General features: G+C 41.4%; 53 protein-coding genes and 2 pseudogenes (2 of these 55 cut by a window edge). 23 read left to right on the top strand and 32 right to left on the bottom strand.

What is annotated here, in order from left to right; translation table 11 throughout:
- Positions 1-721: the 5' portion of an ATP-binding protein gene (locus BWI96_RS10435; protein WP_106636581.1), read on the bottom strand. The gene continues 458 nt to the left of window position 1, outside the view; 721 of the gene's 1,179 nt are visible here — the first part of the coding sequence; its start codon is at positions 719-721; its stop codon lies off the left edge, out of view.
- Positions 722-1,602: 881 nt separating this feature from the next.
- Here BWI96_RS10435 and BWI96_RS10430 point away from each other — a divergent pair.
- From BWI96_RS10430 to BWI96_RS10410, 5 genes are all read left to right on the top strand, one after another.
- Positions 1,603-2,376: a hypothetical protein gene (locus BWI96_RS10430; protein ID WP_106636580.1), complete on the top strand. Its 774-nt coding sequence runs from the start codon at positions 1,603-1,605 to the stop codon at positions 2,374-2,376.
- Positions 2,377-2,490: 114 nt separating this feature from the next.
- Positions 2,491-2,979 (top strand): hypothetical protein, encoded by a 489-nt coding sequence (locus tag BWI96_RS10425; RefSeq protein WP_157830303.1) that lies wholly within the window; start codon positions 2,491-2,493, stop codon positions 2,977-2,979.
- Positions 2,976-3,626 carry a hypothetical protein gene (locus BWI96_RS10420; RefSeq protein ID WP_106636578.1) on the top strand — a complete coding sequence of 217 codons (651 nt, stop codon included), beginning with the start codon at positions 2,976-2,978 and terminating at the stop codon, positions 3,624-3,626. Before BWI96_RS10425 ends, BWI96_RS10420 begins: the two co-directional genes overlap by 4 nt.
- Before the next feature lie 568 nt (positions 3,627-4,194).
- Entirely contained in the window at positions 4,195-5,304 is a 1,110-nt protein-coding gene (locus BWI96_RS10415) for a hypothetical protein (RefSeq protein WP_106636577.1), read from the top strand.
- A 47-nt stretch (positions 5,305-5,351) separates the two neighbouring features.
- Positions 5,352-5,972, top strand: a complete 621-nt coding sequence (locus tag BWI96_RS10410; protein ID WP_106636576.1) for a hypothetical protein — start codon at positions 5,352-5,354, stop codon at positions 5,970-5,972.
- A gap of 700 nt (positions 5,973-6,672) precedes the next feature.
- Here BWI96_RS10410 and BWI96_RS10405 read toward each other — a convergent pair.
- From BWI96_RS10405 to BWI96_RS10335, 19 genes and pseudogenes are all read right to left on the bottom strand, one after another.
- The gene (locus BWI96_RS10405) at positions 6,673-7,458 is read right to left on the bottom strand and encodes a hypothetical protein (RefSeq protein ID WP_157830302.1); all 786 of its coding nucleotides are present in this window, start codon (positions 7,456-7,458) and stop codon (positions 6,673-6,675) included.
- Between the two features lie 736 nt (positions 7,459-8,194).
- On the bottom strand, positions 8,195-9,634 hold the full coding sequence (locus BWI96_RS10395; RefSeq protein ID WP_157830301.1) for a Dyp-type peroxidase: 1,440 nt from the start codon (positions 9,632-9,634) through the stop codon (positions 8,195-8,197).
- 37 nt (positions 9,635-9,671) lie between these two features.
- The gene (locus BWI96_RS10390) at positions 9,672-11,027 is read right to left on the bottom strand and encodes a hypothetical protein (protein WP_106636572.1); all 1,356 of its coding nucleotides are present in this window, start codon (positions 11,025-11,027) and stop codon (positions 9,672-9,674) included.
- A gap of 684 nt (positions 11,028-11,711) precedes the next feature.
- Positions 11,712-11,984 (bottom strand): hypothetical protein, encoded by a 273-nt coding sequence (locus tag BWI96_RS22890; protein ID WP_255400687.1) that lies wholly within the window; start codon positions 11,982-11,984, stop codon positions 11,712-11,714.
- A 145-nt stretch (positions 11,985-12,129) separates the two neighbouring features.
- Positions 12,130-12,384 (bottom strand): nucleotidyl transferase AbiEii/AbiGii toxin family protein, encoded by a 255-nt coding sequence (locus BWI96_RS22885; RefSeq protein WP_255400690.1) that lies wholly within the window; start codon positions 12,382-12,384, stop codon positions 12,130-12,132.
- A 12-nt stretch (positions 12,385-12,396) separates the two neighbouring features.
- Complete coding sequence (locus BWI96_RS22360; RefSeq protein WP_232793677.1) at positions 12,397-12,576, bottom strand: hypothetical protein; 180 nt, start codon at positions 12,574-12,576, stop codon at positions 12,397-12,399.
- A pseudogene (locus tag BWI96_RS10380) lies at positions 12,573-13,187 on the bottom strand (DUF6088 family protein); the annotation flags it as partial. The gene BWI96_RS22360 and the pseudogene BWI96_RS10380, both read right to left, overlap by 4 nt.
- Positions 13,188-13,275: 88 nt before the next feature.
- A complete protein-coding gene (locus BWI96_RS10375) occupies positions 13,276-13,764 on the bottom strand; it encodes a hypothetical protein (protein ID WP_106636571.1) in 489 nt (162 codons plus the stop codon).
- A 52-nt stretch (positions 13,765-13,816) separates the two neighbouring features.
- A complete protein-coding gene (locus BWI96_RS10370; RefSeq protein ID WP_232793676.1) occupies positions 13,817-15,151 on the bottom strand; it encodes a radical SAM protein in 1,335 nt (444 codons plus the stop codon).
- A 170-nt stretch (positions 15,152-15,321) separates the two neighbouring features.
- Positions 15,322-15,963 carry a recombinase family protein gene (locus BWI96_RS10365; protein ID WP_106636570.1) on the bottom strand — a complete coding sequence of 214 codons (642 nt, stop codon included), beginning with the start codon at positions 15,961-15,963 and terminating at the stop codon, positions 15,322-15,324.
- A gap of 238 nt (positions 15,964-16,201) precedes the next feature.
- A complete protein-coding gene (locus BWI96_RS10360; protein WP_106636569.1) occupies positions 16,202-17,014 on the bottom strand; it encodes a hypothetical protein in 813 nt (270 codons plus the stop codon).
- A 1-nt stretch (position 17,015) separates the two neighbouring features.
- Positions 17,016-18,131, bottom strand: a complete 1,116-nt coding sequence (locus BWI96_RS10355; RefSeq protein ID WP_198555227.1) for an AAA family ATPase — start codon at positions 18,129-18,131, stop codon at positions 17,016-17,018.
- Between the two features lie 277 nt (positions 18,132-18,408).
- On the bottom strand, positions 18,409-18,699 hold the full coding sequence (locus BWI96_RS21910) for an AAA family ATPase (protein WP_198555226.1): 291 nt from the start codon (positions 18,697-18,699) through the stop codon (positions 18,409-18,411).
- Positions 18,689-20,242 (bottom strand): restriction endonuclease subunit S, encoded by a 1,554-nt coding sequence (locus BWI96_RS10350; RefSeq protein WP_106636568.1) that lies wholly within the window; start codon positions 20,240-20,242, stop codon positions 18,689-18,691. Before BWI96_RS10350 ends, BWI96_RS21910 begins: the two co-directional genes overlap by 11 nt.
- Entirely contained in the window at positions 20,239-21,006 is a 768-nt protein-coding gene (locus BWI96_RS22880; RefSeq protein ID WP_369804135.1) for a class I SAM-dependent DNA methyltransferase, read from the bottom strand. Before BWI96_RS22880 ends, BWI96_RS10350 begins: the two co-directional genes overlap by 4 nt.
- 109 nt (positions 21,007-21,115) lie before the next feature.
- On the bottom strand, positions 21,116-21,649 hold the full coding sequence (locus BWI96_RS22875) for a type I restriction-modification system subunit M N-terminal domain-containing protein (RefSeq protein WP_198555225.1): 534 nt from the start codon (positions 21,647-21,649) through the stop codon (positions 21,116-21,118).
- Between the two features lie 493 nt (positions 21,650-22,142).
- On the bottom strand, positions 22,143-22,268 hold the full coding sequence (locus tag BWI96_RS22870) for a hypothetical protein (protein ID WP_255400686.1): 126 nt from the start codon (positions 22,266-22,268) through the stop codon (positions 22,143-22,145).
- Complete coding sequence (locus BWI96_RS10340; RefSeq protein ID WP_232793675.1) at positions 22,246-22,524, bottom strand: DNA-binding protein; 279 nt, start codon at positions 22,522-22,524, stop codon at positions 22,246-22,248. The genes BWI96_RS22870 and BWI96_RS10340 overlap by 23 nt, the downstream gene beginning before the upstream one ends.
- A 246-nt stretch (positions 22,525-22,770) precedes the next feature.
- Positions 22,771-23,985 carry a site-specific integrase gene (locus tag BWI96_RS10335; RefSeq protein ID WP_106636658.1) on the bottom strand — a complete coding sequence of 405 codons (1,215 nt, stop codon included), beginning with the start codon at positions 23,983-23,985 and terminating at the stop codon, positions 22,771-22,773.
- A 799-nt stretch (positions 23,986-24,784) separates the two neighbouring features.
- Here BWI96_RS10335 and BWI96_RS10330 point away from each other — a divergent pair.
- A complete protein-coding gene (locus tag BWI96_RS10330) occupies positions 24,785-26,068 on the top strand; it encodes a carcinine hydrolase/isopenicillin-N N-acyltransferase family protein (protein WP_106636567.1) in 1,284 nt (427 codons plus the stop codon).
- 168 nt (positions 26,069-26,236) lie between these two features.
- Here BWI96_RS10330 and BWI96_RS10325 read toward each other — a convergent pair.
- Positions 26,237-26,904, bottom strand: a pseudogene (locus BWI96_RS10325) (aspartate/glutamate racemase family protein).
- Between the two features lie 1,120 nt (positions 26,905-28,024).
- On the opposite strand from BWI96_RS10325, the gene BWI96_RS10320 reads away from it, so the two are divergent.
- The 3 genes from BWI96_RS10320 to BWI96_RS10310 all read left to right on the top strand — a co-directional run bounded on the left by BWI96_RS10320 (position 28,025) and on the right by BWI96_RS10310 (position 32,712).
- The gene (locus tag BWI96_RS10320) at positions 28,025-29,290 is read left to right on the top strand and encodes a sialate O-acetylesterase (protein WP_106636566.1); all 1,266 of its coding nucleotides are present in this window, start codon (positions 28,025-28,027) and stop codon (positions 29,288-29,290) included.
- A 269-nt stretch (positions 29,291-29,559) separates the two neighbouring features.
- On the top strand, positions 29,560-30,246 hold the full coding sequence (locus tag BWI96_RS10315) for a T9SS type A sorting domain-containing protein (RefSeq protein ID WP_106636565.1): 687 nt from the start codon (positions 29,560-29,562) through the stop codon (positions 30,244-30,246).
- 1,251 nt (positions 30,247-31,497) lie between these two features.
- Positions 31,498-32,712 (top strand): DUF2254 domain-containing protein, encoded by a 1,215-nt coding sequence (locus BWI96_RS10310; RefSeq protein WP_106636564.1) that lies wholly within the window; start codon positions 31,498-31,500, stop codon positions 32,710-32,712.
- Between the two features lie 96 nt (positions 32,713-32,808).
- On the opposite strand, the gene BWI96_RS10305 is transcribed toward BWI96_RS10310, so the two are convergent.
- The gene (locus tag BWI96_RS10305) at positions 32,809-33,438 is read right to left on the bottom strand and encodes an MCP four helix bundle domain-containing protein (protein WP_106636563.1); all 630 of its coding nucleotides are present in this window, start codon (positions 33,436-33,438) and stop codon (positions 32,809-32,811) included.
- Between the two features lie 907 nt (positions 33,439-34,345).
- Here BWI96_RS10305 and BWI96_RS10300 point away from each other — a divergent pair.
- From BWI96_RS10300 to BWI96_RS10290, 3 genes are all read left to right on the top strand, one after another.
- The gene (locus tag BWI96_RS10300; protein ID WP_157830300.1) at positions 34,346-35,608 is read left to right on the top strand and encodes a hypothetical protein; all 1,263 of its coding nucleotides are present in this window, start codon (positions 34,346-34,348) and stop codon (positions 35,606-35,608) included.
- Positions 35,557-37,401 carry a T9SS type A sorting domain-containing protein gene (locus BWI96_RS10295; RefSeq protein ID WP_106636561.1) on the top strand — a complete coding sequence of 615 codons (1,845 nt, stop codon included), beginning with the start codon at positions 35,557-35,559 and terminating at the stop codon, positions 37,399-37,401. Before BWI96_RS10300 ends, BWI96_RS10295 begins: the two co-directional genes overlap by 52 nt.
- A gap of 355 nt (positions 37,402-37,756) precedes the next feature.
- On the top strand, positions 37,757-38,191 hold the full coding sequence (locus BWI96_RS10290; protein WP_106636560.1) for a DUF4262 domain-containing protein: 435 nt from the start codon (positions 37,757-37,759) through the stop codon (positions 38,189-38,191).
- Positions 38,192-38,328: 137 nt separating this feature from the next.
- On the opposite strand, the gene BWI96_RS10285 is transcribed toward BWI96_RS10290, so the two are convergent.
- On the bottom strand, positions 38,329-39,324 hold the full coding sequence (locus BWI96_RS10285) for an AraC family transcriptional regulator (RefSeq protein ID WP_106636559.1): 996 nt from the start codon (positions 39,322-39,324) through the stop codon (positions 38,329-38,331).
- 108 nt (positions 39,325-39,432) lie between these two features.
- Here BWI96_RS10285 and BWI96_RS10280 point away from each other — a divergent pair, with 108 nt between their 5' ends.
- The 8 genes from BWI96_RS10280 (at position 39,433) to BWI96_RS10240 (ending at position 48,820) form a co-directional block, all read left to right on the top strand.
- On the top strand, positions 39,433-41,769 hold the full coding sequence (locus tag BWI96_RS10280) for a TonB-dependent receptor (protein ID WP_198555223.1): 2,337 nt from the start codon (positions 39,433-39,435) through the stop codon (positions 41,767-41,769).
- 42 nt (positions 41,770-41,811) lie between these two features.
- Positions 41,812-42,696, top strand: a complete 885-nt coding sequence (locus BWI96_RS10275) for an ABC transporter ATP-binding protein (RefSeq protein WP_106636557.1) — start codon at positions 41,812-41,814, stop codon at positions 42,694-42,696.
- A gap of 3 nt (positions 42,697-42,699) precedes the next feature.
- A complete protein-coding gene (locus BWI96_RS10270; protein WP_106636556.1) occupies positions 42,700-43,680 on the top strand; it encodes an ABC transporter permease in 981 nt (326 codons plus the stop codon).
- A complete protein-coding gene (locus BWI96_RS10265) occupies positions 43,680-43,934 on the top strand; it encodes a hypothetical protein (RefSeq protein ID WP_106636555.1) in 255 nt (84 codons plus the stop codon). The genes BWI96_RS10270 and BWI96_RS10265 overlap by 1 nt, the downstream gene beginning before the upstream one ends.
- Complete coding sequence (locus BWI96_RS10260; protein ID WP_157830299.1) at positions 43,883-45,646, top strand: hypothetical protein; 1,764 nt, start codon at positions 43,883-43,885, stop codon at positions 45,644-45,646. The genes BWI96_RS10265 and BWI96_RS10260 overlap by 52 nt, the downstream gene beginning before the upstream one ends.
- 299 nt (positions 45,647-45,945) lie before the next feature.
- The gene (locus BWI96_RS10250) at positions 45,946-47,322 is read left to right on the top strand and encodes an MATE family efflux transporter (protein ID WP_198555222.1); all 1,377 of its coding nucleotides are present in this window, start codon (positions 45,946-45,948) and stop codon (positions 47,320-47,322) included.
- 274 nt (positions 47,323-47,596) lie between these two features.
- Positions 47,597-48,085 (top strand): GyrI-like domain-containing protein, encoded by a 489-nt coding sequence (locus BWI96_RS10245; RefSeq protein WP_106636552.1) that lies wholly within the window; start codon positions 47,597-47,599, stop codon positions 48,083-48,085.
- 66 nt (positions 48,086-48,151) lie between these two features.
- Entirely contained in the window at positions 48,152-48,820 is a 669-nt protein-coding gene (locus BWI96_RS10240) for a class I SAM-dependent methyltransferase (protein WP_106636551.1), read from the top strand.
- 424 nt (positions 48,821-49,244) lie between these two features.
- On the opposite strand, the gene BWI96_RS10235 is transcribed toward BWI96_RS10240, so the two are convergent.
- On the bottom strand, positions 49,245-50,192 hold the full coding sequence (locus BWI96_RS10235; RefSeq protein ID WP_106636550.1) for an NADP-dependent oxidoreductase: 948 nt from the start codon (positions 50,190-50,192) through the stop codon (positions 49,245-49,247).
- A gap of 127 nt (positions 50,193-50,319) precedes the next feature.
- Between BWI96_RS10235 and BWI96_RS10230 the strand changes: the two genes are divergently transcribed.
- The gene (locus tag BWI96_RS10230; RefSeq protein ID WP_106636549.1) at positions 50,320-50,655 is read left to right on the top strand and encodes a helix-turn-helix domain-containing protein; all 336 of its coding nucleotides are present in this window, start codon (positions 50,320-50,322) and stop codon (positions 50,653-50,655) included.
- 160 nt (positions 50,656-50,815) lie between these two features.
- On the opposite strand, the gene BWI96_RS10225 is transcribed toward BWI96_RS10230, so the two are convergent.
- The 5 genes from BWI96_RS10225 to BWI96_RS10205 form a co-directional block, all read right to left on the bottom strand.
- Positions 50,816-51,973, bottom strand: coding sequence for an NAD(P)/FAD-dependent oxidoreductase (locus BWI96_RS10225; protein ID WP_106636548.1), 1,158 nt, complete (start codon positions 51,971-51,973; stop codon positions 50,816-50,818).
- An 83-nt stretch (positions 51,974-52,056) separates the two neighbouring features.
- A complete protein-coding gene (locus BWI96_RS10220; RefSeq protein WP_198555221.1) occupies positions 52,057-52,863 on the bottom strand; it encodes a helix-turn-helix transcriptional regulator in 807 nt (268 codons plus the stop codon).
- A 109-nt stretch (positions 52,864-52,972) separates the two neighbouring features.
- The gene (locus BWI96_RS10215; RefSeq protein WP_106636546.1) at positions 52,973-53,710 is read right to left on the bottom strand and encodes an SDR family oxidoreductase; all 738 of its coding nucleotides are present in this window, start codon (positions 53,708-53,710) and stop codon (positions 52,973-52,975) included.
- 67 nt (positions 53,711-53,777) lie between these two features.
- Positions 53,778-54,647, bottom strand: coding sequence for an AraC family transcriptional regulator (locus tag BWI96_RS10210; protein ID WP_106636545.1), 870 nt, complete (start codon positions 54,645-54,647; stop codon positions 53,778-53,780).
- Positions 54,648-54,687: 40 nt separating this feature from the next.
- On the bottom strand, positions 54,688-55,056 hold the full coding sequence (locus tag BWI96_RS10205; protein ID WP_106636544.1) for a helix-turn-helix domain-containing protein: 369 nt from the start codon (positions 55,054-55,056) through the stop codon (positions 54,688-54,690).
- A gap of 88 nt (positions 55,057-55,144) precedes the next feature.
- On the opposite strand from BWI96_RS10205, the gene BWI96_RS10200 reads away from it, so the two are divergent.
- Complete coding sequence (locus tag BWI96_RS10200) at positions 55,145-55,969, top strand: SDR family oxidoreductase (protein WP_106636543.1); 825 nt, start codon at positions 55,145-55,147, stop codon at positions 55,967-55,969.
- A gap of 12 nt (positions 55,970-55,981) precedes the next feature.
- Entirely contained in the window at positions 55,982-56,515 is a 534-nt protein-coding gene (locus BWI96_RS10195; RefSeq protein WP_106636542.1) for an NAD(P)H-dependent oxidoreductase, read from the top strand.
- Positions 56,516-56,582: 67 nt separating this feature from the next.
- Here BWI96_RS10195 and BWI96_RS21890 read toward each other — a convergent pair whose 3' ends face one another.
- The 3 genes from BWI96_RS21890 to BWI96_RS10185 form a co-directional block, all read right to left on the bottom strand.
- A complete protein-coding gene (locus BWI96_RS21890) occupies positions 56,583-56,951 on the bottom strand; it encodes a type 1 glutamine amidotransferase domain-containing protein (protein WP_198555220.1) in 369 nt (122 codons plus the stop codon).
- The gene (locus BWI96_RS21885; RefSeq protein ID WP_198555219.1) at positions 56,846-57,259 is read right to left on the bottom strand and encodes a hypothetical protein; all 414 of its coding nucleotides are present in this window, start codon (positions 57,257-57,259) and stop codon (positions 56,846-56,848) included. The genes BWI96_RS21890 and BWI96_RS21885 overlap by 106 nt, the downstream gene beginning before the upstream one ends.
- 228 nt (positions 57,260-57,487) lie before the next feature.
- Positions 57,488-57,671: the end of an NmrA/HSCARG family protein gene (locus BWI96_RS10185; RefSeq protein ID WP_106636656.1), read on the bottom strand. 794 nt of this gene lie beyond the right edge of the window; 184 of the gene's 978 nt are visible here — the last part of the coding sequence; the start codon falls outside the window, past its right edge; it ends in the stop codon at positions 57,488-57,490.

The following is a 57,671-nucleotide window of genomic DNA, read 5'->3' as shown; positions in this document are numbered from 1 at the left end:
ATAACAAGTCTTCCAGTAATTCTAGGTAACGTTTGGTCGTGGGTATGGCAATGCCAAGATTTGCCCCTAGTTGGGCCATATTCAATTGAGCCCCTTGATTATGAGCTAGCATTGTCCACAAAAGCCGCAAAGTCATCGCCGGAATCCGAGGCCCTAATTGTGGTACGTCCCGTTCCAAGTAGGTACTGATAAAGTTGAGCCTCCAACGAAGACTAGCCGCATCGGTTTTGGATAAAAAACTGTCAGGAAATCCCCCACGCAACCAAAGTCGGTTTTGATCCCCCACATGAGAAGACCTGATTTCCGTCGCTGTCAAACCTGATAATTCTTTATAGGCGATACGACCCGCAAGAGATTCGGAAGATTGTTTTAATAGATCAAGTGAGGCCGACCCTAACATGAGAAATTGACCGGTTTTATATCCTTCTCGGCGGCGGCGATCAATAACACCCCGCAAAGTCGCAAACAGCTCCGGTACACGCTGGATTTCATCCAAAATAATGAGTTGGCCTTTATGCAATTCGAAATAGGCCTCGGGTTCCTGCAATTTGGCCAAATCCGTAGGGCTTTCCAGATCCAGATAGATGGGATTGGGGCTAATGGCCGTGGCAATGGTTTCAGCTAACGTCGTTTTACCCACTTGACGAGGGCCAAGAACGGCAACGGCCGGAAACTCTTCCAAGAGTTGAGCAATTTCAGTTTGAGCTTCACGAGTGATCATCCTTGCAATTATAACATATATTATTATAATTACAAGGATAATATATAATAAGTGAATTCAAATGCGGATGTCGCATCTTCATTTTGCTCCTAAGTGGTTGAATTTATTAATCGTGTAACGGTTTTTTCTGCAGAGTGCCCCCAACGATGCCCCCAATTACAGTTCCTGCCCGTATCAATGATCCTATCACTTAGCTCTGTGTTAAACAACTAGAAATACTCTGGTAGCTGTAACTGAATACCACCCATCTTTTTGGTCGATTCTTCACTACAAGTTGGAATCTCTTATAAATTCTATATATATTATCTAGAAACGTATAAGCAATACTTGTAGTTAGGTATCGCTTATAGTTTGTTCTAAAAATATTTTTCAAATGTACTTCTTGGTTATTTGATTGATAAAGACAAACCATGGTTACAGCCACACGTCTAATGATTTTTTAAAATATCTCCCCTTAACGCTGCTATTGCAAACGTAATTTAAATTATAGTGTAAGTCTTAAAAATAGAGGTCATATTTTTTATATTTATAAAAGTATTCACTATAATTGAGCCCAAATCCATAGACTTATTAGTATTAGATACCTTAAATATAAATATATCCTCATATCTGAACCGACCGACAATAATTATTTTATAAGCTGACAAAAGCAAAAAAATACAGAAAGCAAATCTTAGCTATTTTTATATTATCAGAGCTGATCATAAACGGGTAAAGAACATAACTCATTCGCCAAACAGAAATGCTTGGTTTATTAGTTGCCCTTGTAAAAATTACTTCGAAACCGTATTGCAACGTATTTTAATTCTTGTGTGCTTAGCTCTTAAAATTATTATTAAAGTTTACTTATAATAATATCTAATTTTAAACATTATACCAAGATGAATTGGGTAAAATTTTGGATTTTTATTGTAATTTATTTACATCACTCATCTGTTACTTTAGCCCAAAAGACACCCATAACTCACGACTTAGGACAGATGTGCGAGGGAAGAGTCTTTGAAATAGGTACATTAGATGAATTTTCATGCTTTCATATAACCATTGGTTCACGGAATTGTCCTAATACAGTAGCATATAAAGCAGAAGATAAGTCAGAAAATATAGAAGTGTCTGGTGCTACTCCTATAAGCCGTAGAATTTGGAAGACTTATACAAGTGATGGAATAAATTATATTAAAGTATGGCTGTATACTTTCAAAGCTGAGAAAACTACAGATATTAAAATCATTTGCAACAGTCCAGTTGACGTTGTCATTCCAGAAGGATGCATAACCGCAGAAAAAAGTCATGTAGACAAAAGAACTTATGCATATAAACTTGAAGTTGTTCCTAAGCCGCCTACTCCGTCGCTAAGTGTTGAAAAATATATTAGTCCCGGTGCAGTAAATTTCATCGCGTCTGGCTGTCCAACTGATAAAGAAGGATATGATTATCAATGGAACAATGTTTATTGCAAAGAACATGCTGGAAACAATTTCTTTATCGGTAATAAAGATGGTACCCTACCGGGGGCAGGTGGAACAAACTATCGTGTTTTGTGCAGTGCCCTTAATGGGACATGCGTCAGTGAGCCCTCTAAGTTTGAATCAGGGCTTTCATATGGGCCACCTGATTTATCACTAGTTGAATCTGAATACGTAGAACAGAATTAAAAAATTGAAAATATAAAGAAAAATTCTGATATAGATTATCACTATTATTCAGTAGAAAATGTTATTTGTGACGCTGAGAATGACCCTAACTGCACAATTCAAAATGTGTTTAATTTGATGTTAAGTGGAAATCAATTTATTGCAGCAGTTACTAGCGATATGAGAGAACTACCTGGCTTTAACAATATTAGGTATAGCTACGATAATACCTCAGCGGTCAAGTCATATCAAGTAGTTAATCTATCCGGTCCATCTATAAGATTTTTATTGGACGTTGGTGCTGAAACATGGGCAAAAAATATTCCTAATCCAATTATGACATACATAGACTATCCAACCTATTCAGTAATCAATTATACTCTTCCCGGTCACGTTTTATCACCAGGCAGAGTAATCCGCCAAGTAATACAAAGATGTAATAAAGTGTATATAGTTACGATTGGGGAAGGCAAAACCAAATATGGATATGCGAAGATAGATTTTTGCCCAAGCTGTCCAATACAAGGATTATTGACAGCAACAATAAATACGGTAGAAGGTAAAAGGCTATTCAATAATGTCGATGCTCGTGTTAAAAATGAATATATAAGAAAGTATCCATGAAAAATATATTTTCAATTCTTGCTTTAATAGCAATAATCATAGTACCGCTAAAAGTACAAGCCCAAATAGATATTAATAAATTGTACGGTAAACATTGGCGTACCAAAACATATGATATAGTTAAATCCCACAGTACAATTCCCATTTATTATCGCTATGAAGATAAAGGGGCTTTGGATTATGGAAGCACCACAACATTTTTTCACAACGATGGAAAAATAACAGGTTTTAACGCTGGGGGATGGCCTGCACCTGGGAGCTATAAGTTATTACCCAATAATCAGATATTTATTGAAGGAGATGAAAAGGCTTCCCAAATAACTAAACTAACTGATACTGAATTTAGTATTGAAATAACACAACCGTACACTACTACTCTTACAAATGAAACTTACAATATAACTACTAAAATCACTTATGAATCTTTTGATCCATGTACCTTATATGAAAGTTTGAGATCAGGCAATTGGGACGACCCAACTCTTTGGACATGCCAACAAGTTCCTAGTGTAAATACCAATGTACAAATTAACAAGAACCATAAAATTAAAGTTCCAAGTGGTTATACTGCTTATGCTAAAAATATAATATTGAAAGGTGAATTAGACTTACAGCAGAATGCTAACTTGATTAGTTCAAACAAGTGAATTAATTACACGAGCGCCAAGTATCACAAAAAGACGAAGTCTACATGTAAAATAAAAGTAATATAAATTTGTAATACTCTAATCCTCTCAGATTTGTTGCTCACGCTATCAATTGTTAGTCACGTGCATCTGGGACATATCCTTGGGTTTTCGCACCACTGGACACCTTGCATTCAGACTTGGCCGTTAAAGTTGATTCACAATCCAATAATGTATGTGATTTAATTAAATAGGGTTAGTGTTAACTACCTATAATATTTTACTTCTAATAATCTATTGAAAACTACGTATTCATGTTATTTAATGTGTATAAATGTAATCTTCCTTGATAGCATAATATAAAAGAAAAAGATAATCCGAATAGATACATGAAACTTTATAACTATATAATTAACAAATTTCATAGCTACACCACACAATAATTTAGTTATCTTTTTTGCGTTTCTGCAACTTTTAATAAAATTTTAATCCCTTTATTTGCTAACAAGAAAGCCTTCTACCATCGATTGGACCCGAAGCAGAAGGCTTTTGAGTTTAAATCTTATTCATTTAAACCTTTCACAAAAGTATGAAAACTTTTGCCAAATTTGGTATGCTCTGTCTTACAGGATCTATTATCCTGTCTAGTTGCCAAAAAGAAGATCAACCCATCATTACCTCGGAAAAAGATGTTGTCATTCATCTATCTCAAGAGATCAGTAAAGGCGGCAGAATTAGAAATGTCGAACAGCAAACGGCCGATTTGAAAGAAAAACTTCTAATTGAGATTTTGGAATTAAGTAAAGATGAAGTATTTAGACAAATCGTTCTTGAGCAATCTCTCAAGCAATCTCACGGTGACTATAATGTATATGTTAAGGATGCATTAGGTCTATATAAAGGAGATGCGACAAAGATCAAAACCATTTTAGGGCTTAATGAAAGTATCAAGTCTCTAAATGGCGGTTTAGAACAGATTATTTTTTATCCTCGTGCGGAGACAATTGAAGAACAAACCTCTCAATTTAAAGCAACTCCTATATCCCTTAGTGCTCCTGTTCTTGTATCGAAAGAAATTATCAATAAAGATTACACTTCTCCTGGACTTCGCTTATCATCAGCTCGTGAGCTAACATCAAATCAACAGGTAACTGAAGAATTTGCTTGGAGTAATGATGTATGGGTGGTAGGAGATGAAGAAAACGTATCTCCTCAAAATCAAATTCCCGCTGAGCAATTAGCAAAAGGTGGAAGATATCAAGGACAACCTGAGTATGCTGGTCTGATACAGGTTACTGACATGGGGGCGATCGAGCCTTGGGTAGATGGTAAATTTGAATTCAAAATATTTATTCGTAATTCTAGTGCTGGAGCTGTTTCAGAAAGGGCCTTTGGTTCATGGGCAAGGAAAAACTTCCAAGATCAAAAGTGGAAGGATTTTGGACATTTCATGGGCAATTGGAATACGTCGACCTTCGGCAACTGGACGTATGAAAAATGGATTGAAGAAGATGGAGGTGCCTCTGGTTCTGTGACAATCGCTCTTCCCCCACCTAGTGGACAAACAGGCCCTACTTATTCTGTAACTCTACCTTCTCATGAAAGAGATGATGATTTAGGACTGGCAACTATTCAGTTTACGGACTCAATTGACCAAGTGTACAACCTAAGTTATTGCAATATCAAACGTAAAAACTAAACGCTTGCAGGGGATAATGATTCATTATCCCCTGCTACTTTCACAGTATGAAAAAGTTATTACTTTTCTTTCTTCTGATCACTGCATCCAGAGGTGTTACTGGTCAAAGTTCTCTATGTAATCGAAGTCTCTCCATTGATCTTAATTACAGTAAACATGGTAGCGGTGATTTGCCAGGTGTTTTTATTAACACGGAATACAGTGAATTTTTTAAAAAGAAGTGGTCTTATAGCTTAGGTATAGGTTATAGCTTGCACGATGGTAATTATCCTCTCTTTTATTCGGATGATAGAGGCAATAATTATGACGGATCTTATAGATACACTACTGGAGGCATCCAGGTTGCAGGAAAGATAGGCTACAGCTTTGTAAGAACAGAGCGTAGCAACTTTATGGCAAAGCTTGGTGTATTGGGTCGATATGAGTCTTCATCATTCTATGATCAAATAGTAGTATTTTTTCCAGCAGCCACTCAGTTACCTTTTCCAGTTATGGTTCTTTATAATATGCATCCTCAAAGAACTATAAGCTTAGGAGGAATTTTGAGTGTTAATTATAATTACTCTATAACCTCTAAAGTTGCAGTAGGGATTAATGGTGCTATACAAACCGATACCAATGGGGACACTATCAGACAATATGGTTTGTCAATATTACGAACATTCTAATGTGTATACCACACTGTAGTAACGAGTTCAAATGTCTATTCCTGTTAAAACGAGCCAGTTTCTTGAGTTCCTATTTTCGTAGAGATGGGTATATACCTTCGCTGACGGATTGTTTAGCTAAATCACGTTCCTCAAGGGCTTTTGATAAAGTAATACCAATGGCTCATGATTAGCAGTTTGTCTTTTCCTAGAAAATAGTACCGCAGACGCCAAGCCCGTTTGCCCGTAGGCATCACATTCAGATACAAACCATTTGAATCAAGTCGATGAGGAATTCAAGTCGATTAAATAAGTGCCTGTTTAAAGATAAATTATTTATTTGATAACCTATACCCTAAAATGTAACATACCACATTAGACAAACAATAGTTGATATATACTTAAAATGAAGGCCATTTCTATTGGCAATAATCCAGAACGATAAAAGATGTAGTTGTTCTATAGTTCCGCTACATCTTACACTTTTCAAAGTTTTGGACAAATCTACGTTTTGCTTTTCTTTACCAGCTTTGCTATCCGTAGATCCAGTTAGTATGTTTGTTCTCTGATGCGTTCTTTTTTGTCGCATTGTATGTACCCCAAGAAACCTCTCGACCTGTTAGCGGATATATGGATACATACTCATACCAAAGCTGGCCATGGTAATTTCTTTCAATGTCGGCGTGCGTAAACTTTTGTAAATTGATTTCTGAACCATATTTCATTCGATACCCAAACTTGCACTTGCGAACCCATCAACGTCGATACGTCCATTATCAGACGAAGCCGAGAAGACAATCATCAACCGGTAGGCACCTAAAACCGGTATATTGAAGTCGTTTCGTAGCGTTTTCATGAAGGATGGATAGGTATTAGCAGATTTTTGCATAACAATTTCTGCACCTGGGAGCCTTGCAAAGGAAATCCCATCAATTGAATAATATACCCTAACGTAGATATTTAGATTGCCGGAAGGAATTGCTCCAGTAAAGCTGAAGAAGGTTGCAATATTTTTCAATACACCGTTAATTGGCATAATCACCGCATGATTGATATTGGTACCTTGTCTACTTACAATATCAATCGTTGGATTTCTAACGTCGATCTCGCCAACAGAATTGCTAAAGCCTATTATACTACCAAAGTGCTCCACGCCAGACCGCTCAGGAATCATTCTAATCGGGACTCCTGACGTAAATGCCACAATAGACATCGATTTAGCCGGAATTTCACCAATGCTAGACAATCTAACCCAAGTGTTATTTTGTCGCAAATAAAGGCCCGTTGGATTATCGGTTTGATAAACCAATAGACCATCGTTGGGATTTTGAATAGCTATTCTCTGGTTAGATGTCATCCTGGGAGGGAGAAACCCCTTGTTTGAAGACGTGACATCAAGCTGTGCACTAGGATGAGGCGTTGTCGTTCCAATACCAACTTGTGCCTTGGCAAAAACAACAACGAAAAGGAGCATTAATGATAGGGTGAATGAAACCGAATTTTTCATCTGAGGTGTTTAAGTACACTTGTTCAACAGTCTAGGTACCGATCATTACCAGACTAGTCGTTTTTATAAATGATAAAATCTTAGTCTTCTGAGATCAGTCTTGCCAGACTATTTTATCCTTTCGAACGTGAGAGGCAAAACCTGGAAGAAATAGCCGTTATCTATATTCCATACCCCAGTCCGTGCCATGAGCTCCATGGTATTCAACGGTTTGATTAGTTAGCAATTACATTAATAGTCGAAAGTCATTCAATACCTGCTTATGGGTAGAAAATGAGTGTAGTATATCGAATGAAGTAAGACATGAAGCTTTCATAAATTGAACTAACTACAAGAAAGGGTAGTTCTCTTAACCCATTTCAAAGACCGGCTAATTATATATTGATTGTCATAAATGTCTTTGAAGTATGCTTCTACTGTAATGGATGCTAACTGTTTACGCACTTCAGCAATTTGTCAGTCTTCTACCCGTGTTTCAAAAACGACAAGGTGAACATTAGGGAAGATGATTTTTTGAATGAATTTACCTACAGTGGTGCTGGTATAAAAACGAGCGTCCAGTTCTAGTGAACCAAGCTGTATTTTTCCTCTCAATCCGAAAATTCGTAGATATTCCGCTAATGATATCTTGTTATACGATTTATCATCTATCATAGAAATGCACATTGTCTTATAGTAAATCTATATTAATTATTTTAACAATTTTACTTGTATTTATACAATATCTACAAGCTAACTAATACTTGGAATGAATACTGGCAATTATTTCTAATGCTTTGATTCCTGGAACGAAAAAGTATGCTCCACCTCTGATAAATACAAATTGAGGTATGTCTTTTAGCGACTTCCGAAAAGGTTGACTTTGAATAGTAAACTGGCAAGGAACATATTTCCCTTTAGTAAAAGAAACGCCTGTAATAGGATCAACGTCATTATACAAGTCATCAAACTTACCATTGTTTGACCATGTCTGTTGTATAAATTCGAATTGCCGCCCAATATTTGAATTAAAACAAATAAAATACAATCCTCTGTCTATTTCCTTATTGTTTTTACCTAAATTCAGGCTTTCAGATAAAGGTGTTCCGAAAGTACGGCCTCTTCTTAGAATACGATGTCGTTTTGAAACCTGAATTGATTTATCAGGATCTGAGTCTATTCCATCCCTAGGATTAGTTTTTCTTACATGTGAACCGATTGGACAGCCAAAGCCAAATTGATCTTGGGACTTATACAGAAAATTATTAATCTTATCATTGGGCAATACTTCTCCCTCTTCTTCAGGATTATCAGTCAAAGAATTCCCATTCGGCCAACGACCCATTAGTTTCGAAGCTATATAAATAGCATCCTTATCCTTGAAAGAAGGATTTGATTGTTTTTGATTATATATATATTCCCAAAATGTCTTAACATCTTGGTTCATTTGTCGAAAAACCATATAACTTCCATTCAATCCTATATTTAATTTATCGCCAATTACGTTCGTAATTGTAGGGTAAGAAGGTACCTGACCATACTCATTTTCGTACCCCAATATGAATTCTCCAGGATTAATATAATTATCCATTACAACCTTTTTATCCTGTAGCAACGTAGATGCTTTTTGAAGTGAAAGTTCTTCTTCTTTTTCTAATCCTCTAATGAGTGGTTGAGATACTCCGTCTCTAAAACCAAAATGCTCCTTCCCACTAGGCAATATCTGACTATTCAATCTAATCACTTCTTGAATATTATAGATTTCAAAATCATCCACAATATTTCTATAATTACGTTCAAGTATCTCCACGTTTTCAGCAAAAAACATCAATACTCCTCCTATAGATTCATTATTTTGTCCCCAATTCCATTTGACAGGGTCATTAGTATCCAAATCACCTAAAATTCTGCTCCTTTCAGGGGTCACCATTCCTTCTAGAAATTCTCTAGAGAATGGTTCTACATATTGATCATCCGAAATGAAATGAGATACACCTTTAGAGGTAAATGCAATCTGGAGAGCGAATTGAGGTTTAATTGAGGCTGGTGTAATTCTATTAATTATAGATTTCAACCATTTACAACTTTTCTTAACATCAGCAAAATCTATCATTACATAGCATGCTTCAGCAAGGTCTTTATAAGACCGAATTACTATTCCCTGTATATCAGCATGATCAATTGTAGGGGTGCTCATAATCATAAAGTTGCTTTATTAATAATATAATTTCGGGCTACAGTAAGTTGAACCACTCTACTAATTCTTGGTCACTCATTGATTTGTAGATCCCTAATGCAATGGACCGATTGCGTAGAATATTTTTAACTGTTAAATCACGATAACCGCTAAACCATACTTGCGTGGGAATTTGATATTTACGGGTCCATGTCTTAAACCTTTCCTCATCCTCTGCTCCTTTCATTACTAGCCATTTAGTCTTGGGAAATTCATTAGTATTACTCCAAGCTAGTGTCAAACCCAAAGCAGCTCTATCTACAAAGTCCCCCAAATAATTTTCCCAGCTACCGTCAAAATTGCTAAAGAACAAAAGTCTTTCATCTGAATCTATCATTATCCATCTAGCAAAATGAATAGTAGCAATATCTCCTAGGCGTCCTTTATTAAAAGTATAAGTAGCTAATTTGTTTAATGTCCATAATGCTATTTTCTGTAGGAACTTTCTAAATATTCCAGGCCTTAAATCAACGAGATGAGTAAGTTGATTTTGAACAATTCTATCTTCACTAGCAGTAAGATCTTTTATTTTATCATAAAACGATGAATCAATTTTATCAGAGATTGAATCTGCATTAAATTCTATAAATCTCAAATAAAGTGCTATTAATAATAAATTGACTAATGTAATTAATAAAATCCAAAATGAAAAAAAATACGAAAGAAACGATACTATTATAATGAATAATAATAAAGGTAATGCAATATATCTAAAAATAACTCCTCCAAAAGATATGTACTTTAATCGAATATCAATAGGCGGTTTCCAAGTGGGAAACATTTCTAAAATATGTTTATCCAGATTAGACTTAATCTGATTTAATGGAGTTTTATCAAAAATGTTTTTATCTAAATATTTTTGAATTTCAGATCTAATTGCATCCTCATCTTTAATTTGTTTTACGGCAAAACCTCTATGACCTCTATAAAATGTATTGATATCAACTTTAAACCTAATCATGAACTCTTTTATAGTCTCTATAGATTCACCATCTCTTCTAGAACTATCAAATTCTCTACAACATGAAAAAATTTGATAAAATCCTAATAACGCGTTCGATAAACTAATTTGTTTAAGATGATCATCTAAGCCAATATCACAGTTACAGGAATAAACTAACTGATCGGGTATAACTTTGCCATTTTTATTTGTGTATGATGTTAATATAACAAACCTAGCAAAATGTAATCCTTCAATATTTACAAATGGCAATATTGAATCATTTTGGTCTATATTTGCCTGGATTTTTGATAGTAGCACTCTTAAGTCGGCAAGTTTATTCTCATCTATAGGTGCTATCACCGAAAGTGCATATTGATCAATGAACAAATTTTTATCTACTAGTGAGTTCATATATAAGTAATATAATTTTACAGCAATATATTATAGTGAACAAAAAATAAAATTTATTTTTTTATATACCTATAAATGGGTATATAAAATATATTTCAGCTTTTATATACTTGCTACCGCTAGTCTAAATAGATATTTACAATGAATTATTCTATAATTTAGAATAGCACTTTTCTATTTCACGACTATAATTAAGGAATTTAATAATTTAAAAGAGTCATATTTTAGAAAACTAGACTTTAGTAATCTGTATAAGTTTTTTACATCAGTAGGTGTACTGCTACGCCGTCTATGGTAAAGGAACTGTGTTTCGACAACCTTTAGGTTAAAATAACAATTTTCTTATGGTTGATAAACGTGCTTTTATCAACCATAAGAAACTGTTATCATATATACGGACAAAAACTGCCCATTACAGTTTCCAAATAGGTCTTGCCATAACAGCATGAGTTACTTTTTCTTAGGCATGGCTTACAAATAGAGCTAATAAAACATAGCTAACAACACCACGCCTAAAATCAAAACCGTTGCGACTTCTGATATTGACTCTTACAGTTTTTTCAATTCATGTTTACACATCAATCCTCCATTCCACGCTTACAAGCCGCTCCTTTAGCTTAATTAGTGTCTTTTTGATCACTTGCTCATCAGGGAATAGACCAAATACCAGGCTCTTAAATGACCCTAAATAGGACGCCCGGAGTTCGGGCAGTACTTACTCCAAGTCGGAAAAATCAAAGCCTTGACGGAGGTATGGGCTAACCAATTCTTATTGTTTCTAAAACTAACGGTGTCATCTTGAGCGGCTCTATGAAGCATTTCATCAAATTCATTTGACTCGAAAAAATCATTTAAGTCCTGCTGCTGTAAAAGTTGATTAAGATCATACACGTGACGTGTTTTGTTACGAAGATATGGAATGGGGCTTTCGCTGTAGGAAAAGCGAACCAGACTCATAATTTTCCCGCACAGCGTCCGAGTAGGACGCTAGCAGAGATACCTCGAAAGGTAGTAAGTCATACTCTCTAGCCAGAGTTTCTTGTCTCTTAGCCTGCATCATTTGATAAACGAATGAACTCACTTGTCCTTTGATGAGTGGCTCTCAGGAGCTCAACCAACTGGATTCAATGATAATCATATGCCGCACTTGCCCAAATTTATCGCTAAAGGCCTTCGAATAGGAATGAGCCGTTTTACGGATCATCCCTTTTTTGTTGGTAATGCCTTCAATTTCTATTTCGGGTAAGAGCTCTGCTACCGCACTACTGATACGTTTCAAACGTTCTTTAAGTTGATTGGCAGAAAGTAAGCCCTCTTTTAATAAAACCAGATCAATATCCTCTGAAAAGCGGTTGATGAACGAAAAGCATTAGGAAAGAGCCATTCCGCCTTTAAAAACCGTAAACTCAGCAAGCGAGCTTTTAAAAATACGGCTCAGCGCCAATGTGACCCAGTAATCTTTTTCTACATAGATTTTAGGTAAGTTAAATTGCTGAGCCATGATGGCAATGGCATCCCTAAAAACAGCCGGGTTTTCGTGCAGTTTCATTGGATATTCCACTGAGAGGCGGTAGATAAAATGTTATCGTCAAGACCCAATTTGTACGTAGTCAAGGGATTGAGACTATTTTTTAATACTTGCGTTCCTTCGATTAAGGCTAATTCCCAAAGCAAGGCTCCTAGTAGGGCTCTTACTCTGGCCGGGTACGCCAATGCATAGTCTACCAATGTTTTGCGTTGAGGGGCCAATGCCTTGATCCGATTCTTCAATAGCGTCAAGGCTGCTGGTAAATTGATATCTGGAATCTGTCTGATATCTTTTAGCGCATCTAAAAATCCTAAGAGCTGGTAATTTTCCTCGGTAACGTCCACGTAGCTTTTGACAGCCGTTGCCCGAATGGCTCCTGTGTGGATAAAGATTCTACGATCCCTAGTGGCAATTTTGATAATGGCGGGCAGCTGGATGGTGAGCCCAAGTTGATTATAGAGATAATCCCCCGTAATATAAGCGGTTCGCTTTCCATTTTGATAGAGGTAAGGTTTTAACAGTTGTTCTTCATCCGGCTTTTTCTCGCCAAAAAGGGTTTGCTTAGGTTTATAGAACCGACCTTTGGATAGCTTTTTAATCACCCCTTTTCGTTGCAGGCGTTCCAGGGCTTTGGCGGCCGTTTGATATTGCTCTTTAGCTAAGTCAAGCTGTTCGTAGCCGAAGCTAACGTCTTCGGCGAGAGTAGGATCGAAAGAGGCGTTACGAAGGCTGTATTTCGTTGAATATGTGCCTTAAAAACCATTTAAGGTCGCGATTGATTGAAGACCTATTATCATAGATATCCCGAAACCGTGCTTCCACGGTGATTAGTGCTAACTGCTCTCGAACTTCATTGATTTTATCTTCATACACTCGGGTTTCAAAAACAATGAGCTGAGCATTCGGTAAGATGATTTTCTGAACGGAGTCACCGACACTGATACTGGTATAAGAACGAGCGTCCAATTCCAGACAATCTTTGATCGCCTCATAGGTCTTCCCATTCTTGTAAAAACGAAGTTCATCCAGGATCATTGGGCCCAAGCCATTATTGCTGATCCAAACAGCCATGTGACCTTTGCGATCTTCTAAATCAATCTGACCAAAAGGTCTTACGGATTTTTCGTTGTGACTTCGTTGAAGGTAAAGCTGGTAAAATGTAGCAAACAAGGCCAGCAATGAAATAACGATGGTTAGATCTAAAGACATGTTCTCTTACATCCTTGATTATAGGTGTAAGAGAACAGTAGCGTAGAAAGGGTTAAAGCATCTTGAAGTCCTGAAGATTTTTAAACCGTTCCTGAGCCTGAAGGTCGTAAATTAGGGGAATAATCCGGTGGTAGAGACTGCACTGCGGATCTTTGTCTTTTACCCGATATACCGGGCACCCACTCGTGCACACCGAGCGATAGCGGCAGGTTCTGCAATCCGCTGAGCGTTTTTCTTCTTCATGGCTGCCCTGCTCAATCATCTCGACTAAATCCAGCTCTGTATCAAAGATAGAGTGGGCGGTCTTAGAAGCGTCGCCAAGCTGTACATGGCAGTAATGTAATGTCCCATCCACGTTAATGGCTCCACCCGAAAAGCCAGAAGCACAGGTTTGAAAACCCAGCTCCGTGGGCTTTAGATCACAAAACTGGTGACGGCCACTAAACGACCATCTCTGCCCGATGGCCTGCTTCATCACGGCATAGGAAGCCAGTAGTTTCTCTTCCAGCTTGTCAGCGTCAATGGCTTCTCCCTTTACAATCGAGTAGCGAAAAGGAATGTCCAGATCAATTAGATACTGGGTTAGGTCTGGTAGTCCGTCTAGATTCTGATTATTGACTACCGTGTTGATCGATACCGGAATCTGCTCGGCAAGTAACCGTTTTAGATTTCGATTGACGAGATCAAAGGTGCCCGTCCCTTGCTTAAACGGACGGCTAATGTCCTGATAAGCCTTTACACCATCGAGCGAAACGCCAAAGCTAATACGGTGAGCTTTGGCGAAGCCGATGATATCCTCGGTTAGAATTGTGAGGTTTGTAAGAAAGGAAACCTCAAACTGACAGCCATAGGGAGCAAGCCGTTTTCGCAGGTCGGGAATAAAGGCTTTCCAGGATTTGAACTGGGTCAAGGGTTCTCCGCCCGCGAGGCGAAACCTTACCTGTCTGAGTTTTCGAGCTTTGACCGTTTCTACGACTTTTTCAAGCAATTGATTTCGGGTCGCTTCATCCATCCCATCTGGATTGTGCAAGGTTGGAATGTAGCAGTAGCTACAGCCGAGATTGCAACGGTTGGTGGTATGAATCCAGAAATTCAGGGACTTAGGTGATGGAGGTTTAACAGGCTGCGAAAAAACCTGATCCGTTCGAACGATTTCCGTTTGGGCCAACAGAAAGAGTAGTTCTTCCAGGATCTTTAAAGAAAGCCCCGTTTTTTCGGCGATGGCAGCCACGGAGGTCTTACCATCAATAGCAGATAAGACCTCGGTTTGAACGGCAGAGAGAATACGCAGTGAACGCGGAAAGGAGCAGTTCACTGCGTAGAAGTAGCCCTTGTCAAGCGGTCTAAGCAGCAAGTGCGGGGAGCGAGCAGGAATCAGATTCTTCATGATCCTCAGAGGGATGAGATGGATAATAGCCCGAGCAGTCACAATCGGCATGGACTAAAGAGGTAGGCACGGCATTTGGACCCATCGCCTTTTCCAGGCAGGCTACATCATCAAAAAGGGCGGAGATCTCAGCTTTTGCGTTCATAAACAATTTATATAGAAAGGTGAGATTATTTATTTAATCGATGTAATAAGGCGAAAACGGTACTGGCGTGCCATTGAGCGTTGCCACGGAAGGTAGGAACGCCTTGTAGATTGAGTTCATCGGCGATCCCCCGCAAAGTGCTAATGCCTCGACTCCTGAGTTTTTGAATCAGTGGGAAAATCTGCCGGGCAAAAGCATTAGCTGCCTGCTTGTTCTGTTTAGCTAGTCGCTTGCCATTTTTTCCCAGCACGACACCTCGTTTGCGAGCGGCGGCCAATGCACCTTTGGTAGTTTCACTAATTCGCTGGCGTTGTTCTTCAGCGACTGCCGCCAGAATATGAATGGTAAACCGGGTCGCATGCGGGTTATCGGTTACAATGATTTCTACCTCTGACTTGATGAGCCGAGCTATCTTCTCTACGTCACGACCCAACCGGTCAAGCCGGGCTACCATCAGTGAAGCATTCATTGATTTACATTGTTCTAAAGCCTCGAGTAACCGGCTTTGCTGTTTACGAGTGGATTTGATCTCAATCACTTCGTCGAGCAAATCATAATCATGAAATTGGCAGTAACTGGCAACCGCTGATTGCTGAGCTTCCAAGCCCAGTCCACTACGACCCTGCCGCTGGGTGGATACGCGGTAGTAAGCAATGGCCTCTTTCACGGCTAGTTACTTACCCTTCTGTTCAGTAGTAAACGATGGTTTATATTTGAACAGGATTTGTTTAAAGAGAAGTTATTTTGGCAGAGGATGTACCTTGATTCACAATTACTTATTGAAAAAGAGGACCACTAAAAATAATTACTCTTTGTTTGTAAGTAAACCATGGTTTACTTACAAACAAAGAGTAGAAAAGTTTTATAGCAATCTTTTTATTTTTCAGGAATCAACAATCTGATTATCAAGCTTCTAGTAATTGATTTATCCAGGGATGTTCAGCAGAACGCTGACCTCTTAATAAATATTTCATTTCTCCACTATAAGGAGCATCTGAAACTATTCTTCTTTTGATGCGTTTAGCAACGCTCATAAAATCGGGCTTCTTCGTACCATCTATTTGAGCTACATCGAAACGAATTTTTGCTTCTAATATATCTGATATCAAACCTGCGGCGGCTGTATGCCTTAAAATATTGGTAGCGTCTCTATCTAAGTGATAGACTTCAATAGAGACTTGCGCTCTTTTTTCTTGTAAAGGATCAGTACTTGCAGCACACGGCTCACCATTTTCTTGTTTACATCCAATGAGTTCACAGTCTTCAATCTCACAAGGATCAAGTAATAGTGGATGTTCTAGTAAAATAGATCCTTGAACATAAACACGCGTATTTTCGTCAATTAAAGGGAATCTATCTGCTTTGCCTCCAGAAGTACCGTAGACTACATCTACTCTTCTACTATTACAAAATGTGCATGATAGTCGAAAATTACTTTTATCAAAGGCTAACCATCGATAACCATTATGAGCCTTTGCTGCATCACTGACTGAGTTTTTAGGTCTAAAATGATCTACTGCATTATCGGATCTATCTATATTAGATTCACAGTACCAACATTTAAAACTTGATAAATCGTACATACCATCTTTTAGCTCTCGCCATACACTTGAATAATCATTAGGATCTGCACCAGCCGCTACAGCTAATTTAGCTGTTTGAGCTCTATCAAACCATCCACTTGGAACACGGAGTTTATCTAAATCGATATATCTCATTTTAAATATCGTCATTTTCAGACATTAGCTGATCTATTAGTTCTTGAGCAAATTCTTCTCTTTCTGCCCTACTTAACGAAACAACATTTTCAGCAAGAACAGTTGAATCTTGAGATTTAAAACGATTCGAAAGAACACTATTCCTCAATCTTAGATAACGAGAATATTCATCATCTGGATGAAAAAATCTAAAACCAAGTTTATTTAAATCTGAATTCAAAGAATCCAGTTTGAGCTGTTCATCTTCTGAAAGATCCTTTTTAGATCCTAAAATTCTTTGCTTCTCAAGCTTTATCTGAGTTGGTTGATCTAAAGATGAAGCAATTCCAAACATATCACTAGTAACTATCGCAGCATACCCCATTCCTCTAGGATCCGTCTCTGGATAAATAGCAACTATCTTACGAGCTTTATCAGAATCCTTAAGTTGAAGAACCTGAACTTGTTCTTTTACTAGTTCTGCAATAGCTAAAGGGTTATGAGTAGTAAGCAATATATGGCTTGTTACACCAGTGTCTTTAGAAGATGATATAGTATTTTTCAAATAACTTAAATAATCGACGCTCCATCTAGGATTTAAATGAGTATCTGGTTCGTCTAAAAGGAATAGACTTTCATCTTCAGCTGTGAATTTAAGGAGTCCCAGAACTGTTAATAATTGTTGTTCTCCCTCACTTAATTCTTTGAAGGTAACAGCTCCATCGCTTTTCTTTAGCTTAACTCTGATTCTAACTTCTTCAATCAATTGAGATACATATGTACTTTCAAGATCACGGAAAAAATCAGCCGGTGCTTGATCTGCAACTAAACGTCTTAAGGAATCTATATCTTTAATATATAGATATTTAAATTGTAATGTCTCTTTATTCCATAAAGAAACTGGTACTCTACGTTCAGTTTCAATTGGAGCAATTGCAATATCATATAACCTAGATAAGAACTCACTTACAATACCCTTTGCTCCCCAAAAACGCGGATCGCCGTCAGGTTGAGCTTTCCAAGGTGGTTGGCGTAATACAAATAAAACTGACTCAAGGCCATTTTCTGGATTAAGGCCTAAGTTGTCTTTGATAAAATCCTTAATTTCGTTATGCTGACCTATTAAAAATGCTAGCAAAACAAATTGACTATGAACAGGTAGTGCATAGAATAGACGTTTAGGGCCAGGATCCTCTCCTCGTCTCAGTTTTTCATCATACCATTGGAGGATGGTGCAAAAATATCATGCATTCGAGAACTTTCACCTGAATAATAGCTAAATACATATCTCGGTAAATTTCTAGTATCATCTAAAAAAGTCTTGAGCCTTACAGGTCTTGGCTTTTGTAAGTTTTCAAATATCTCAAGAGTTCTGTTATTCTCTTCAGAATTAATATGAATTACAAACTTGTCATTTAGACGATCAGGGTCATGATCAATTGAAATAAACCTTTCTTCTGGGTTTTTACCCATACGGTAAGTAAGCCTAAAGGCCAAATTGAATTTTTGATTTTTTTTGGACTAATTAGTTCTCGAAAAATAATGGCTAATGCTTCTAGAACATTCGATTTGCCTGTTCCATTCCAACCAATTATAACTGTAACCCAATGATCTTGATCAAAGTCAATAACCACATCTTTCAAGTTTTTGAATTGATGTGTTGGACTAATTTTTGAGCTTCCGATTATCAATTTATCAAGACGCATGATTATCCTGTTTTTTTAGTTTAATACGATCATAGATTTTATTTCCATCTGTATCTCTAACAGGATCTATTAAAAGCAAACCTTGCAAATCTAATAATCGTAGGTCCGCATAAACCCCCTCTATTTCTTCAGTATTAGACGTCTTAGTAATTCCACACAATCGAAAAGCTTCTTGAGCATCTACCCAATCACTATTTTCGGAAAGAACATCAATTAGTTTTTTGTTCATAAAAGTCTCACTCGAAAAAAATTCTTGAGCTGTCTTAGGAATTATAGTCTTACTACTCTTTTTTTGTTTTTGAATATCTTTTAACTGTAAAAGAGCCGACTTATCATTAACATCTGGTTCAATTAGTTCTCCACAAAAAGCCTTAGTAAGAATTGATTGATTCAGCCGAGGCATTAAGCTAATGGCTTCAATAGTTAACTGCCGCAAATAGTCTATTGATGCAATTGACTGATTAACTAATCTCACAATTTCCTCTTGCTCAGCAATACTTGGAAGTGGCAACTCAAATTCTGCTAGCTTCTTTGCATTTATATTTGACTGATTGATTCCATCTACTTTCACTTTTTGGCAATAAGCTTTACCTTCTGGACTATTTAAACAAAACGTTAAATATGACGGTAACAAATTTTCAGAACATTTAATTCTTATAAGATAGCCGGCGAAGATTGCCTCATTTTCACCATCGTATAAAGCCGATTTTCCTACTAGCTCTGGACTATTAGTGCGATTGAATAACACATCACCAGGTGTTAAATAGTATTTTTCGATTTCTTTTACGTCAGAGGTATAGGCTAATTTATCCCAATTGAGCTTTCCATCTTGAATATTGCCCATTCTTAATACAGGTACTTTACCCGATGGATAAGATTTTGAACTTGTCCCATAAGTAAGACCTAATACAGCAGATTTCAAAAAAACGGATTTAGGATCATTCTGATTTTTATTTTTCCGCCATTGAGCGGTTAAATCACCTTTAAAAGCAGAGGATAGTATACTTGCTTTATACTTCTCAAGCATTCCTAATATATGTGATAAAAAAACATCTAGTTGTTCTATCCTAAACATTAAGGAATCTATTTTTTCTGAAATACGTTTTTGCTCCGCTAAGGGGGGCAAAATTATCGGCCAATTTTCAAGAGTTTTTTTATCAATTTGCTTAAATGTCGTACCTGTCCCGGCTTCATCTAGATCATTAGCACTTTCCAACAGTTTATAAAAAAGCCATTTGGCATCAACATATGGTGTTATTCCAGCCACACCTCTTCCTAAACAGTATATTTGATCAGAAAAAGCAACTTTGCCAATTGTAGCCCTTATACATATTATTAAATCTCCAACTTTCGAGACCTTTGTTGGCCTGCTTGTATATCGGGAAGCATCAATTACATTGCCTTGAAAGTCAGCTGCCCCACCTACCAAAGGCAAGCCATTGCTTTCATAGTTAGTATATTTGCCATCAGGTGATTGTCCCATATTTATATGAGCAATTTCTGATAAGGTCGTTTTAATCCAATTATCGGGAAATTTATTCATTGTATTGTCTCATGGACATTAGAGTCAATCTCTATAGATATATTCTCTATTTCATTCAGTGCTTCACGTAGATAATTAAAAATAGCACCAGCTATTTCTCCAGGATCTGTTAAAGATTCGTCTGAATCAAAACCGCCATTACCAAACCATATAATATCCAGGTCATCGTTTCTTTCTGCTATTTGTTGTCTTGTAAAATGTCGCCAGCGATTGATTTCATTTTTGTTCAAACGATCTGATAATCCTTCAGGATATTGTCCATAACAACGTTCAAATTCTGCAAAGTCCTCAGCTATAAGAGTTCTCTTTCTACCAAACTTCGTTTGGTTTGAGCGCATATCATAGATCCAAGTGATCTGAGTATTGTCCTTATCACTTTCTCCACGTGTAAAAAATAATACGTTAGTCTTCACTCCAGGACTATAGAATATTCCTGTTGGCAACCTTAATACAGTATGGAGATTACATTTGTCCATCAACTCTTGACGAACTTTTTTTCCAATACCTTCCTCAAAAAGTACATTGTCAGGAACGACTACAGCAGCTCTTCCTCCAGGTTTTAACCCTAAATAAATATGCTGTAAAAAGGCGAGCTGTTTATTCGTCATTAAGATATCATCACGATATTTTCGAACACTTCCAGCTTTTGAACCAAAGGGTGGGTTGGCCAAAATAAGATCTGCTTTGCTAAGGCCATCTGCATCTTCAGTGAGAGCATCTCCCAGTATTATATTAGAATTAAGTTGATGCAAAAAAGAATTCATCAAGCATATTCTATAAGTACCCTTCTCTATCTCGACTCCTTCATATTTAGGTGCATTTTTTGATAGGCATCAATAGTGTCATTAGCACGGATAAAGTGATCAGCTGAGATTAGGAATCCACCCGTACCCGTAGCCGGGTCTGAATAATTTCTCCAACCGAAGGTTTAGATAACCTTACCATACAGTCCACTAAAGCTCTTGGTGTAAAATATTGTCCTGCACCTGAACGAGCATCTTGTGAATTCTTTGACAGCAGACCTTCGTAAATATCCCCCATGCCATCCTTATTTATTGAATGCCAATCTAACTTAGCAAGTCCCTCTATGACAGCTTTTAAATTTTCTGAATGTGAAAAGACCGTTGTAGGAAAAGTATATATTTTTCTAACAACTTCGTTTTCAGCGTGACCACCCAAGAAGGTTAGCATATCACGATATTCGGTTAGAAGGTCTGGTCCTTCATAATTCACTAATCGATCCCAGCGACAGCTCTCAGGTAAGAGATGCTCCGTATGATTTTCTTGAGCTATTTTTAAAAAAAGCAGATACGTTAATTCTGAAATATACTCATGGTAACTAATGCCATCTCCCCGTAATATATTACATAGGTTCCAGATTTTTTGCACTATATTTTCGTTATTCATGATGGTTACATACTAGTTATAAAAGTGATTTAATTATCAGAAGTATATACTTACTGAAAATTTTAATAAAGAAATTTACAAAACTAATCGATAGTATTTTTAAAAATTATTGGTGATAATGAGTAATAAATATTACATAATCTGCATTAATTAATAATACGAAATCAAAACTTCGCTTCATAATTTAAATTATTTATCATTTTTAATTTTATACTAGTAAACAAACGTAATCGATAATATATCGACTAACTTACTTAATTTTATTAGTGGATATACATAGATAATTAAAAGATCACATATAACATTTACTATCACATTATGTCACAACTAAACTAAATTAAATTAAATAATTTATCAGTTTTTGTCTGGTTCTATGTCTTTTTATTTTTCTATTTTTTTGTAATCCATCTTTTCTGTGCTATATTTTTTCACCCAACAGGCATATTTAGCATCTCAATTGTTTTTTTCATTTATCAGTTGCTCTCGACCATCTTTAACGAATAAAATCACTGTCGATATTAGCTAACCTTTCAGCAAGTTCTGGATTTTGCTGGGCTAATAAATAGCCTTCATTAAATCCTTTAGTATAGTCTGGTTCAACCTTGTCCTGATCTTCCATAATTAAAATGATTTGCGATTATTGCGCTCAAGATATGCTTCAATGGAATCTCTGTCATAAAGAATGATTTTTTTCTGGGGCTGGCTAAATCGGATTTCCCTTCGTCTCGCAGCTTTTGCAAAGTTGTTTTAGACTTAATATTTAGTAGTTGCATCGCCTGGTCGTCAGACACCCATTTTTCTCTTCTATGTCCTTGCTTTTCTTGTAGACGTGAGACGACTTCTTCTATCAGGGCATAAAACGCATCTTCTTGCAAACATATAACTTGCATAGTACAATTTTTGTAGCAAGATACAAAACAGGCCTCCCTGAAGGAAATCTATTTTTACTTCATCTGATTGGTGTATGGCTTTCAGTTAGATAATACTATTCGTTGTGCCGACATATTGATATAAATACGTAAATATCTACATATCAGACATTTACGTATTTATATCAATAACATTTAACGCTTAAAAATATTTTATTGAATGTGATAGGTAATTAAAGATTGAAAATATACTTATCCCAGAATTTTTTCATTGTAGTCATCCAATACATTAACAGGCAGCCCTTTCAAATAAATTTCCGTAGTCTTCAAGCTAGAATGGCCCAGCATCGTACTAATAGCTGCGAGTGGAATTTCATGCAACATTGCCTGGGTTGCGAATGAGTGACGGCTCACATAGCTGGTCAGATTTGAATCAATCCCGCAGAGAGTAGCAAGTGTCTTCAGTTTCTTATTATACCTTTTTCGAGCCCACTGAATATCCTTATCACGCAGTACCGGATCTTCCCGCTTTAAAATCGGAAACACAAATTTCGAGTCAGGATTTTGTTCCAGATAATGCACCAGTATCTTTTCAAGCGAAGGAGTAATTTTGATATCGTAAAGCTTCCCTGTTTTTCTTCGGCGATACCTAATTCGCCCGTTGACTAGACTACTTTTTTCGAGATAGGCCATGTCAGCGAAGTTCATACCGTACATCATGTAACTAGCCAGAAAGTAATTGCGAGTGTTGAAGCAGATATGATTCACGGGAATTTCTAACTCGATAATCTTTTTGAGAAACTCGCTGTCCAGTGCCCGTTTGTCCGTGGGAGACGTTTTGATCTTATAATCGTCGAACGGATACAATTCTTTATCAACTAATCCAGATTTGATCGCTTTGTTGTAAATAGCACGGATCGTTCGCATGTAAACAGCCAGGCCATTGACTCCATTTCCTTTACTCTTGTGATGCGTATCAAACTTTGCCAGGAAATCGTAGGTAATTTCTTTGAAGAGTAAATCTTTGCCCTTCCGGTAATCCTTTAACACACTGATTAATCCCTTGTAGGATTTGGCGGTACCTACCCGGTGTGCCTCGATCAACTCATCGACACACTGGCTGGCAAATTGAAAGAAAGAATCACGCACATCTTTTTGAGTAATGCGATCTCTCAACGATGTAATGGATAATGTTTGAAGAATATCTGCTTCATGGAGCTTCAGGATGATATCCATCGCATCCGATTTGATCTTCTGAATCTGGTTGTTTAGTCGAGAGACTGAGCTAACGCCGACATAGCTTTTCTTGACAGTACGTTTCTTTTCATCCCAGTCTTTTTCATTCAGACTTATTCCAATAGGAATGGAAGTCGTTTTACCATGATGCCCGAGCCGCATAATCAGTGGGCATGTACCATCCTTTTTCGGGCGGCGTGTATCCAGCGAAATGACAACGTTCGTATTCATACCTGGAAGGTACTGAAAAATTTGCACAAGATTTGCACAAGAAATCCGTATTTATACGAATCGTCTTGATTTTATAAAATCTATAACTATCTGAAATTCAATTTATTATAAATCATATTAAACCATATAAAACCAATAATCCACGGACTGTTAATCAGAGGGTCGCTGGTTCGAGCCCAGCTTCGGGAGCCTAGTAGTTAGCCACTTACGTTCATTCGTAAGTGGCTTTTTCTTTTAACTCGCCAGCAAACTCGCCAACATCTTTCCTGTACAGTCTGCTCAAGCCCTTCAAAAAGCCCCAAAGTGCAAAACGTTTTTATTATTAATTACTTTTTTTCTTCTGCGAGCTTTATTCCCTATACTCCCTAAAAAATCTATAATAATATATATTTTTTAGCACTTTAAGTAATATATATAAAATATAAGTATCTAATTATTAAAGTTTTACCATTTATTTACGTCAAAAAACAGTGCAAAATGGAGAATAAAACAGTGCAGAATGGAGCTTGTTCTCCCACTTCTGCAACTTACTTGCCATATTATCTTACTGAATTAATCTGTTTTCTCTATTGGTATTGAAATAGATATGGCCTAATGGCCCTGCTTATACTTGTACTATTGCTGCATTAGAATGAAGAGCGGTGCGATCCATAGTTCTGGATAGATTAAGAAGAGAGCCCTCGTTGACATAATCAATCTCTTTGAATGATTTAAATTATCGATGCAACGTTTGACTTCTTTTTTCGTCTTTATGCCATCTATTGGCCGATCAAAGCCAGTGCCAAACTAAATCAGCATCATGAATCGAATACATTGGGTACTTTCGCTAGCATTGGTCACGCTGTTATGGGCCAAACAAACTCAAGCCTGTACGGTGATCTCAGCGGCCTTAAAAGGCGAAGTGTTTGCTGCCGCTAATGAGGATGATTACACCCCTTTCTCAAGAATCTGGTTTAATCCAGCAACAAGAGATCGGTATGGTTCAGTGTGCTTTGGTCACCCTGATTTAGCCACCCAGGCGGCAATAAATGAACATGGATTATTTTTCGACTTTACCGCTCAGAATATTAACCCTTCTAACTATACAATTAAACACCCCTTCCAAGGCGATCTTTTCTTTATAATACTGGGTAAGTGTAAAACCGTCAAGGAAGCCTTAGAATTTATGAAAACGCATAACTATGCCTTTTCTTCTCAGGCACTTTTAGCGGATGCTCAAGGGAACTCAGTAATCATAAATGCTGGTATCCAGGTTGAAAAGAAAGGGATGTACCAGATCAATACTAACTTCAATATTTGTGAAGTAGAGACGGGTAATTATTCTTGTCGACGCTACGATATAGCCAATCAAATGCTTGGTAAAGCCGATCAATTATCAGTGCCTCTTTTTAGAAAAATCCTGAGTCAAACCAGACAGGAGGGAAAGCTATCCACTCAGTATTCGAATATATATGATTTGAAACGCGGTCTGATTTACGTTTATTACTTTCACGATTTTGAAAATCCTTACATAATTGATATTAAGAAAGAAATAAAAAAGGGGTATCACCTACAAAAGTTATCAACCCTTTTTCCAAGCTCGTTTGCCTATGAGACCTATTCCAAATCACATGCTCTCTATCGCAAAGAGAAACTTTTAGACAAAATAGACGAAGTAGGCCTTGATAGTGCTTCTCGTTACTATGTACAGTTAGAGGACAATGGTGCACAGCCAGATACGTTGGTTTCGGTAGCCTTGCTGGAAGTGGCTTTGCAACTGGTGAAGAACGCATTCAATCAGTATAATGAAGGGGGAATGTGGGAATATTGGTACAGTTTACCAGGGGGCTATAAGCCAGCAAATACAAAAGATGAAAAACTGTTAGCAGCGGATAAGCTAATGGAAGGATTAATGCAAGACAAAAAAATCGACGATAAGACCCAACGTTTCATCGGGGAAATATACGCGTATAGCCAGTTAGCTCAAGGTCGTAAAGACCTAGCTAAACTCTACTACGAGAAAGCAGCTGAGTCACCTGATAAAAATTACAAATCGTCTTATCTGAGGGCACAAAAAATGCTAGCCGTTATTAGTTCAAATTAGAGTGGAGCTAGGTAATGCCGTGTTTATTAGTTTTCGTAGGATTTTTATTCAACTTAGTATTGTTTCTTGCAAAGCTAGCTTTTGCATAAGTGTCTATATGTTAAGTAAATCTTTTACCTCGTATAGTGTTTGGGGCTGACCGCCCCAAACACTATACAGCCTCTATTCTTACAAAACCAAGAGTTGTTTCACCGCTTGTTCAGCATGAAGTTGTGTGGTGTCAAAAACCGGAATAAATACATCGGATTGCTTGATAAGTAACGTAATTTCTGTGCAGCCTAAAATAACGCATTCAGCTCCTTGCTGATAAAGTTATCAATGATCGCTAGATATTCCAGCCTTGATTTTTCTTGAACTATTCCTTGAACTAGCTCTTCGTAGATTACCCGATGGACGGTATCGATGTCTAATGGGTCAGGAATGAGAACTTGCAAATTGTATTTGTCTTTCAGTCGCCCTTTGTAGAAGGATTCCATCATCGTGAACCGGGTTCCCAATAATGCCACTCGGCTCAGACCCGCTGCGACTATTGCTTCGGCCGTCGGGTCAGCAATGTGTAAGAATGGAACTTGCGTGGCCTCTTGAAGTTGGTCGGCTACTTTGTGCATCGTGTTTGTGCACAGGATTAGTAAATCCGCCCCCCCTTTCTCTAATCGTTGTGCGGCTTCAATCATGAGTTCGCTCAACGATTGCCAATCGCCCACATGCTGCAATTTCTCAATTTGGGCGAAATCAACGGAATAGAGTAGACAGGAGCAAGAGTGAAGATTGCCCAGGTATTCTTTCACCGTTCGGTTAATGATTTGGTAATACAAGGCCGAGGACTCCCAACTCATGCCGCCAATCAATCCTAGTGTTTTCAAAATTGAATCAGATACGTTCGTTTAAAGCTAAGAGCAACATACAGATTCTAAAGTGGCAATAAAAAAACTATTTCAGAAAGATACCTGCACTGATCAGAAAAAATAACCACCCCGAGGAAGAGTGTTTATCTGGCTTGTACGGAAAAGGTTTAGTTAACTCACGGCTCGAAAGGTCTTAATTAATTCCAACGTTCGAAACGTTAAATCTGATCATTCCTCAGGATAGATTTCAGTAAAATTGTCCGAAGCTACAGCACAGGTTAATAAAAATTCCAAATCCGTTGCGATAATGGACAATTCGCCTCCGAGCATGTCTGCTTAGATGCTTTACTTCGTTTGATTGGGGTTGTTCGTGTTGATGATAATCGATTGATTTAGCTTTATTAGTTGGTTCGTGTACCATACGGTATGCCAATCACATACACGTTCAACGTCAAGAGCTTATCAAATAGATTATCCTTAGAAACCTCTTTCCCTATGCTATCGACACTAAAAGTGTTTTTAATATTCTTTGAAATTACCATGATAGTATGGATTCTCCTGTTGCAAGAATGCCGGAAATTCCATAAATGGCCGAATGAGGGAATCCAATTATCTACTACTAATTTAAAAATTTCATTATCACTAAACAAAAGGATCTAAGTAGTGTACTCCCATAAGGCTACCATTCTGATTCTGGAGCTTTTAATCTTCGTGTTTCTCACATTTCTACTACTCATCTATTGGTAATTAATTAAGAAAGATAAGTTTCTATTATAGTAGTCATCGATTACGTATTTCTATAAAATATGTAATCTAAATAATTCTTCAGAAGGACTGCATTTTTTGAAGAATTATTATAACGAACATATAAATTTTCCCATAATTATTTAATACCATGGTTACATATTAACTCTTCAGTTGATATAATATAAATGCGATCTTCTATTACATTTTATCATCTAATATAAAATTCTATTTATTGAATACTGCCAGCTATATACCGATCGATTTGAAATGGATTTAGTAGTATACGGACTTTTGGTTAACTAGTCTATAGTTTGTACAGTACCTTTTTAAATCTTTTTACACTTAATCTCAATCGCTCAATTTTATGAAACCACAACTATCTTTTTATTGGCAAGTTAAAATCTTTTGCCTCTTCGCCGTATTTTTCTTATTTCATGCTTCTACTGGATGCCTTCAAGCTCAGCAAATTCTCTGGCCTACAAACACGAGCGACGGTACGGCTTCCATGATATTTCAAAGAGATGCGGCCAATAAAGCTTCCGTTCGCTTCATTGTAGCTTCATCTAATGGTGCGAATATTACTTCACTCCAGGTGCGTTATAAGAAATATATCCTTTCTGGCACGCTTGAATCCAACTATGTAGATCCACGCCCGGGCTCATCCTCTTTAACTAATGGCTATCTTAATGGCGTCAACTTTAATGGCATTAATTCTTCTTGCCAAGTAAGCTTCACCTTGGATATTCAGCAAGGCATGTATCAAATGGAAGCCTTAATTAATGGAAGTCAGACTTGGCAAGATTTCGGGGTTGGAGAAGTTTTTGCTATTGCTGGGCAGTCTAATGCCGCTGGTTATGCGAAAGATAATAACGGCGAAGCCGAAGTTACCACGCCAAAATTTGTACACTATAATAATACTAAATCTCAGTTTGACAGCAATGATCCCGGATCTGCGGGGGTAGGAAGAAAGTATTATAAATATTACTGGGGGAAACTCGGTTCGCAATTAGCGACTGCTTTAAATGTTCCCGTTGCTTTTTATCAAGCCGCTTGGTCAGGCACTTCAGTACATATTTGGTATCTAAGTAGCATAGGCACTCCGACAGCGTATCCTAGTAGTTACCCTTATCAAAATCTAAAAGCTGTTCTTCAGACTACAAAAAATCAGGTAGGGCTCCGTGGCGTACTTTGGCATCAGGGAGAAACCTATGATACAGGTAACTATAACGATGAATTAAATGCATTAATTCAACAGTCTCGACTTGATGTAGGAGGAGACATATCTTGGGTAATTGCCCGAGCTTCTTATATTAACGGAAATGCTCAGCCTCCTATCATTAATTCGCAAAATCGCCTGCTAACCCCTAATATTTACGGCAATAATTTTGTAATCAATGCCAAGGCTTTTGGTGACAACACTACCACTGTTTATAATAAAATTAATATCTTTTCTGGTCCTGAAACCGATGGATTTACGGGAGCTAACCGGTTACCAGATCAGACCCATTTGAGTGTGACAGGGCAAACACAAGTAGCTACTGCCTGGTATACGGCCCTGACTCAAAACTATGGAGGGCAAAACTTTTTTAGCTACCCTACTGCTCTTCTTAATACCCAGCTACTACTGTAAACTCAGCTAATTGCAATCCCTCCGTCTGCGATCTCTCTAATCCTGTTTCAATTGGAAGTTGGAATGGGTATTCTGTAGAGCTTAGACAATTAGGAGCCTATAAAGTACTGGTTACGGTAGTACCCGGAGGGCCTAATGGAGCTATCAAATACTTTCCCCGGGGTAAAAACTACTGGAATAGTATCACTCGTAATGCAGGCACGGATGCCTATTACAATTGCATCAACGTAGGAGAAACTGGTTATGGAGGTCTGGTCTTTCCCTCCGAAGTGACCCTGCCCGCAGGTTATGCGGAAGGCTATGAACAAGATGGAGCACGCTATTTTTACCAAAATCAACCCGTTGATATCTGCCAATTAGATCAACCTCAGACCATTGGCAACTGGAATGGCTATAGTGTTCAAATTCGTAAGTTCGATAGCTATAAAGTGCTGGTTACAGTAGTACCCGGAGGACCTAATGGAGCCACCAAATACTTTGCCCGGGGGAAAAATTACTGGAACAGTATCAATCGCAATGCAGGTACGGATGCCTATTACAATTGCATCAACGTAGGGGACACCGGTTACGGAGGATTAGTGCTCCCTCTGGATCCTAACTATACGCCATCCGGCTACTTAAAAGGAACCGAAAACGATGGAGCTATCTATTACTACCAACCTACCGGGGGACGGATAGCAGCTATCGAGAGCAAAAGTGAAGCTCTACAGATTATAGCGATAGCCCCTAACCCTTCCACTGGTACTTTTACTGTCCAGGTACATGTCGCGAATAATCAACCCGCTGAATTAGTAGTCAGAAACCTACAAGGAACGGTATGGTTCAGAAAATCATTCATTGGAAAAGGTACTCAGGTTCACCAAGTTAATTTAGGCTCTTCTGCAAAAGGAACGGCGTTAGTATCTTTGGAAACGCAAGGAAGTATCATAACTAATAGAGCTATTCTTTTACCTTAAAAGGATAGTTGACCACTAAAGTAACGTATAGGAGCATGCAGCTTTGCTTCTTGTAGATTACAAATGAACAGGATTTGAACTCTATCAATTTCTGATTTAAAAAGTATAAAAGAGGAAGGCATAAAATTCTTTATCCCTTCCTCTTTTTGTATTTCTATCCAGTGGATGAAAAACAACTATTGCTTGTGTAACTAGATTATTGGAATCCTAGTAGATCTAGGACATACCAAATTTGCCGATACAATAAGGCTTAAGCTACGGATTGCCCCTGACGATGCCCCAATTACAGTTCATGCCCGTATAAACTATCCTATCAGTTGGCCCTTCTTTAGATAACTCAAGTTGGGAGAAGTTGCACCGTTGAATTTAACCCCTTATTACCAAAAGGAATAGATTTTCTTTTGAAGCCAGTGGTCTTTCAATGAAATTCCTCCATAGTTCAGTCAACTGAACAAGATAACTTATGTTAAAAAAGTTAATTTTTGCTTTACTTAGTATAGTTAATTTCTATGAAAATCATTAAATTCAAAGCATTATCCCATACCTAATAAACGCATAATGCTATCCTTAACCAAGCAATGCCCCTATTGCCGCTCCAAAGATGTTGAACGGACACGCCGTCCTTCCCTTGTTCGTAACGTGCTTTTTCCCAAACGTTATTATCGTTGCCGACGATGCACAAAGCATTTTTTCATGTGTCCAGCGTGGGTATCTACTAGCATTACTATTTTTCATCGCCAGAAATAAGAAATAACCTTTTTCATACCTCCTCATCCCATAGTAAAATACCTTGCACAAAGCTCTACACCTCGATACCAAAAGTATCGGGGTGTAGAGCTTTGTGTCTGTTTAGGCTAAAAATTCCGGGTGGTATGTGGCATGAAAAGCTAAAAAATTGAAAAATGAAGCCGTGCTTGACTTCATTACTAGCCCAACGGTTCAGCATGCAATCCAAATGAAGGCGTTTCCATAGCTTCAGCTATTATAACAGATAACATCAGTTCATAATAGCTGAGCTCCATGACTATCTCAGGCAAGGGAATCGTAGATCCATTTAAGCTTGAAATGATGGTATTGCAAAACAGAGGTATGCGTTAGATCATTCACCTATTGACAGCATCGTTACTTTTAGATGAAAACTGTCCATCGAAATCGATGGTATGCTCCTTTTCTTATGATGCCTTGACCCATGGAAACGGTGCAGAAGAGATTGGGTTACCAAGAGGAAGTTTTTAACTTATAAACAGGCGAATGAGTGTGAATAACTTTTTTAAAAGAAAATATCAAAAAACCGTCAACAGTATTGCGTTCCTACCTGCCATCATTGCTCTGGGGTTTCTCGCCTTAGGTGGATTAATGATCACCTTAGACTATTCAGAACCAGGAAAGCTGATTAAAAGCCAGCTTGATTGGCTTCGTCTGAAAGATGCTTCGACGGCAAGAAGTATCATTGGGGCCGTTGCCGCTGGCATTTTATCATTAACGGTGTTTAGCTTTTCAATGGTTATGATCGTGCTGAACCAAGCCGCTTCTCAAATGAGTAACCGGGTGCTTGGGCAATTAATCGGCAACAAATTTCAGCAGTCTGTTTTAGGTACTTACATCGGAACCATTATCTACGCTTTCTTTCTGCTTAGCACGATCAGGGATGTAGAATCAGGGATTTATATACCAGCACTCAGTACCTATTTGTTGATTTTCATTACTATTTTCGATATTTTCCTATTTATCTATTTTCTTCATTACATTACGCAGTCTGTTAAATATGAGGTTATTATACAGAAGGTATTTGATGATACGTTAGCCTCGATGAAAAAGGCGTGTGCCCACCAGCAGCCTTCTTCACTTGAGGTGTCGCCTACTCCCCCCTTCCACGTGAAAGCGGTGAAGTCGGGTATCTTTGAAGGAGTTGAGCTAGAAGGGTTGAAGGCCTTTTGTCTAGAGCATTCGATTCAAATTAAAATTCTCCTCACCCCTGGAACGTTTGTATTACCCGGTACTCCTGTATTGGCAACCAGCAAGTCCTTGCCGGAGGAGTTACAGCACCAACTACTTGAATTCATGTTTATTCCCCTGATCCAAACGATCCAGGGTAATTTTTTATACGGGTTTAGCCAATTAAGAGAAATTACCTTAAAAGCCCTCAGCACGGGCGTAAACGATCCCGGTACGGCTATCATTAGTTTGCGTGCGTTGTCATCGCTATTTTTATACCGGTCCCAACATCATCCGGAACTGTTGATACGCGATCCGCAGGGTGCTATCCTATTGGTTATACCGGAAGTTAGTTTTGAGGCACTAGTCCTGGAACATCTTAATCCTATCTGGGATTATGGCCAGGATGACCGCTTGCTGTGCCATGAAATGTATGCGTTATGCTCACAGTTGCAGAAACTAACTTCCAAACCAGTTTTTGAGAATCTCTTATCAAAAATAAAAGCCAGGCTTGCTTCATTTCTGTCCTAAAGGCTTATGATACAGGACAAATTTGTGTACTCTTTCCAGGGGTTGACGTGACCCCTTATGAACCTTGAATGTTCTAAAGCGGACCTGCTTGCTGGATTAAAGCTTCCAGAATAGCACTAATGATATTAATAATACAAGGCCAAGCTGCAAGGCAGTTAATACATAAATGTAATTCGACTGACCATTGGATTGGTTGAGTAACTCCTGGCCAACCGCCAATTGCAGAGCCGACAATTCCGTTAGGGTTTGGATCACCTGACTGAACGCAATATTTCCAGTTCCGGTCAAAAGAACCTGTCGAGCCTGTGACAGATCTTTAGGGTTCTTCATTACCTCTCCTTCTAACTTATTATACGTTTCCAGCCGTTGTTTGAGTGCATTAAATTGATCTGCCTCTCGAAGGGTTAGACTCGTTTCTTCGAAACTGGTTATTAATGAATCGATCTGTCGATTGGAACGATCCAGAGCGAAGGCTACCTGGCTCAGTGGTAGCTTCGTATTGCTTAGTACGTAGGACTCCAACAAGAGCCGTTTGCTATAAACTTGTGAAGTCAACTTAGCAATAATAGCCGTTGGCACTAAACGATCTTTGTAGATGGAAGCTGAAGCCTCCTGAATCTGATGTACACTACGGCGATTGAGAAAAATGCTAGTCAAGATCAAACCCAGTAGACTGGCAATCAGTAAAGAATTTCTTAGAGTGGTTTTATTACGAGGTCTTTCCATACCATAAATCAAAGCTAAAAGGTTGCCATTTAATAGAGCTAAAGCTGTAAGTAACTGATTTGCCTATCAATTAGGCCTGAATTAAATAAGGGTGTTACTATAAAAGCTTGATGCCCAAGATAAGAAATAGTAAATGAATAGTCAGTAAGTGATTTCGAAGTGCGATCCATCTAGTATCAATAGACGATAGGAAGCAGAAGGTAGCACTACTACAACCTGACTATGAAGAGAAATACGAAACCAAAGTAGACACCAGCCAGCTCATGATGGATTCAGGTCTGTATAAGCATCTCTTTTACCACTCCGTCAGGGATGCTCAGGATTACCCGAATGAAAAGAGGTGAGGGTAAAGCTACCATTCTACACAACTTCTTCAAGACTCCATATGCCTTTAAAATGGGCAAGTTACCGGGCAACTACCTGAGGTTTTACGATGAGTCTAGCAAATTTTCATAGGAATTGAACATTAGTTCAAGAGATATGACGATTTGTATCCGCTCTTCCTCTTTCCAATGCCATACATTTGCAATGGAATAATCATATTATATATCGATTAATACATATTTTTATTTTACTCCTAAAGCCTCCACATTCCCATAGATTGTATGAATAAGACCGTCGAGATCATACGACCCATAGCCAATATAGCATTGATTAGTAACCAATTAATAGAGCTTTTATAGAATAATTACCGATGGCAAGTATGTAGAAGTTGGTTGTAGGTAAGCGGGTTTGCAAAGGGATTTAGAAAGCCACATAGCTTGCTGTTAGTAGTTCGTATTTCCATCAAATAATTGGATCATGTATCAGAGCCTAAGATCATTCTTAGTGACAGGAATGGTCGGTAAGGTATCATTCAATCCCGTTGAAGTTTGGTTTCCTGATTACAAAACAATCTAATACACCTATGAAAAAACAATTACTTATCCTTATGAAATCGGTGATTATGCTGGCTCTGGCAGCCGTACTTCACCCTACCGTTCAGGCTCAGGTGAGAACGGCAACCGTCAAAGTGAATAAAGACCAGAAGTACCAGAAAATTACGGGCTTTGGGGGGTTCGTCAATAGCCCTCAGTTTGGGTATAGCCACATGACCGAAGCCGAAATACGCAAGATGTGGGGGGCAGGCAGTGAAGCAGGCTACAACATCATGCGTATCTACATACCTACTGGCAAGGATAACTGGGGGCAGGTGCTAACAACAGCCCAATTAGCACAATCCCTGAATATTAAGATTTTCGCTTCTCCCTGGTCAATGCCGGCGGAATGGAAAACGTACAATACCATTGCCTCCCGTTATCAGGATGCAAACGGCGTATGGCAACCCGTATACCTAAAGCAGGAAAATTACGCTGACTACGCCAATTACCTCAACGACTTTGTCACCTATTTACGGCAAAATGGCGTTACACTAGAGGCTATTTCACTACAGAATGAACCTGACTATCAGGTAGATTATGCCGGATGCATCTGGACCCCTGTCCAAATGGCCTCCTTTATTAAAAGCTATGGTGATTTAATCGATTGCAAGATCATCGCACCCGAGAGTGTGGGCATCACGGATAATTACGCCAGTGCTTTTGTGAATCCCGAGGTACTTCCGCACTTTGATATATTCGGCGGTCATCAGTATGGGGCAATTCAGTCGGGCCTGCTCAATGTACAGGCTCAGGGAAAAGAAGTGTGGATGACCGAGTTTCTCATTAACTGGAATTCCGACGGTGGCTCCCGGGACTTCAACTGGTCCATTGATGGTTTTTCGTTCGCAAACGCCGTGAATCAGGCCCTGCTGTCTAATGTCAATGCCTGGATTCATTATGCAACCAAACGGTATTACGGACCTCTCGGAGATGGCATGTTTGGAAGTACTGCCGGGGTAATGACCAAACGAGGCAGTATTCTTTCGCATTACGCCAAGTATGTCACGGGTTATACCCGCATTCAAAATAGCTGGAATGACAATACGAGTGAGTTAAGAGGGTCTGCTTACCTTTCCGAAACGGGCGATAAAATTGTAGTTCAGGTCATTAATCCTTCCTCGAACACTTATAATCTGTCCGTGGATTTACCCTTCTCTCGAATGAAGGCAAAGTCATTAGTACGACTCAGACGGAAAGCATGGTTGAAAGCAACGTGGATTTTCCCCAGCAAACCAACCGACCCAAGGTAACCATCAAGGCCTCTAGTGTGACCACACTCGTTTTTACCAAGAGTGGGGATTTCGAACCCTCGCAAATGACTAGTGAACTCGTCAACTACGAGAAGCTTGATAACAAAACGCCAACCTCGCAAGCATTTGGTACTGGATATAAGCTCAGCGGCAAAACCTTTACCTTCCTGAATTCATCGCCCCTGTTTAGTACCAATACAAACGCGACTAACGGATATCTGCCACTGGGTGGAAAGTTTAACCGCCTGGTATTTCAGGTAGAAAGCCTTTCCTCTAGTTACAACTACTCTTCGAGCAATACCACGCTTTACTACGTAAACAAGCAGGGAGAGACCAAATCAAAAAATTACGGCAGTATTGTTTTTGACAAAAGAAACGACTTCAACTGGGTTCTGAATATCTCCGAGGACGTACTGACCGATGGTTGTATCGGAATCATTGGTATTACCAGTGGGAACGCGGCTTCCCGGCTAACGTTTAAATTCAAAGATGTGTACGTTGCCATTGGTAATGAACGGGGGTACAAGTTTTCCGGTGTGTACAGTGCGGCGGATAGTTATTTAATGGATTGCCTGGATGACGTTACGTATACTTCCCTTGACCTTACCAATGTGACCAATATTCCCGCCCAAACCAACTGGCACGCGGCGGCGGCCAATAAGAATGGTTTGTATTATGTACAAACCAGCACGGTGAGTGACAAAACCAACGTAATCAACGGACAGAACTGCACAAAACTTGAACTTAGCGAAGGAGGAGGCGATTTTTATGCACCTCAGGGTTTCACGGCCACTTCAGCAGTATATCGTAGTACGTTAGACGGGGCAAAAATGCTAGTTTTACCCTTCGAAGCTACTATTCCAGAGGGCGTCAAAGCCTATACGTTGGAGTTTGCTGATTCGAAAGTAGTCGGAAGAGCTATTACCACTGGAAAAATTCCTGCCAATACCCCCGTTCTGGTCAACGGAGCCGGAACCGTAGTTTTTGAAGGCTCTGGAGCGATTGCCTCCTCGAAGCAGCAGTCCGTTAATACTGCCCCTAACCAACACCAGCAATGGCTGACCCTTGCGGTAGAGTCAGGCATAAGCACGGGGGTGTATGTGGGTATTCCGGCCCCCTTAGGCAGCTACTACCTGACCACTACCAATGGAACAGCCTCATTCAGCCGGGTTACCAGTACGGGTCAACCCTCCCTGCAATCCTTCAACGCGTACCTAACCCCTGGCTTACCAACCACGGCAGCAAGTTTAGAATTGCAATTAATCGAGCAAGCATTACCCGTCAGCTTAGGCAGATTTACGGCCAAATCGGTCGAAAACGGGATACAGCTCGATTGGACTACCTATTCTGAGAAAAATAACTTTGGATTTGACATCCTGAGAAGTAAGGATGGGAAAACGTTCGAAAAAATTGGTTTCGTTCCCGGCAATGGGACTAGCGTACGGGAGCTGAATTATCGAATGGTTGATTCGTCTCCCTTGGAGGGCAGTAACTATTACCAGCTTAAACAAGTGGATCTGGACGGAACGTATCAGTATTCCGTGATCAGAGCGGTGGAACAGGTAATACCGACATCTGTGAAGGTGTATCCTAACCCCGTAAAGGATTTTCTGACCCTCGATTTTAATGGAAATAAATTAACCGGGCAGCTTGTTATTATTGATGCAGTTGGACGAACCGTTTTTCAATCCCCATTGGATCAAGCTGATCAAAAAGTCATTAACGTCTCCAGTCTGGCACCGGGTATTTATCATTATCAGGCGAATCATTTTAAAGGGAATTTCATAAAATAAATTCCAACTGATTGACCGACAGACACGTATTATAAAAATGCGGGGCTGTTTATGAATGAAAAATCTTATAACTAAACTACCCAACGCAGCCTGTGGCTAGTCTTCTTTGGGTAGTTTAGTATATTCCTTTGGCATCCTTTTCAATCATGGTTACTCTGCAAAAGGGTTACTATAGCTAATTAATAGTCTTTATCTCTTCCATATTTTAGAATGGGGCGTTTATAAAAGTCTATCTACCTGTAAACCAATCTAGTATTCTTGTTAATGGCTGTATTGAAGCAATTGTATGGCTCTTATTTTCATCGGTCCTTTTAAATTGCACCAAGAAGCTCAAATTGAAAGTTGATTCCTACAGATGGCTGAAAGTATACGTCAAGAATTGCTCGATAGAGTCGAGAAATATAAGTGGATTGTTTTTAACATTGTCGATGATACCTTACCTCCCTTTTCTTATACGGTAGGCCTTTTTAAGACATTCGGCCATCCTGAAATAATCATTTCTGGTATAGAGCACAAATCAGCTCACGTGATCTTAAATAATATTGGCAACGACATAGAAAATAATATGATCCGAGAACCAGACACCTTTTACAACGATATCCTAGATGACTATCCTTGCCTTTTTAAAACGGTAACTCAAAGCAATTATGAGGAGTTTTTAGGTAGAGCTATTACTTACTACGAAGGTTTTGACTTTCCTGTATTACAATGTGTATGGCCTGATTCTGAAAGAAGATTTCCTGATGACAGGGGCTATGTCACTACTATTCAGGAAATTCTATATAAATAAGCTCAAATTTAGTTGTATAGATGTTAGCAAAAGATTGATTTAATCGTTGAGGTTCTTCATTGCGGCTTTGCCATTTCCTCTTCATTCCTCCAGCGGATGTCTTTAGAAGAAGTCGAAAGGCCTTCAAGGAATAAAGATCAGTCAAAACTCTTATATCTTCCCGGCGGTACGCCAAACTTTTTCTTAAAGGCGGCATTGAAGTGATGGGGGTACTTGTAGCCAATTTCCTGACTGATTTCGGCGACGCTTTTGGTGGTGTTCAGGAGCAGGGCCTGGGCTTTTTTCATGCGTTCGTCGCCCAGCATGCCGAACACAGACGTGCCAAACAGTTCCTTGAAGCCTTTTTTGAGCGTAAATTCATTAGTGCCCACCTGCCGGGCCAGATCCGTCAGGGAATAGGGGTCGTCCAGGTGGGTGAGCAGGATGGCTTTGGCGTGATGCATCTTTTCGTAGTCCTGCGGCCTTAGATGCGGACATCCCTCACAATCGTGCTCCAGCAGTTGCTCCAGTTGCAGCATCAGGAGTTCGATCACTTTCGCTTCCAAAAATAGCTTTTTATAGACGCCCGTTCTTGAACAGTTGACAATGGCCTCGATCACGTGGTGCATGGCTGGACTGATGGGCAGATTATGCCGGCCCAGCAAGCTGTGCTGCTGGTGCTGCATGTGCATTTGGAAGGCGGCAAGGCGGTGGTGATCGGAGCCTGACAGGTAGTGTTCAAATACGCTCGGACGAATATTGATTTCCAGAATCCGGGCATGCGAAGCGTTCAGGTGCATCGTTCCTTTCGTGCCGGGCACGTAAATCAGATTATGCGTATTACTGCTAAACTGATAGGGAGCTACCCCCGGCTCCCGGAATGCAGCTTCACTCTGCCCACACAGATCGAAATGCATTTCAACCGTCTCAAAATCACTTTCAAATTGCAGCAGCGTGGTTTGTTTGAGCCGTAGATCGCCGTAGCCGATGTGGATGCCGTCGAGCAGTATTTCCCGGTACGTTCCCCGGCTTGAAGCCAGATCAATGGTGGTAACCCGTTCTATGACAGGCTCATTGGATACCAGCATTGCTCTGTCAACGGTTTGCTCCAGGAGGATTTCTTCCAGATCACGAAGGTGTATCTTCAGATGCATAAAATTCCTTTTCACGTATGTTTCACTCCGGCTGACGTACCGCCCCCTCTGCCCCGAGTCCGTAGTTTTGCCGAAACTACTTACTTATTTAGAATTATTCTACATTACATGGGCAGACTTATTTATTTTCTTGGATTGTTTCTGTTGAATGTTAGCCTAGTGCTAGCTCAGCGGGGGGCTACGATTCGCGGACGGGTGGAAGAGGAAAATGGCCAACCCATCACCGACGTCACCATCGAACTGAAACCCGTCCATCGCGGTAAGACATCTGACGAACAGGGGCGTTTTTCTTTCTCTAATATACCCGCCGGCTCTTACGAATTGCAGGCCAGCAGCCTGAACTATCAGTTTGACCACAAGCTAGTTGCGGTTGCCGACGGCCAAACAGTTACGGTTGTGCTGACGGCTACGACCAAAACGTTACAGCTAAGTCCCGTAACCATTACGGCTGAAAAATACGCGAATACGCAGCAGCGGACGGCTCTGTCGGTTTCGTCGCTCAGCAGTCGGCAGATTCAGGAACGCCGGATTCAGGAGATGGGCGATATGCTCATGTCGGTACCTAACCTGATGAGTATGAACGTGGGTTCACCAACATTGACAATGACTTCCATTCGGGGCATAAACACGTTTTCGCAGAATCCGGTCGTCGGGATTTATGTCGATGGCATTCCGATGTTCGACGGGTATTCCAGTTCGGTGCAGATTCAGAATATCGAGCGGGTAGAAGTGCTGAGGGGTCCACAAAGTACGCTCTATGGACGTAATGCCTTGGGTGGGGTAATCAATATCATTACCAGTAAACCGGGCAATGTGACCCACGGTTTTGGGGAGCTTACACTGGGTAATTTTAGTCGACAACGCTACGCAGCAGGGTTGTCGGGGCCCCTCGTTAAACACAAATTATTTGCTGGATTTTCAGGGATTTATGATACCCGAAACGGTTTCTTTACGAATCTCTACACGGGCAGAAAGTTTGACAAACCCGAAACCTACAGCGGAAGCCTGAATCTGCGATACCTGGTTTCGGACCGCTTGTCCTTTACGCTTCATTCGCGGGGTGAGTACAACCACATCACCGGAACCTTCCCCTATACCTTTGCGTCGATGGCGGAGCAACAGCCGCTGACGATCAACCAGAACGGTACCAATCGGGAGACGCGAAAGCTGGTGACGACGTCTTTGCAGGCGGTGTATCAACTCAAGGGCATGGAACTGTCGTCGCTGACGGGCCATACGTTTATGAGCGATACGTACCAGGATTATGACGTCGATTATTCGCCTGCCGACTTCATGCTTTACGAAATGCCTTTCCAGCCACAAAACACCCTTACGCAGGAGTTTAAGCTGGTTAGTAATCAGCACGAAAAGCTTCGGTTTACGGCGGGACTGTTTGGCTTTATGGACCGAAAAAAAGCCGAAACCGTTTACCGTTACGGAGCCGATGCAGCTACCTATTATCCGGGGGCACCCTATTCGAGCTTCATCTACTCCGACAAAAAAATACAGGGTCTGGCGGCTTACGTACACGCGACCTATGCGTTGACCAGCAAACTGGATCTGATTGCGGGCTTACGGTATGATTACGAAAACCGGACGCTGACGCATCGAACCGAAATGGCCAAACCGGGCGAAATGCCGACGGTGATTGCTCCCGAAAAAACCATTGACGGGCATAACGATGCCGTGTCGCCCAAGCTTGGCTTTTCGCTGAAAGCCACTTCCGATCTGATGGCCTACGCCACCTACTCACGCGGCTATCGGTCGGGGGGCTTTAACCAGTATACCGCACAGGCTAACAAGCTGAATTACAAGCCTGAGTACACCGATAATTTCGAAGTAGGCGTCAAGTCGGAGTGGCTGAATCGTCGCCTGCGAGCCAATCTGGCCCTGTTCTACGTTGCCTGGAAAGATCAGCAGCAAAGCGTGGCCTTCCCTGATCTGATCACGGATAATGTGGGAAAACTGCAAAACAAGGGCCTCGAACTGGAACTGACCGCTCTTCCCCTGAAAGGACTGGAGGTGAACTACAATCTGGGCATGGTCGATACGAAGTACCAGTCGTTGATTCTATCTGACGGAGCGGGCAAAAACAAAGACTACGCGGGCAATCACCAAATTTTCACTCCCAAACTCAGCACCAGTCTGGCCGCTACGTATCGGCACACGCTGGGCCAGAAAGCCGCTCTCTTCGTGACCCCCGAATGGAAGTATCTGGGCTTGCAGTACATGAACTACTACAACGACCTGATCCAGCAGCCGTTTAGTCTGATCAATCTCAACGCAGGGGTAAAATACGGCCCGGTCGAAATCAGCGTCTGGGGTAAAAATATGGGCGATGTTCGCTACCTGACGTTTGCCTATGCCACTACGGTAAAAGCTCAATCGCCTGTCGCACAGGGGGCTCCCCGCACCATAGGCGTTACGTTGAAAGCTGGTTTTTAAACGTTGTTTTCGACAGCCGGGCTGTCAAAAAGAAAAATCATTATGGAATTACGGATCACGAATCTTTCCAAGACCTATCCCAATGGGAAACAGGCTCTTAAGCATATTACCCTGACCATTCAAAACGGCATGTTTGGCCTGCTGGGGCAGAACGGAGCGGGTAAATCGACCCTTATGCGGACCATCGCTACGTTGCAGGACGCCGACACGGGCAGCATCTTTCTGGATGATATTGACGTACTGAATCAACCCGCCGAAATGCGAAAAGTACTCGGTTATCTGCCGCAGGATTTTGGCGTCTATCCCAATGTATCGGCGGAGGAAATGCTGCTCTACATCGCCGAAATGAAAGGCATTACCCACGCAGCCGAGAAGAAAGAATCGGTTGAAACGCTGCTGCATCGGGTGAATCTGTACGAAGTGCGGCACAAAAAGCTCAGCACCTATTCGGGCGGGATGAAACAGCGGTTTGGCATTGCTCAGGCCTTGCTCGGCGAACCCCGCATCGTGATTGTCGATGAGCCGACGGCAGGCCTCGACCCGCTCGAACGCAACCGCTTCTATAATCTGCTCAGCGAAATTGGCGAAAACACCATCGTTATTCTATCGACGCACATTGTAGAAGACGTCAGCACGCTCTGCAACGACATGGCAATCATTGGCAACGGAACGGTGTTGCAGGCCGGTAAACCAACCGATATTGAAACGGCACTGGACGGCTGCCTATGGGAAAAACAGATCGACAAACACCTGCTGGGGCAGTATCAGCAACAGTTCGAGGTGATTTCGAATCGCTTTCACGCGGGTAAACTGATCATTACAGTCTATCAGGAAACCATGCCCGACCCCGGTTTCTGGCGAAAAATACCTACGCTCGAAGACGCCTACTTCAAACGACTGTCGCAAACCACCCCGCAACCCGTTTAAGCCATGTTCAGCACGATTTATCGCTTCGAAGTCCGGCAGCACCTCAAAAAGGTATTTACCTGGGTATTTCTGTTTTTGATGATGGCTCAGGGCGTGTATTACATGCACCATTCCGGTGCGTTTTACAGTGCCGACCGCACCTTTGCCAACGCTCCGGCCATCGTGTATACGGTGCTGGCGGGGATGGGTTACCTGGGATTCATTGTGGCGGGAATTTTCGGAAGTCTGGTTTTGGGAAAAGATCTGGAATACAAAACTGCTTCGTTTCTCTACACCACGCGGGCCACGGAAAATACCTTTTTTGCGGCCCGTTATCTGGGGTCGCTGGTGGTGTTACTGCTGTTGTATGGCGGCTACCTGTTAGGCATCATGCTGTATAATTACCTCCCCATAGATAATCTGGGTCCGGTGGCGTGGGGTGCTTTTCTGCGGGGTATTCTGCTAATTTTCCTGCCGAACGTTTTTATCATTTATACCCTTTGCTTTGGTATTTCGGTGCTGTTCCGCAATCCGAAGCTGGCTTACATGGTGGCCCTGCTGACGTTGTTATTGATGATTTTCGGCGAAACGACCTTCGACAGTAATCCGCAAACGGTGCTGCTCGACCCAACGGCATTTTCGGTCCTGCACAGCCAGTTGGAGCATTTATCACCCGCCGAGAAAAACAGCTTTAGCCCTGATTTCGCGGGACTTCTGCTTTGGAACCGTGTGATCTGGATAACCCTTGGGATGCTGGCGTTGGGGCTGGCGTGGCGACGGTTTTCATTCCGATCCTTTATCTCCCGAACCGAACCGGTCAGCAAAACTAACCCCGACAACCATCGCCCAATGGTTGCCGTACGGACTGACTTGCCCACCCGAAAACCCGCCAGCATTTTTCGCCCGCTTCGGATTGGAACAAGGTGTTTTCGCTGGCCTGGCTGGAGTTCAAAACCACCGTTCGACCGCTGGGCTTCCGAATTTTTCTCACCCTTCTCCTGGTGATGTACGTCGGCTACACCGCCGTCTGGCAGCAACAGTATTACTCAGCCGCCCCAACGCTCCCCGTAACGGTCGAGATCACGTCGGTTACCTTGCCGATGGCGTTTTACATCCTGATGTTCCTGATTGTCAATACGACCGAACTATTATTTAAGAACAGTAGCACCGGATTCTGGCAGATTGGCGACGCCTTACCCGTACCTACGTGGGTGAGTCTACTCTCGAAGATCGGAGCCATGACGGGCGTAGCTTCCTGATTCTGGTCAGCTTTACCTTGTTCGGGGTGGGCGTACAGGCGGCCAAAGGCTATTACGATTTCGACTGGATGGTGTATGGCGAAGACCTGTTCATCCGTTGGTTACCGAAATATGTCCTCTACATTTTACTAACCGTGTTTGTGGCTGGATTAACGGCCAATCGGTACGCGACCCACTGGATTACCATTCTGTTCCTGCTCTTTAGCCTCATTCTGCACGAAACCGATGTCATCGAGCAGAACCGGTTGAACTTCATGTTTTCGCCGGGCACGAAAATGAACACCGACATGAACGGGAACGGCCTGTTTACCCTGGCTCACGGCTGGTATATGCTGTACTGGTTTTCGCTGGCGGTAAGTCTGTGCCTGGTCGGACTCTGGCTCTGGCAACGCGGTACACTGACGCCCCTGGGCAAACGGCTGGCCCATCTCAAAAAACAAGTCAGTCCGGTTACGCTGGTTCTTTTTGTGGGTGGGTTGCTTGGCTTTGGATTCTGCGGCCAACGCATTTACCAGGCCGTAAACGTTGACAATCATTTTCAAACAAACGAAGAAGCCCGAACCGAAGCGGCCCTGTATGAAAAGACGTATAGTTCATATCGTTACAGCCCACAACCCACTATTTCCCGTTTCAACCTTCAACTTGATTTTTACCCTGCCGAGCGAAACGTAAGCTACACCACGCAGCTTCATGTGCAGAACCGCACCTTACTGCCGATGGATACCCTTCATGTGGAATGGATGGATTTTTCGGCACTTCGCAGCCTGTCGGTCAACGGCAAGCCACTTTCTTTGCTTCGTCAGGATACAACGCTACGTCATGCCCTATACCGACTGCCTCGGCCTCTTTTGCCCAATGACTCTCTGATTGTTACGGCCGTCGGTACCTTGCAGCATACGGGCTACACCAACGGCGATCCGCAACCGGAGCTAACCTTCAACGGTAGTTTTCTGCCCTCCGGCATCCTGCCTTATTTTGGCTACGATCCGCGTCGCGAACTCAAGGAAAACCAGTATCGCCCCGATTACGGCTTGGCTAAACTGACCCATCGACTACCCGCCCCAACCGACCAACGGGCTTCGCAGCAGCTTTTTGCCTCGACGCAGGCGTTACGTCCCGACTACATCCTGACCATCAGCACGACTGACGGCCAACGGATTGTGGCTCCGGGAAAACTGGAAAAGGAATGGCAACAACAAGGGCGACGCTACTACCGGTTTCGGTCGGAGCAGCCGACCGCCTTCTCTTTTCATCTGCTATCGGCTCGCTATGCCGTCAAAAAAGCAACGGATCGGATAGCTGGCAAGCCCGTTGCCATTGAGTTGTATTACCATCCGGGGCACCCCTATAATACCAGCCATCTGCTAACAACCGCCCGACAAGCCCTCGATACGTTGAGTCGGTGGCTGGGGCCTTATCCCTACACGACGCTACGGATCGCCGAACGCCCCCGTTACGATGAAGAACTGTTTGCCGAGGACAACGTACTAGTGTTACCCGAAAATCACGGCTGGATTGCGACGTACGTTCACCCAGTGATCTGGATTACCTGCACTTTATCGTTACGCGACTCATCGCCCAGCAGTTTATGCAGCAGGCCAACGTCAGCCGAACGCAGGGCTATCCATTCATTACTCGATCCATTCCGTACTATCTGGCCCTGTGTCAGCTTGAGCAAACACACGGTTCCGAAGCGGTTCAGCACCATCTGACCAAAAGCCGCGATCAATACCTGAAAGGTCGGGCGAAGGAGACGAACGAAGAACCCTCGTTGCTACAATGCGACGAAGAGGCCGACTACGTATTCAATGAAAAGGGAGGAGCTGCCTTGTATGAGTTGAGTAAAACGGTGGGCAAACCCCGACTGAATCGACTCATCGGTCAGTTTTTGCAACAGGCCAGGCTGTCGCCAAAGCCGATTCCAGCCACGGTGTTTTATGACCAGCTCCGGGCCTCCGTGGGCAATCGGGCCTTATTAACCAGACTTTTCGAAGAAAAATAAGCCTTATCCATGATTGAAAAAGAGAAGCAACTGATCCTGAACGGAGCATTAACCACCGTACTGTGGCAATTGGCGTGGCCTGCCGTACTGGCGATGGTTTTATACGGACTGAACAGTTTTCTGGACGGCGTTTTTGTCGGCCAATTGATGAATCAGGACGCTCTGGCTGGCGTCGGCATGGCTTACCCTCTGTCGCAAATTACGCTGGGGCTGGGTAGTCTGGTCGGTACGGGAGCGGGCACCGTACTCAGTATCTGGCTGGGAGCCAACGAAAAAGCCAGGCTGAGCCAACTACTGGGAACGGTCAACCTGCTTTGCCTGTTGCTGGCCGTGGTGGTTTGTTTGCCCTTGTATGGGTTGGCCGAACCGCTGGTGCGGGCCTTGGGAGCCCGCGGGGCCGTGCTGGGGTATGGCACCAGTTATTTTCGGGTAACGATTCTCGGATCGTTTTTCTGGATTCACGGGCTGGCCCTGAACATGATGGTGCGGGGCGAAGGGAAAATGAAAACAGCCGCCTGGATGATTGCCGTAGGTCTGATCGTCGACGTAGCTCTGAAACCCATTTTCATCCAGACGTTCGGCTGGGGCGTAGACGGGGCCGCCTGGGCCACCAACACGGGTATGCTGGTCTACTCGCTGGTGGGGCTCTGGTACTTCGCGACGGGACGGGCTTCGTTTGCCTCCGACTGGAAAACGCTACGGCTGCCGAAAGACCTGCTCGGGTCCATTCTCAAATCGGGCCTGCCGGGCATGATCCTGACGCTGATGACGGTTATTCAAAGCATAGTCGTTCTACACGCCATCACCCACTACGGTACCGACGCCGACTTGCCTTTCTACACCGCCTGCAACCGTATTCTGCTGTTTCTGATGACGCCCATGATTGGCCTGATGCGGGCCCTCCAACCCGTGGTGGGCATGAACTACGGAGCCGGTCGTTATGATCGGGTAAGGCGTTCGTACTGGCTATTTACCGCCTGCGGTGCCGGGTTGATTGTCCCCGTCTGGCTTTTTATGACGCTATTTCCCTTATCGACCATCCACAGTATTCTGCCCGGTATTGCCGTTTCGACGCAGCAACTGACCGATTTTCGGGTGTATCTGGCGGTGCTGCCTTTCCTTCCCATCGTGTTCATGGTTCTGGTTACGTTGCCTTCCATCGAAAAAGCCAAACAGACCTCGCTGATCGCCCTACTCCGGCAGGTGATTTTTTACCTACCCGTGATGCTTTTCTTCCCCCGCTTTTTCGGCGTCCGGGCCATCTACTGGGGCAGCACCCTGATCGATGTTGTGGTTATTTTGATGACGTTGGGGATACTATTGAAGAGTTTTAAAGAGTTGAGGGCGGGGAAAGATCGGGTAATGGTTTCTGAGATTAGTAGCTGATAAGTGCGATATCGTCCGTGGCGTTCGACGATCTGCGATAGGCTTTGGCATTTTCTGACGGCACCATTACCTTTAAGCGATGACCTAATAAGTACTGTATTGGACAGTTATACATCATACAAGCCGTTCTTGTCCACACCATACTTGAAAATCTTACTTTCAGACTTCTTATAACTATTCTATTGACTTTGAAACCAACCGAATTGCAAAAGCAAAATTTTCAATTTTGGGTACTTCGGGACGTTTAGCTAGATAATGGTATTGATAAAGAAAAATGACACCAAGAATAGAAACATCAAATGAAAAGAAATTAGTCGGAAAACGATTGACTATGAGCTTTGCCAACTATAAAGTTGGCGAACTTTGGAAAAGCTTTACGCCAAGACGAAAGGAGATAACCAACCACCTGACAGAAGATCTCATTTCATTGGTTGTTTATCAGCCGACCCATTTTGAGAATTTTAAACCAACTAATGAATTTGAAAGGTGGGCAACTATTGAAGTGTCGGACTTTGACCATGTGCCCAACGAAATGGAAACTTATGTTTTGCCAAGCGGGCTTTACGCGGTTTTTGATTACAAAGGTTTAAGTACAGATAATTCCATTTTTCAATACATTCTTGGAGTGTGGTTACCAAATTCGGACTACGTTTTGGACAACAGGCCACATTTTGAAATTTTAGGCGAGAAATACGACAATAACGACCCGGCATCAGAAGAAGAAATCTGGATACCCATCAGTCCGAAGAGCACTGGCTACTAGCACGTATTCTATGTCAGGCAAAGTCCCTCTTAAAGCGGCAGATACACTCCACCAATAGAAGACCGAATGAACACCGTAGAACTATTTGAAAACGAAAGAGCAACAGGCTATAACCAGTTTGTAGAAACCTGGATACCCAACTATACTTATTTCCTGGAGCGTTTGCCCAAACTACTCAGCGAAACAAAGGGCAGCGACTTATTGGTGGTTGGTTGCGGAACGGGGAACGAGATCGAAAAATTTGTCAAGGCACCCAAACGCTGGAACCTAACTGGCGTTGACCCCTCGCCGGACATGATCAAACAAGCCAGCGAAAAACTTCAAACCTACGACAACGTAACGTTACGGGAAGGTTTGGTTTCTGATCTTCCCACCGACAAGAAATACGATGCGGCCACGCTTTTGCTGGTTTTACATTTTCTGGACGACAATGGTAATAAACTAAATCTGCTGAAAGACATTGCGGATCGATTGGTTTCGGGAGCACCCTTCGTATTGCTGGACATTACGGGCGACAGAAACCAGATCAAACAAAATCTACAGGTTCTCCGGCTTCTCTTGCCAGACGGTTTAGAGCAGGAACAAGTCAGCAGTCGTCTGAACCGAATAGAAAAGGAACTGCATGCCGTTTCAGAAGAACGGCTCTCGGCCTTATGTCAGGAAGCAGGCTTTGAACCGCCCCTCCGCTTTTTTCAGTCATCCATTTACATGGGCTGGCTAACTAGAAAGAAGTAGATAAAATAGCTATGGCAAATCGATACCCAGGCCCATTTACCAAACGAGGCTATTAGTCATTTTGAGGGCACCAGAACTGTTACTGTAAAGTTTGAGCAGAGCTGCGTGCGTAGCAAAGAGGTAAAAATCCGGCAATTGAGCTTAACAATTTTTTCCACTAGGCAAGGCAGTAAATTTCTCCGAAGAAGAGATCAAAAAAACACATTAATAGGATTCATTGAAAGTTACTTTTGTTTAGAAAACTGAATTACTGTTTTTATTTGATAGGGATTAATAATTCAAAATGTATTAACTCTTTTTTATAAGTTAAAAAAAGGTTTTACCTACTATTTTTCAACATAAATAATAGGTAAAACCTTTTCAATTTTAAATCACCATAATAGAAAATAAATCATTGGTATAAAAAGGCTATTTGCTCTTACTTTTAAATAGTTACCACCACTTTTCCAACTACCCGGTTTGTTTCTACTTCCAAATGAGCTTCTCTTATTTCTTCAAACGAAAAAGTTTTGTAAATATGAGGCTTTACTACACCCTTTTTTAGAAGGGAAGCGATTGCATCCATGGTGTCTTTTCGAGATTCTACCATGTGAAAAATAAGTTTTACTCCTTTTTTTGATGCTTCTTCAAGTAATTCCTGGGGTATTTCAGGCGAAGGCAAAGTAACTATAACACCGCTGTCTTTGATACTATGTATCGAGTTCATCAACGTTTCTCCGCCTACAGTATCAAGAATAATATCGACATCTTTTACTACTTCTTCAATCTTTTCTTGGGTATAATCGATATGCTTATCTGCACCCATATTGAGTAAAAATTCTTTGTTCTTGGCAGACGAAGTTGCGATAACATAAGCTCCAAGATGTTTGGCAATTTGCACAGCTAAATGCCCTACACCTCCCGAAGCTCCGTGAATCAATACGTTATCGCCTTTTCTTACTTGGGCAACGTCTACCAAGGCCTGATAAGCGGTGGAAGCAACCATTGAAGTAGCTACCGCTTGTTGATGGGTTACATTACCGGGTTTCAACGTCAAATGAGTTGCTGGCGAAGCCACATATTCGGCATAGGCTTTACCGTTTCCGAAAAAATTCACCATTCCAAAAACTTCATCTCCCGGTTTGAAATTTTTCACATTAATTCCTGTTTCACTAATGATACCAGAAATATCCCAACCTAAGATAACGGGTCTGTTTTTTCCAAAAATCCAATCTAAAATACCTTCGTTAGCTCTTGCCTTTACATCTACAGGATTTATACTAATTGCTACTACTTTTACCAAAACCTCGTCGCTTTTGATAATAGGAGTTTCAACTTCTGAGGCCATAAGTTTATCCACACTTCCTGCCTCTTGTAAAATAAATGCTTTCATCGTCTGGTTTTTAATAATTAGTGAGGCAAAACTAATTTACCAGTATACTTGTGACAAGTATGCACTATTTTGTAACCTACGAACTAAAAATATACCAACATTGAAAACCAATTAATTAAATTTACAAATGAGCAAAAAATTTATTAATGAACCTTCCTGTCCGGTTGACTACGCTTTTCGTAGAATTGGCGGAAAATACAAAGGCAGAATACTCTGGTATCTGCATTTAAATACCATCATGCGATACGGTGAGCTCCGAAAATCGCTTTTTGACGTAACACCCAAAATGTTAACGCAAACGCTTAGAGAATTAGAAGATGACGGGCTTATCACTCGGAAAGTGTACCACGAAATCCCGCCCAAAGTGGAATACGCTCTCACTGAAACGGGCGGAGAACTTACCCCATTTATTGAACATTTAAAAGATTGGGGAACGCGTCAATTAAAGAAGGACGTTCCATAGGCTATTATTGATCCGTGAATTCATCTTCCCATCCCATCTTTGCCAAATTGGGCCGCCGGGCGGTTTGGCAAAGATGAGATGATCCTGAACAAATCAGGACGAAATGGTTGACTGATACCAGAGCTAACTCCATACTACGTAAAAGCAGCCTAAACCCTGATTATTCACGGTTATCAGTCGGGTTAGATAGGGTTTGCCCGCCCTTTTGAGAAGCAGCTACCGCAGCCATGCTGTGACATATCATCGCTTTTTCATACCAACCCAGTGCTTCTGATAACTCTTTTTCGCCTGCCTGTACACGCGACAAGCAGTCACTTAGTAGTCTGGCATCATGCAAGGCCGTGTTAGCTCCCAACCCCGCTGCCGGGCTCATCACATGAACCGCGTCGCCTAATGCAGTCAGATTAGGTAGTGTATCAAGTAATGCAGGTGTTGATGTCTTTACACTAGTCATGACTACAGAAGCAGAATCGGCTGCACGAAACAAGGCTACTAGATCGGCATGCCACCCAGCCGTGGCGTTCGCCAGAATTTGATCTACATCTATGGTTCTACTTTCGTGCACTTGCTTTGTTACCCCAAAATACTGCTCATGGCCAATGATTGCCCAATAAATGTACGGCTCGCGGGATGACCTATCCTCAAATGACATGGCTTCAATAATAGCCGATAAACCATTACCAAAAATGATTTGAGTATCCGTGTAAAAATGTGCGGGTAACGTCGTTATCTGATCAAATAACGTTTTACCGTAAATGCACTGATTGACAGTAGGTTGAACTTGAATGTGGGGCATGTATTTTTCCCGGATCGGCGACATGGCTCCATCAGCAGCCACAAGTAGTGTGGCATCGCATGTGCTCCCATCCTCAAAATAAGATCTGATCAACTTCGTCGATACTACTTCGCAATGCATCCACTTCTTACCAAAATATACCCGGTCTTGTACTTCTTCTAACAACACTTGCCTCATGGCGGTCCTGTCGGCCTTGAGATCGGGGCTATCAAAATCATTAGCCGTCCAGGCTTCTACCCATCGATCAATGAGCTTGAGTTGTGGCGTTAGGGTTTGTACATGAGTCGATGGCAACGCACAGGAAGATACAAAAGCCGTGTATGCCGATGTCGATAGACAGTGCTGTAAAGCGGATTGTCCCGTATGGTCGATGCGAATGCGGTAGCCCTGTGGTCGGCTCGTAGGCGAATCATCCCGCTCAAAAATAGAAAACGAAATACCGTGTTTCTTCAGACCGTGGGCTAAGCAAAGTCCCCCCAATCCGGCCCCGATAATAGCTACGTGAAGTGATGTCTTTTTCATAAAATTTGCTAGCGTATAACAACGTAGCAAAGTACCGGCATCGACTTGTCGTACACCATGTCAGAAACAACGGAAGTGTTGTACTATTTGCGGGAAGTCTGGCGAAACAAGGAGGGCGATACCCCTGCAAGACGGGTAAACACTCGAGAAAAATAGGCTACGTCGGTATACCCTAATGCATACGCAATTTCTTTAACCGATAATTCCGAGTAGCCTAACGATCTTTTGGCTTCCTCCAGAATCTGTTGCTGAATCCAGTAGCCGGGTGGGTGGCCTGTAACTTGCACACAAGCTTCATTGAGATAAGAAGCAGACACATGAAGAAGTGAGGCATAGGCCGCCGGACTTTTCACCGTTCTGAACGACTGAGCGACTAATCCCTGAAAGGAATGTATCAGTAACTCCGGGCGTGTTTGAACCTTCTTTACATGAGCTTTACGTTGCTCATAATGAACCGTTAACAATCGAAGGCAAGCCTGAAGAGCTGTAGCACGTAGCTGCTGGGAAATTTCCTGAGTGACGTTTACGCGGGCAAGTTCATTAGTCCACCTGTACCCCTGAATCAATAACTCCACATACAACGCTGGTAATGGAAGAGGCTCATACTGGTCAGAAGCCCATCTAAAAACAGCTTGATCATTAATGCTCAATAATGCGGGTACAACGGAGAGAACCCAGGTAACGGAATCGGTCGCGGATAGGGCTGCATGGAGTTGCCCAGGCGATACGCATAGCATGTCTCCCTGCTTCAGTTCCAGCACTTGAAAGCCCAGAGCTATTTGCAGGCTACCGCTCTCCTGGAGAAAAAACAGATAATAGTCATCTTGATGTAACCGCTTTCTACGAAGGGACGTTGAGTTCTGATTACATAACTGTTCTAAAGTGAGCACTAAATTTCCCCCGTTCATAATGGTATGTATGGCAAGGCGGGTTAAGTTAGCGTGTTTTGAATGAAAAAGCCCCGAAAAACGGGGCTACGATTGACTAGAGCTCTGATTGTCACCAAGGAATTTCTCCCGTTTCAGGATTATTTTCTTCGCTAAAAAATTTCCCCGTAGGTCCATCCCTATCCATTAACGCATATTTTACAATTCGCTTTCCTGCATCTTCCACACTACCCAGACCTCGGTGACCGTTGAAATCTGTCTTCGTATATCCAGGGCAAACGGCATTTATTTTGAAATTGGTATCTTTCAGTTCGTATGCCAATACAACGGTATACATATTCAAGGCCGCTTTTGAAGAAAGATAAACGACACCTTTGTAGTCATAATACTTGTAAGAGGGGTCGCTGTGTAAGGTAATTGAACCTTGACTTGAACTAACATTGACAATACGAGGTTCAGAAGATTTTTTCAGCAAATCAATAAATGCTTGTGTAACCCTTACTACTCCATAAACATTGACATTGTATGCCTCTTTAAACTGCTCTATAGTTGCATCAAACGCAGATTGCGGATAGCCACCGTAGATTCCAGCATTGTTAATAAGAATATCCAATGATTTTGTTTTCTTACCTATTTCTATACGGGCTTCTTTTACCGATTCATCATTTGTTATGTCAAGTTGAATGGCTTCTACATTATTTATCCCTTCCGCTTTCAATTGATCAACGGCTTCTAAACCATTTTCTACTTGGCGACTGCCGAGATAAACATACGTTCCTTTTTGAGCAAGTTGCCTTGCTACTTCAAAGCCAATGCCTTTGTTAGCTCCTGTTACTAATGCTGATTTCATTTCTTTGCTTTTAAATTAACAAAGCAAAAGTAGATAGCTATAAAACAGGGAAGCTGGACAAATCCATTTATGATCTTGACGAATCTTGCCGGGCTAAAAACGCACTTACACTTTTCCCCGTGCATTTTTTAAAAAGTCTTGAAAAGTAATCAGGATCATTAAATCCTAGCTCATACGCTACTTCTTTTACAGAAAGATTAGAATAACGTAGTTTCCGCTGAGCTTCTATCATTAAACGGTTTGTAAAAAAATCCTTGGGCGATGTTCCAGAATATTCTTTTACGAGCCGGTATAAGCTGTTTGTACTTAAAGCTAATTTCTCGGCAATTGTATAAATAGATGGTTGTTCTACCAGGTGCATTTCCACCATTAATTTAAACTCAACAAACTTTAACAAATTGGCATTTACAACAGTAACTGGTTCATATTTAAAATACGCACTATTTAATTCTGACAACAGTAAACTCAAGTAGGCTAGTTTTATTTCTGAGTCGGTTGAATGTTTATCTATAGAAAGTATCTGATTTATAATTTCAAAAACTTTTTTTATTCTTCCTCTTGCAGGAGCATCAAAATTGATAATTTGTGTATGTAACGGATTAACTAAAAATGGAAAGTATTGGGGCAATAATGACAAGGTATTTTCATCGAATAATACCTTGAAGTATTTAAGATTACCTGTTATCGTAGGGGGTTCAAAAATTTGATTTGGCATTGCAAAAAGCAATTGGCCACTAGTGACCGTAATGTCCTGTAAGTCTAATTTATAAGTAACAGAACCGCAGTCTATTAAAACGACAAAATAAGAAGTCAACCTACGAGGTTGCAGAAATTTTTGCTGAATGTCAGAAGCAGGATAAGGATTATCGTTGGAGTTAATTTTAATCTTCAACTCATCATTCGGTACGTTTTCATATTTTTCGTTTGTTCCTTGCATATGGTCTGCTATTATGACTAGTCATACAAATGGTATTTCACTACGCTCCCATGGAAATGCTTTGTTTATGTTCCTTTCCCCACATTGCCAGTTGGTTTATGATAGGAATGAGCTGTTGGGCAATAGGCGTAAGCTCGTATTCAACACATGGAGGAACATCTGCATATACGGTACGCGTCACGAGTTTATTTTCTTCCATTTTCCTGAGCTGCAACGTGAGCATCCGTTCGGTGATGTTCGGGATTCTTTTTTTCAGTTCGCCAAAGCGTAGTTTTCCATTGGCAAGATGGCAGCAGATAGCCAGTGTCCATTGGCCACCAATGAGGCTTACGGAATAGATCTCGTCACATTCATCCGTTAAAAGCTGTTTGTTCTGAAAATTGGTAGAGCTTTCTTTGATCTTACTCATCACTAACATTTTTGTATGTACCTTACAATTAGTCGTCAATATACGGAAGTAGCTGTTGCTGATTTTCCTTTGTAAGAAAATTAGTGATATGAACCCCACGGTATTGATTACGGGCACAAGTTCAGGGTTGGGCAAGGAACTGGTGCAACATTTTGCCCATCACAACTGGCAGGTCATCGCTACGAGCCGGAAGCCGAAAGGAATGTGGAAAGATTACGAAAATGTGTCTGAAAAACCACTGGATGTCACCAATGCAGCAAGCGTAACTGCACTTTTTGAGGAGCTGCACCAGTCCGCGTCAACAATGGATCTGGTGATTAATAATGCTGGCAGAGCTGTCTTAGGCTCATTAGAAGACACCACGATAGACGCGGTGCAGCAAATCTTTGAGGTAAATGTGCTGGGCGTGATCAGGATGCTGCAAGCCCTCATCCCCTACTATAGAAAACGGGGAAAAGGCCGGATTATCAACGTAAGTTCTTTGTCGGGACTGGCCGTTGATATACCCTTGGCTTCGGTGTATGCCATGTCCAAATTTGCTTTGGAGGGGCTAACGGAGGGAGTTTTCTTTGAACTGAAAGCATTGGGTATTGATATTCATCTGGTAGAACCGGGCGGTTTCAAGTCTTCCCTGGTTGATAATGCCATCCTGTTTCCGACCGATAAAGACCCGGTCTACAACAGCATAAACGCCAACCTGAGTAAGGTTCTGGCAACCAAGTTGACCGATCCGCATTCGCCCCATACGGCAATAACGGATGTTGTGGAGACCATTTATAAACTAGCGATTGGTGAGATTAACTCATTTCGTAATCCCGTGGGCAGCGATACCGCCGAGATCTTACAGCTTCGATCCAACCATACTATTGACGATTACCTTGATGTGATCGGCAGCAAATTTTCTATTGACTAACACGATTACTTCATGAAAACATTGATTATTGTGATCCACCCTGATCTTACCCATTCGGTCATTAATAAAAGGTGGATAGAAGAATTAGAGAAACAACCGGAAAAATATACTATCCATAAACTATACGACGCATACCCGGACGAAAAGATTGATGTACGGGCGGAACAACAACGAATAGAGCAATATGATAAAATCATATTTCAATTTCCACTCTATTGGTTTAGTTCGCCACCGCTCCTGAAAAAATGGTTTGACGAGGTATTAATCCGTGGCTGGGCCTACGGAAGCAAAAGCGGCTATAAAATGGCTGGGAAAAGAATTGCGTTGGTCCTATCTGCCGGAATAGCTGAAGATGAATTTATGCCAACGAAAAAATATAAATATACGCTGGAGGAACTAACCCGACCTTTTGAACTGACTTTTGACTATGTAAAAGCCGATTACCGGTCTTTCTACGCCTATTATGGGATGGAACACAACGCAACCAAGGAATGGGCAGAGCAGAGCATTCCGGGGTACCTCAGTTTTATCGAAACGTTAGGATGATATAACAAACAGACCATGTACGGGCAATTGCCCGACATGGTCACGAAATAGTTTGTGGTAAGGATCATCATTGTTTTTCCAATTCCGCCAAAACCGCTTCCCCCACCCCTTTCGCCGACTGCGGGTTTTGTCCCGTAACCAGCCGCTGGTCAACGGTCACGTGGGGTTGCCAAAGCCCTGATTTTTCAAATAGAGCTCCTCGCTCTTTCAGCTTTTCCTCCAGGAGAAACGGAACCACTTTATCCAGTTTCACGGCCACTTCTTCTTCATTGGTAAACGCATTAACTTTTTTTCCATCCACCAAGTAGTTTCCATTACTCAACGTAACGTTCACCAGTGCCGATGGCCCGTGACAAACGGCACTGACCACACCGCCGTTTTCGTAGATCTTCCGCCCAATTGCTGCCAGGGCTTCATTTTCGGGAAAATCCCACATGGTTCCGTGTCCGCCGGCGTAGAAATGGCTGCGTACTCTTCAGGTTTTACTTCTGAAGGCGTTAAGGTATGTTCAATTTTGTGGTGGTACTTTTCATCTTCCCAGAACTTTCTGTTGACGGCATCGTCCAGGTTAAGGCCATCTACGGGTGCTTTGCCCCCTTTCGGGCTCACAAAATCGATCTCGTAACCCGCAGCATGCAATACGTCCCAGGGATGCGATACTTCGCCCAGATAATAACCGGTGGGCTGGCCGGTGTCGCCTTTCTTGTCGTGGCTCGTAACCACGAATAAAACTTTCTTTTCCATACGTACTGAATGGTTGTTTTGGGCCTGCAAGTGATTTGAAAATGCCAAAACACTGAACGCCGTTAAAACCGCTGAAATGGTGAATCCTTTCATTTTCATTGACCTTACTGACAGGACAAAATTCAGCAAAATGGAAAATTCAGCACAGGAGGTAAATCACAAATTTGGTGTGATGTAGATCACACTAACTGCTGGTTCTGATCGTAATCATGGACCTTATGATCCTCATCAATACATCCATTTTTGACCCGTCCAGCCTGTATGTCGAAGAAACTGCTCCCAGGTAAGACTTTGGGGATTCATCTGCCGACTCCATTCCAGGTCGCGGTTTTTGCCAAAATATCCATATTCAACCGCATAGGCAGTCATCCCCAAAATTTCCTGTACTAAAGCCTCGTTTGAACCGAATTCG

The organism is Siphonobacter sp. SORGH_AS_0500 (assembly GCF_002838835.1).
Lineage (GTDB): Bacteria > Bacteroidota > Bacteroidia > Cytophagales > Spirosomataceae > Siphonobacter.
The sequence above is the reverse complement of the archived record's forward strand: the minus strand, read 5'-3'. Positions and strand labels throughout refer to the sequence as shown.

Excerpts from the sequence above, each read along its gene's own strand:
- BWI96_RS10350 (WP_106636568.1), bottom strand. The coding sequence starts at position 20,242 with ATGAATAAATTTCCCGATAATTGGATTAAAACGACCTTATCAGAAATT.
- BWI96_RS22875 (WP_198555225.1), bottom strand. The coding sequence starts at position 21,649 with ATGAATAACGAAAATATAGTGCAAAAAATCTGGAACCTATGTAATATA.
- BWI96_RS10275 (WP_106636557.1), top strand. The coding sequence starts at position 41,812 with ATGGAATTACGGATCACGAATCTTTCCAAGACCTATCCCAATGGGAAA.
- BWI96_RS10235 (WP_106636550.1), bottom strand. The coding sequence starts at position 50,192 with ATGAAAGCATTTATTTTACAAGAGGCAGGAAGTGTGGATAAACTTATG.
- BWI96_RS10290 (WP_106636560.1), top strand. The coding sequence starts at position 37,757 with ATGGCTGAAAGTATACGTCAAGAATTGCTCGATAGAGTCGAGAAATAT.
- BWI96_RS10410 (WP_106636576.1), top strand. The coding sequence starts at position 5,352 with ATGAAAAAGTTATTACTTTTCTTTCTTCTGATCACTGCATCCAGAGGT.
- BWI96_RS10360 (WP_106636569.1), bottom strand. The coding sequence starts at position 17,014 with ATGAGATATATCGATTTAGATAAACTCCGTGTTCCAAGTGGATGGTTT.
- BWI96_RS22870 (WP_255400686.1), bottom strand. The coding sequence starts at position 22,268 with ATGGAAGATCAGGACAAGGTTGAACCAGACTATACTAAAGGATTTAAT.
- BWI96_RS22360 (WP_232793677.1), bottom strand. The coding sequence starts at position 12,576 with ATGAAACTGCACGAAAACCCGGCTGTTTTTAGGGATGCCATTGCCATC.
- BWI96_RS10330 (WP_106636567.1), top strand. The coding sequence starts at position 24,785 with ATGAATCGAATACATTGGGTACTTTCGCTAGCATTGGTCACGCTGTTA.
- BWI96_RS10310 (WP_106636564.1), top strand. The coding sequence starts at position 31,498 with ATGAGTGTGAATAACTTTTTTAAAAGAAAATATCAAAAAACCGTCAAC.
- BWI96_RS10265 (WP_106636555.1), top strand. The coding sequence starts at position 43,680 with ATGTACGTCGGCTACACCGCCGTCTGGCAGCAACAGTATTACTCAGCC.
- BWI96_RS10295 (WP_106636561.1), top strand. The coding sequence starts at position 35,557 with ATGGTTGAAAGCAACGTGGATTTTCCCCAGCAAACCAACCGACCCAAG.
- BWI96_RS10240 (WP_106636551.1), top strand. The coding sequence starts at position 48,152 with ATGAACACCGTAGAACTATTTGAAAACGAAAGAGCAACAGGCTATAAC.
- BWI96_RS21885 (WP_198555219.1), bottom strand. The coding sequence starts at position 57,259 with ATGGAAAAGAAAGTTTTATTCGTGGTTACGAGCCACGACAAGAAAGGC.
- BWI96_RS10225 (WP_106636548.1), bottom strand. The coding sequence starts at position 51,973 with ATGAAAAAGACATCACTTCACGTAGCTATTATCGGGGCCGGATTGGGG.
- BWI96_RS10210 (WP_106636545.1), bottom strand. The coding sequence starts at position 54,647 with ATGCAAGGAACAAACGAAAAATATGAAAACGTACCGAATGATGAGTTG.
- BWI96_RS10405 (WP_157830302.1), bottom strand. The coding sequence starts at position 7,458 with ATGAAAAATTCGGTTTCATTCACCCTATCATTAATGCTCCTTTTCGTT.
- BWI96_RS10375 (WP_106636571.1), bottom strand. The coding sequence starts at position 13,764 with ATGTCTTTAGATCTAACCATCGTTATTTCATTGCTGGCCTTGTTTGCT.
- BWI96_RS10285 (WP_106636559.1), bottom strand. The coding sequence starts at position 39,324 with ATGCATCTGAAGATACACCTTCGTGATCTGGAAGAAATCCTCCTGGAG.
- BWI96_RS10280 (WP_198555223.1), top strand. The coding sequence starts at position 39,433 with ATGGGCAGACTTATTTATTTTCTTGGATTGTTTCTGTTGAATGTTAGC.
- BWI96_RS10335 (WP_106636658.1), bottom strand. The coding sequence starts at position 23,985 with ATGAATACGAACGTTGTCATTTCGCTGGATACACGCCGCCCGAAAAAG.
- BWI96_RS22890 (WP_255400687.1), bottom strand. The coding sequence starts at position 11,984 with ATGAGTCTGGTTCGCTTTTCCTACAGCGAAAGCCCCATTCCATATCTT.
- BWI96_RS22880 (WP_369804135.1), bottom strand. The coding sequence starts at position 21,006 with ATGAATTCTTTTTTGCATCAACTTAATTCTAATATAATACTGGGAGAT.
- BWI96_RS10305 (WP_106636563.1), bottom strand. The coding sequence starts at position 33,438 with ATGGAAAGACCTCGTAATAAAACCACTCTAAGAAATTCTTTACTGATT.
- BWI96_RS21890 (WP_198555220.1), bottom strand. The coding sequence starts at position 56,951 with ATGTGGGATTTTCCCGAAAATGAAGCCCTGGCAGCAATTGGGCGGAAG.
- BWI96_RS10245 (WP_106636552.1), top strand. The coding sequence starts at position 47,597 with ATGACACCAAGAATAGAAACATCAAATGAAAAGAAATTAGTCGGAAAA.
- BWI96_RS10195 (WP_106636542.1), top strand. The coding sequence starts at position 55,982 with ATGAAAACATTGATTATTGTGATCCACCCTGATCTTACCCATTCGGTC.
- BWI96_RS10205 (WP_106636544.1), bottom strand. The coding sequence starts at position 55,056 with ATGAGTAAGATCAAAGAAAGCTCTACCAATTTTCAGAACAAACAGCTT.
- BWI96_RS10370 (WP_232793676.1), bottom strand. The coding sequence starts at position 15,151 with ATGAAGAATCTGATTCCTGCTCGCTCCCCGCACTTGCTGCTTAGACCG.
- BWI96_RS10320 (WP_106636566.1), top strand. The coding sequence starts at position 28,025 with ATGAAACCACAACTATCTTTTTATTGGCAAGTTAAAATCTTTTGCCTC.
- BWI96_RS10415 (WP_106636577.1), top strand. The coding sequence starts at position 4,195 with ATGAAAACTTTTGCCAAATTTGGTATGCTCTGTCTTACAGGATCTATT.
- BWI96_RS21910 (WP_198555226.1), bottom strand. The coding sequence starts at position 18,699 with ATGCGTCTTGATAAATTGATAATCGGAAGCTCAAAAATTAGTCCAACA.
- BWI96_RS10200 (WP_106636543.1), top strand. The coding sequence starts at position 55,145 with ATGAACCCCACGGTATTGATTACGGGCACAAGTTCAGGGTTGGGCAAG.
- BWI96_RS10390 (WP_106636572.1), bottom strand. The coding sequence starts at position 11,027 with ATGAACTCACTAGTAGATAAAAATTTGTTCATTGATCAATATGCACTT.
- BWI96_RS10420 (WP_106636578.1), top strand. The coding sequence starts at position 2,976 with ATGAAAAATATATTTTCAATTCTTGCTTTAATAGCAATAATCATAGTA.
- BWI96_RS10270 (WP_106636556.1), top strand. The coding sequence starts at position 42,700 with ATGTTCAGCACGATTTATCGCTTCGAAGTCCGGCAGCACCTCAAAAAG.
- BWI96_RS10215 (WP_106636546.1), bottom strand. The coding sequence starts at position 53,710 with ATGAAATCAGCATTAGTAACAGGAGCTAACAAAGGCATTGGCTTTGAA.
- BWI96_RS10395 (WP_157830301.1), bottom strand. The coding sequence starts at position 9,634 with ATGAGCACCCCTACAATTGATCATGCTGATATACAGGGAATAGTAATT.
- BWI96_RS10230 (WP_106636549.1), top strand. The coding sequence starts at position 50,320 with ATGAGCAAAAAATTTATTAATGAACCTTCCTGTCCGGTTGACTACGCT.
- BWI96_RS10300 (WP_157830300.1), top strand. The coding sequence starts at position 34,346 with ATGAAAAAACAATTACTTATCCTTATGAAATCGGTGATTATGCTGGCT.
- BWI96_RS10430 (WP_106636580.1), top strand. The coding sequence starts at position 1,603 with ATGAATTGGGTAAAATTTTGGATTTTTATTGTAATTTATTTACATCAC.
- BWI96_RS10250 (WP_198555222.1), top strand. The coding sequence starts at position 45,946 with ATGATTGAAAAAGAGAAGCAACTGATCCTGAACGGAGCATTAACCACC.